Source organism: Amygdalobacter indicium, from assembly GCF_029101545.1.
In the GTDB taxonomy this organism is placed as follows: Bacteria; Bacillota; Clostridia; order Saccharofermentanales; family Fastidiosipilaceae; genus Amygdalobacter; species Amygdalobacter indicium.
Genome location: NZ_CP118866.1, coordinates 402,672 through 460,342 on the forward strand (window position 1 = coordinate 402,672; position 57,671 = coordinate 460,342).

The 57,671-nt window shown below is 41.8% G+C and carries 49 protein-coding genes, 3 tRNA genes and 1 riboswitch (1 of these 53 only partly in view); of the genes, 49 read left to right on the plus strand and 3 right to left on the minus strand.

Annotated elements, in window-relative coordinates; translation table 11 throughout:
* Both PYS60_RS01625 and PYS60_RS01630 read left to right on the plus strand, forming a co-directional pair.
* Positions 1 to 802: the 3' portion of a sugar phosphate nucleotidyltransferase gene (locus tag PYS60_RS01625; protein ID WP_315570251.1), read on the plus strand. It extends 248 nt beyond the left edge of the window; 802 of the gene's 1,050 nt are visible here — the last part of the coding sequence; its start codon lies off the left edge, out of view; it ends in the stop codon at positions 800 to 802.
* Positions 803 to 891: 89 nt separating this feature from the next.
* Positions 892 to 989, plus strand: a riboswitch (purine riboswitch).
* A gap of 71 nt (positions 990 to 1,060) precedes the next feature.
* On the plus strand, positions 1,061 to 2,386 hold the full coding sequence (locus tag PYS60_RS01630) for a nucleobase:cation symporter-2 family protein (protein WP_315570253.1): 1,326 nt from the start codon (positions 1,061 to 1,063) through the stop codon (positions 2,384 to 2,386).
* Positions 2,387 to 2,516: 130 nt separating this feature from the next.
* Here PYS60_RS01630 and PYS60_RS01635 read toward each other — a convergent pair whose 3' ends face one another.
* Complete coding sequence (locus PYS60_RS01635) at positions 2,517 to 3,779, minus strand: cation diffusion facilitator family transporter (RefSeq protein ID WP_315570255.1); 1,263 nt, start codon at positions 3,777 to 3,779, stop codon at positions 2,517 to 2,519.
* A gap of 89 nt (positions 3,780 to 3,868) precedes the next feature.
* On the opposite strand from PYS60_RS01635, the gene PYS60_RS01640 reads away from it, so the two are divergent.
* From PYS60_RS01640 to hemW, 24 genes are all read left to right on the plus strand, one after another.
* Positions 3,869 to 5,056 carry a carboxylate--amine ligase gene (locus tag PYS60_RS01640; protein WP_315570257.1) on the plus strand — a complete coding sequence of 396 codons (1,188 nt, stop codon included), beginning with the start codon at positions 3,869 to 3,871 and terminating at the stop codon, positions 5,054 to 5,056.
* A gap of 2 nt (positions 5,057 to 5,058) precedes the next feature.
* Complete coding sequence (gene asnB / locus PYS60_RS01645) at positions 5,059 to 6,957, plus strand: asparagine synthase (glutamine-hydrolyzing) (RefSeq protein WP_315570259.1); 1,899 nt, start codon at positions 5,059 to 5,061, stop codon at positions 6,955 to 6,957.
* A gap of 29 nt (positions 6,958 to 6,986) precedes the next feature.
* Positions 6,987 to 7,736 carry an aspartate/glutamate racemase family protein gene (locus PYS60_RS01650; RefSeq protein ID WP_315570261.1) on the plus strand — a complete coding sequence of 250 codons (750 nt, stop codon included), beginning with the start codon at positions 6,987 to 6,989 and terminating at the stop codon, positions 7,734 to 7,736.
* 36 nt (positions 7,737 to 7,772) lie between these two features.
* Positions 7,773 to 8,558, plus strand: a complete 786-nt coding sequence (locus tag PYS60_RS01655; RefSeq protein ID WP_315570263.1) for a threonine/serine exporter family protein — start codon at positions 7,773 to 7,775, stop codon at positions 8,556 to 8,558.
* A gap of 7 nt (positions 8,559 to 8,565) precedes the next feature.
* Positions 8,566 to 9,033: a threonine/serine exporter family protein gene (locus tag PYS60_RS01660; RefSeq protein ID WP_315570265.1), complete on the plus strand. Its 468-nt coding sequence runs from the start codon at positions 8,566 to 8,568 to the stop codon at positions 9,031 to 9,033.
* A gap of 82 nt (positions 9,034 to 9,115) precedes the next feature.
* Entirely contained in the window at positions 9,116 to 9,778 is a 663-nt protein-coding gene (locus PYS60_RS01665; RefSeq protein WP_315570267.1) for a QueT transporter family protein, read from the plus strand.
* Positions 9,779 to 9,875: 97 nt separating this feature from the next.
* Complete coding sequence (locus PYS60_RS01670) at positions 9,876 to 10,520, plus strand: class I SAM-dependent methyltransferase (protein WP_315570269.1); 645 nt, start codon at positions 9,876 to 9,878, stop codon at positions 10,518 to 10,520.
* A 9-nt stretch (positions 10,521 to 10,529) separates the two neighbouring features.
* Positions 10,530 to 11,393, plus strand: coding sequence for a YicC/YloC family endoribonuclease (locus PYS60_RS01675; protein ID WP_315570271.1), 864 nt, complete (start codon positions 10,530 to 10,532; stop codon positions 11,391 to 11,393).
* Positions 11,394 to 11,425: 32 nt separating this feature from the next.
* A complete protein-coding gene (locus tag PYS60_RS01680; protein WP_315570273.1) occupies positions 11,426 to 11,719 on the plus strand; it encodes a DUF370 domain-containing protein in 294 nt (97 codons plus the stop codon).
* A 1-nt stretch (position 11,720) separates the two neighbouring features.
* The gene (gmk, locus tag PYS60_RS01685; RefSeq protein WP_315570275.1) at positions 11,721 to 12,344 is read left to right on the plus strand and encodes a guanylate kinase; all 624 of its coding nucleotides are present in this window, start codon (positions 11,721 to 11,723) and stop codon (positions 12,342 to 12,344) included.
* Positions 12,345 to 12,544: 200 nt separating this feature from the next.
* Positions 12,545 to 13,852, plus strand: coding sequence for a trigger factor (gene tig / locus PYS60_RS01690; protein ID WP_315570277.1), 1,308 nt, complete (start codon positions 12,545 to 12,547; stop codon positions 13,850 to 13,852).
* 131 nt (positions 13,853 to 13,983) lie between these two features.
* Positions 13,984 to 14,571: an ATP-dependent Clp endopeptidase proteolytic subunit ClpP gene (gene clpP / locus PYS60_RS01695; RefSeq protein ID WP_315570813.1), complete on the plus strand. Its 588-nt coding sequence runs from the start codon at positions 13,984 to 13,986 to the stop codon at positions 14,569 to 14,571.
* 2 nt (positions 14,572 to 14,573) lie between these two features.
* Complete coding sequence (gene clpX, locus PYS60_RS01700) at positions 14,574 to 16,055, plus strand: ATP-dependent Clp protease ATP-binding subunit ClpX (protein WP_315570278.1); 1,482 nt, start codon at positions 14,574 to 14,576, stop codon at positions 16,053 to 16,055.
* Between the two features lie 78 nt (positions 16,056 to 16,133).
* A complete protein-coding gene (locus PYS60_RS01705) occupies positions 16,134 to 16,649 on the plus strand; it encodes a hypothetical protein (protein WP_315570280.1) in 516 nt (171 codons plus the stop codon).
* Positions 16,650 to 16,738: 89 nt separating this feature from the next.
* Positions 16,739 to 17,047 carry a YdbC family protein gene (locus PYS60_RS01710; protein ID WP_315570282.1) on the plus strand — a complete coding sequence of 103 codons (309 nt, stop codon included), beginning with the start codon at positions 16,739 to 16,741 and terminating at the stop codon, positions 17,045 to 17,047.
* Positions 17,048 to 17,093: 46 nt separating this feature from the next.
* The gene (locus PYS60_RS01715; RefSeq protein WP_315570284.1) at positions 17,094 to 18,029 is read left to right on the plus strand and encodes a YitT family protein; all 936 of its coding nucleotides are present in this window, start codon (positions 17,094 to 17,096) and stop codon (positions 18,027 to 18,029) included.
* A gap of 42 nt (positions 18,030 to 18,071) precedes the next feature.
* The gene (locus PYS60_RS01720) at positions 18,072 to 19,499 is read left to right on the plus strand and encodes a GHMP family kinase ATP-binding protein (protein ID WP_315570286.1); all 1,428 of its coding nucleotides are present in this window, start codon (positions 18,072 to 18,074) and stop codon (positions 19,497 to 19,499) included.
* A gap of 90 nt (positions 19,500 to 19,589) precedes the next feature.
* On the plus strand, positions 19,590 to 20,090 hold the full coding sequence (locus tag PYS60_RS01725; RefSeq protein WP_315570288.1) for an NfeD family protein: 501 nt from the start codon (positions 19,590 to 19,592) through the stop codon (positions 20,088 to 20,090).
* A gap of 29 nt (positions 20,091 to 20,119) precedes the next feature.
* Positions 20,120 to 21,028 (plus strand): SPFH domain-containing protein, encoded by a 909-nt coding sequence (locus PYS60_RS01730; protein WP_390866541.1) that lies wholly within the window; start codon positions 20,120 to 20,122, stop codon positions 21,026 to 21,028.
* Positions 21,029 to 21,250: 222 nt separating this feature from the next.
* A complete protein-coding gene (locus tag PYS60_RS01735; RefSeq protein WP_315570290.1) occupies positions 21,251 to 22,111 on the plus strand; it encodes a helix-turn-helix domain-containing protein in 861 nt (286 codons plus the stop codon).
* 99 nt (positions 22,112 to 22,210) lie between these two features.
* Positions 22,211 to 22,336: a ryptide family R-Y-crosslinked RiPP peptide gene (locus PYS60_RS01740; RefSeq protein WP_315570292.1), complete on the plus strand. Its 126-nt coding sequence runs from the start codon at positions 22,211 to 22,213 to the stop codon at positions 22,334 to 22,336.
* Positions 22,337 to 22,353: 17 nt separating this feature from the next.
* Complete coding sequence (locus tag PYS60_RS01745) at positions 22,354 to 23,739, plus strand: radical SAM/SPASM ryptide class RiPP maturase (protein ID WP_315570294.1); 1,386 nt, start codon at positions 22,354 to 22,356, stop codon at positions 23,737 to 23,739.
* The gene (locus tag PYS60_RS01750) at positions 23,740 to 24,918 is read left to right on the plus strand and encodes a ryptide export MFS transporter (protein ID WP_315570296.1); all 1,179 of its coding nucleotides are present in this window, start codon (positions 23,740 to 23,742) and stop codon (positions 24,916 to 24,918) included.
* A gap of 245 nt (positions 24,919 to 25,163) precedes the next feature.
* Entirely contained in the window at positions 25,164 to 26,477 is a 1,314-nt protein-coding gene (hemW, locus tag PYS60_RS01755) for a radical SAM family heme chaperone HemW (protein ID WP_315570298.1), read from the plus strand.
* A gap of 80 nt (positions 26,478 to 26,557) precedes the next feature.
* Here the strand turns inward: hemW and PYS60_RS01760 are convergent, their stop codons facing one another.
* A complete protein-coding gene (locus PYS60_RS01760; RefSeq protein WP_315570300.1) occupies positions 26,558 to 26,929 on the minus strand; it encodes a hypothetical protein in 372 nt (123 codons plus the stop codon).
* Positions 26,930 to 27,363: 434 nt separating this feature from the next.
* Between PYS60_RS01760 and PYS60_RS01765 the strand changes: the two genes are divergently transcribed.
* The 15 genes from PYS60_RS01765 to mgtE all read left to right on the plus strand — a co-directional run bounded on the left by PYS60_RS01765 (position 27,364) and on the right by mgtE (position 45,816).
* A tRNA-Lys gene (locus PYS60_RS01765) sits at positions 27,364 to 27,436 on the plus strand.
* Between the two features lie 292 nt (positions 27,437 to 27,728).
* Positions 27,729 to 29,714 carry an ABC transporter substrate-binding protein gene (locus tag PYS60_RS01770; protein WP_315570302.1) on the plus strand — a complete coding sequence of 662 codons (1,986 nt, stop codon included), beginning with the start codon at positions 27,729 to 27,731 and terminating at the stop codon, positions 29,712 to 29,714.
* Positions 29,699 to 30,214, plus strand: coding sequence for a signal peptidase II (lspA, locus tag PYS60_RS01775; protein WP_315570816.1), 516 nt, complete (start codon positions 29,699 to 29,701; stop codon positions 30,212 to 30,214). Before PYS60_RS01770 ends, lspA begins: the two co-directional genes overlap by 16 nt.
* On the plus strand, positions 30,198 to 31,286 hold the full coding sequence (locus PYS60_RS01780) for an RluA family pseudouridine synthase (protein ID WP_315570304.1): 1,089 nt from the start codon (positions 30,198 to 30,200) through the stop codon (positions 31,284 to 31,286). Before lspA ends, PYS60_RS01780 begins: the two co-directional genes overlap by 17 nt.
* A 70-nt stretch (positions 31,287 to 31,356) precedes the next feature.
* Positions 31,357 to 32,343 (plus strand): PhoH family protein, encoded by a 987-nt coding sequence (locus PYS60_RS01785; protein ID WP_315570306.1) that lies wholly within the window; start codon positions 31,357 to 31,359, stop codon positions 32,341 to 32,343.
* A 3-nt stretch (positions 32,344 to 32,346) separates the two neighbouring features.
* On the plus strand, positions 32,347 to 34,704 hold the full coding sequence (locus tag PYS60_RS01790) for an HD family phosphohydrolase (protein ID WP_315570308.1): 2,358 nt from the start codon (positions 32,347 to 32,349) through the stop codon (positions 34,702 to 34,704).
* Positions 34,688 to 36,382, plus strand: a complete 1,695-nt coding sequence (gene era, locus PYS60_RS01795; protein ID WP_315570310.1) for a GTPase Era — start codon at positions 34,688 to 34,690, stop codon at positions 36,380 to 36,382. Before PYS60_RS01790 ends, era begins: the two co-directional genes overlap by 17 nt.
* Positions 36,383 to 36,386: 4 nt before the next feature.
* Entirely contained in the window at positions 36,387 to 37,268 is an 882-nt protein-coding gene (gene recO / locus PYS60_RS01800) for a DNA repair protein RecO (protein WP_315570311.1), read from the plus strand.
* Positions 37,269 to 37,338: 70 nt separating this feature from the next.
* Entirely contained in the window at positions 37,339 to 38,085 is a 747-nt protein-coding gene (locus tag PYS60_RS01805) for a YebC/PmpR family DNA-binding transcriptional regulator (RefSeq protein WP_315570312.1), read from the plus strand.
* A gap of 21 nt (positions 38,086 to 38,106) precedes the next feature.
* Positions 38,107 to 39,657, plus strand: coding sequence for an ATP-binding protein (locus PYS60_RS01810; protein ID WP_315570314.1), 1,551 nt, complete (start codon positions 38,107 to 38,109; stop codon positions 39,655 to 39,657).
* Between the two features lie 118 nt (positions 39,658 to 39,775).
* Positions 39,776 to 39,846 (plus strand) — tRNA-Gly (locus tag PYS60_RS01815).
* A gap of 9 nt (positions 39,847 to 39,855) precedes the next feature.
* Positions 39,856 to 39,929 (plus strand) — tRNA-Arg (locus tag PYS60_RS01820).
* Positions 39,930 to 40,071: 142 nt separating this feature from the next.
* A complete protein-coding gene (locus PYS60_RS01825) occupies positions 40,072 to 42,009 on the plus strand; it encodes a toprim domain-containing protein (protein ID WP_315570818.1) in 1,938 nt (645 codons plus the stop codon).
* A gap of 185 nt (positions 42,010 to 42,194) precedes the next feature.
* The gene (locus PYS60_RS01830) at positions 42,195 to 44,339 is read left to right on the plus strand and encodes a DNA gyrase subunit A (RefSeq protein ID WP_390866548.1); all 2,145 of its coding nucleotides are present in this window, start codon (positions 42,195 to 42,197) and stop codon (positions 44,337 to 44,339) included.
* A gap of 79 nt (positions 44,340 to 44,418) precedes the next feature.
* Positions 44,419 to 45,816: a magnesium transporter gene (gene mgtE / locus PYS60_RS01835; RefSeq protein ID WP_315570318.1), complete on the plus strand. Its 1,398-nt coding sequence runs from the start codon at positions 44,419 to 44,421 to the stop codon at positions 45,814 to 45,816.
* A gap of 33 nt (positions 45,817 to 45,849) precedes the next feature.
* Here the strand turns inward: mgtE and PYS60_RS01840 are convergent, their stop codons facing one another.
* Complete coding sequence (locus PYS60_RS01840; protein WP_315570320.1) at positions 45,850 to 46,800, minus strand: DMT family transporter; 951 nt, start codon at positions 46,798 to 46,800, stop codon at positions 45,850 to 45,852.
* 284 nt (positions 46,801 to 47,084) lie between these two features.
* Here PYS60_RS01840 and PYS60_RS01845 point away from each other — a divergent pair, with 284 nt between their 5' ends.
* From PYS60_RS01845 to PYS60_RS01880, 8 genes are all read left to right on the plus strand, one after another.
* Entirely contained in the window at positions 47,085 to 48,632 is a 1,548-nt protein-coding gene (locus PYS60_RS01845; RefSeq protein ID WP_315570322.1) for an ABC transporter transmembrane domain-containing protein, read from the plus strand.
* A 93-nt stretch (positions 48,633 to 48,725) separates the two neighbouring features.
* Entirely contained in the window at positions 48,726 to 51,560 is a 2,835-nt protein-coding gene (locus PYS60_RS01850) for a transglycosylase domain-containing protein (protein WP_315570324.1), read from the plus strand.
* A 23-nt stretch (positions 51,561 to 51,583) separates the two neighbouring features.
* Positions 51,584 to 52,087, plus strand: a complete 504-nt coding sequence (locus PYS60_RS01855; protein ID WP_315570325.1) for a deoxycytidylate deaminase — start codon at positions 51,584 to 51,586, stop codon at positions 52,085 to 52,087.
* Positions 52,084 to 53,835, plus strand: a complete 1,752-nt coding sequence (locus PYS60_RS01860; protein WP_315570327.1) for an HAD-IC family P-type ATPase — start codon at positions 52,084 to 52,086, stop codon at positions 53,833 to 53,835. The genes PYS60_RS01855 and PYS60_RS01860 overlap by 4 nt, the downstream gene beginning before the upstream one ends.
* Positions 53,813 to 54,532: a hypothetical protein gene (locus tag PYS60_RS01865; RefSeq protein ID WP_315570329.1), complete on the plus strand. Its 720-nt coding sequence runs from the start codon at positions 53,813 to 53,815 to the stop codon at positions 54,530 to 54,532. Before PYS60_RS01860 ends, PYS60_RS01865 begins: the two co-directional genes overlap by 23 nt.
* A 21-nt stretch (positions 54,533 to 54,553) precedes the next feature.
* Complete coding sequence (gene trpS / locus PYS60_RS01870) at positions 54,554 to 55,639, plus strand: tryptophan--tRNA ligase (RefSeq protein ID WP_315570331.1); 1,086 nt, start codon at positions 54,554 to 54,556, stop codon at positions 55,637 to 55,639.
* A gap of 467 nt (positions 55,640 to 56,106) precedes the next feature.
* Positions 56,107 to 56,793 (plus strand): YitT family protein, encoded by a 687-nt coding sequence (locus tag PYS60_RS01875; protein WP_315570333.1) that lies wholly within the window; start codon positions 56,107 to 56,109, stop codon positions 56,791 to 56,793.
* 1 nt (position 56,794) lies between these two features.
* The gene (locus PYS60_RS01880; RefSeq protein ID WP_315570335.1) at positions 56,795 to 57,526 is read left to right on the plus strand and encodes a pseudouridine synthase; all 732 of its coding nucleotides are present in this window, start codon (positions 56,795 to 56,797) and stop codon (positions 57,524 to 57,526) included.
* Positions 57,527 to 57,671 lie beyond the last annotated feature (145 nt).

Consider the following 57,671-nt stretch of genomic DNA (forward strand, 5'->3'; position numbering starts at 1 on the left):
CGATTTACCGCAGGCAGTTACGCTTGATCCGGCTCGGGTCAAACCTTTAGGTACGGCACATGCTTTATACTGTGCTCGTAACAGCGTTAAACCGGATGAAAAAATTGTCGTAATCAATGCCGACGATTATTACGGCCCGCAGGCTTTTCAAACTTTAGCCGATTATTTTGATGGTAATGAACAGCCGCAAAAGCGAAACGGCGTAGCGCTTAAGCAGTATGCGATGGTCGCTTATGAATTGGATAAAACGCTCAGCGAAATGGGCTTCGTCTCGCGCGGCGTCTGTGAATTAACCCCAGATTCTTACTTGGAGCGGATTAATGAGCGGACACAAATCGGTTATTTACCGCCGACGGCCGAAATTGTTGACGGCGAGAGGGTGGATTGTGATGCCGACAGCTGTTCGTTGCAGGCTGTCTTATTAAAAGAAAAACAGGAGCGGGAACGGGTGATTGCTTATTCTGAAGACGGAGGAGCAAGCTGGCGCACTATTTCCGGCAAAACTCCCGTATCAATGAATATTTGGGCTTTTGATTATTCTATTTTTGCTCTTTGCCAAGATTATCTCAGCGATTTTCTGCAAAATAAATTAGCTGCCGCGCCTCTGAAAGCTGAGTGCTATTTGCCTTTGGCAGTCGGCGAGGCTGTTAAACGGGAAGAAGTTCAGGTTAAAGTCTATCAGGGAAATAACCAGTGGTTCGGTTTAACTTATCAGGACGACTATCCCAAAGTTCAAGCTGCTATTTGTAAATTAGTCGCCGAGGAATTATATCCGCAACAGTTGTGGCCGCCAAAAAACTGAACGCTTGCTTGTCCGTCGACCGGGCAGATAAACGTGAGAAAATAAAAAACAGTTTAATCGACGAAATTAAACACGAAAGAAAATAATTTTGTTATAATAGACCGGTAACTCATATATGCTCGAGATATGGTCGAGCGTCTCTACCTAAAGCCGTAAATTTTAGACTATGAGTTGGTTGGTGTTTGTCTGATCGGCGCTTTCCGGCTCTTTGGCTATTTATTGCTTTAAGAGAAGAAAGTGCTTTTTTATGGAGGATTTATGGAAAAAGTACAAACACCGCAAGTGACAAATTCAGTCAATACTGACTTGAAGTACAAAGTTGATGACGTGCCGCCGAAATTTGTAGCCTTATTGTTGGCTCTGCAACATATTTTGGCGGCATTTGCCGGTATTGTGGCGGTACCTTTGGTTGTGTGTGCTGCTTTGAAATTAAGTGTGGCTCAAACTTCATTTATGGTCAGTGCGACGTTATTTGCTTCCGGTATTACGACGATTTTACAATCCAAGGGCTTAGGTCCGATAGGTGCGAGAGTTTCCGGAATGATGGGAACGGATTTCACCTTCGTTAACCCTTCGATCAGCGTCGGCAGCAAATTCGGCCCTGCAGGTATTATTACAGCGACAATTACAGCTTCACTGGTTGAAATTGTTTTGAGCCGTTTTATCAAACCTTTAATGCGCTTTTTCCCGCCTCTTATTACCGGAACTGTAGTGTCGTTAATCGGTATTACACTCTTACCGCTCAGTATTGACTGGTGTGCCGGCGGTTTCGGGGCACCTGATTACGGTTCTTTACGTAATTTGGGAATAGCCATGGTCGTTATGCTTTTTACCTTGCTTTTGAACCATTTCGGTAAGGGCTTATTCAGCACGGCGGCTGTCTTTCTCGGAATGATTTTCGGCTATCTCATCTGTTTGCCGTTGAATATGGTCAATCTGCAGGCTGTTTGGGATGCTCCCTGGATAGCTGTTCCGGGATTTTTCTCATACGGTTGGCATTTTGATTTGGCCTCGACTTTATCCTTTGTTCCGGCATATATAGTTTCTACTATCGGTACGGTAGGTATAGTTTTGGCAATTGCGGAAGCTTCCCAAGTTAAAATTGATAGCGAAAGAGTCAGCGGCGGCGTCTTGTGCGACGGCCTTGGTTCTTTAATTTCCGGTATTTTCGGTGCCGGACCGAATACCGCCTTTTCTCAGAATGTCGGTTTGTTGACGTTAACTAAAGTTGCCAGCCGCTATGTGATGGTACTGGCAGGAATTTTGTTGGCTCTGATCGGTGTTTTCCCGAAAATCAGTGCTTTAATTGCCGTTATGCCGACACCTGTTTTGGGCGGTGTGGGAATTATTATGTTCGGTTTGGTAGCTGCTCAGGGTATTAAGACTTTGACTTCCGTTAAGTTACATGACCGGGAATTGCTCATTATTTCCGTTGCTCTGGCCTTAGGTCTGGGCGTAACTGTTAAACCGGAAATTTTGAACAATTTACCGGAAACAGTCAAAATGATTCTCTCTTCCGGTATTTCCACCGGTACTCTGGCCGCATTGATTTTGAATATCGCCTTACCGGCCAAAAAACAATGAGACGATTCGTGTTACACGAAAAGCGGCATCTTTGTGCTGCTTACACTTGAAAAATTATAGGCTGAATAAAGCGACCGCATGGGAGAATTTTCACTCCGATACGGCCGCTGTTTTTTACTGCTCGATTTAATTAACGGGAAATATGATTGAAATTCGGGAAGATACCGATTACCCAATCATAAGAAGCATAAAAAGTATCCAAATTAGCATCTTCCAAAGCACGTTTGAAATTCCGCAAAAACTTTTCCCGGCATTTATCCTGATCAAAATGCGTATTCGGATCATCTACATAATATTCAATGTCGAAACGTAACAATTTTTTCTCGTGATTCAACTCGAAATCGTGCAGCCGGGAATTACTTTGTGTTTGCTGCAAAGCTGAATTAATCAGACAAATCAGACGTTTATCCTGACAACAATAGTCACCGGATTTCGATTGCGGCTCCAGATGGGTATAGAGCTTGATTTGCAGCTTTTCCAGAATTTCCTGTTCCACAGCATCAATTTTCGGGTGAAGTTCCGCAATTGTCATATTATAGGGAACCTCCAGATCAATAGAAGCTACTTTGACATTACCGTATTCGTGATAACGCAAATCGTGCCAACTTTTAATCTCCGGCAATTGGCGCAATAAATTGTATAATTCCTTTTCCGTTTCTTTATCAATACCCTGACCTAAAAGAATGCTGATAGTTTCTTTCAGCAAACCGATAGCATTTTTAATAACCAAACAGGCTAAGAGTAAGGCGGCAATCGCATCGACCGGGAAATTGGTGAAAGGGGAGAAAATATACGACAGTAATGTACAGGAGGTGATGTAAACGTCGCCGATGGTATCAATACTGTTGGCTTTGAAAGTTTGAGATTGTAAAAACTCACCGTTGATTTTGTAAACTATATGCATAATTAGTTTAACAATAATACCGATGAGCAGAATAACAAAGGTCAAAGGATTAAAAAGGACTTCTTCCGGATGCATTAAGCGCAGCACGGAGGCGCGCAGAAAACTGAAACCGATCAGCAGCACCAATAATCCGACCAATAAAGCCGTTATTCTTTCTAAAATGGCGTGGCCGTGCGGATGTTCTTTGTCCGGCGGCAAATTAGCCAGCTGCATACCGACAAAAGCTATAATGGTGGCAATGAAGTCGGATAAATTGTTGAAAGCGTCGACCATGATAGCGATGGAAGACGTCAGCAAAGCGAATATAAGCTTGCTGATAAACAAAAACAGATTACAGCAGAAGGCGAAAATATTGATCGTCTTTGCCAATGAAGGTTGTATCTTATCTGCTCTCCTGGTAAAATCGCTGCCGTATTTACGCGCTAAATAGTGCGCCATAAATCGGTGGAAGTAGCTTTTTTGCCAAAAATCGGGAGTGATTTGTTGCATAAAAATTAAGCGTCTCTCTTTCACTTGGTGTTATACTATTATAACAAAAATTGTGTTTTGGACTTTAGATACTGTGATTGAGGTAAAAAATGCAGGCATATAAACATAAAGCTTTAGTTTTAGGAACTAATTATTACATCGGCTTAAGTACAATTCGTTGCTTGGCCGCGTGTCATATTCCTTTAGTGGCTGCCGACTTCGACCGGGACAGTTACGGGATGCGCTCCCGTTATGTTCAGGAAAAGTTATGGTTAAGCGACTACAGCGTTGCTCCGGCTGAAGTGGTGAAAGAATTAATTGCTTATGCGAAACGGCAGGAGGCGAAACCGGTAATAATTCCGACCCATGACAATTATTTGCTGTTTTTAGATAAATACCAAGAAGAACTTAGACCCTATTATTTACTTTCTTTGCCGCGTCAAGGTTTGGCGGCAGAAGTAGTTGAAAAAGATAAACTTTATCAACTGGCACGAAAATATAATGTTTTGATACCGCCGACAGTCGCCTTATCGGATCCGGATTTTTATAAACGAGTGGAAACGGAAATTCAATATCCTTTAATAGTTAAGCCGATTATTTCGCCGATTTTTACGGAAACATTCCGCTGTAAATCCTTTGTTTGCCATAACCGGGCGGAGCTGGATACGGCGGTTAACAAAGTCAACGCCGCGAAAATCCCCTGCTTTGTGCAAAAGATTATTGTCGGCGATGATGAAAATATGCTGTTATTTGACGCTTTTATCCGCCAGGACGGAACGGTAACTCATACTTTTACCGGCAGTAAGTTGAGACAGTGGCCGATTAATTTCGGAGCTTCCTGTCTGATGTATCAGCATTATATCCCGGAACTTGTAGCTCCGGGCAGCAAATTTTTGCAGGATATAGGTTGGCGCGGTTTTGCTGAAATCGAGTATAAACGGGATGCGCGGGACAATAAGATTTACTTAATTGAAATTAATGCCCGCATTACCAATTTTAACTCCTGCATCGCCGCCTGCGGCATAAATGTACCGGCTTTAACATATCAAGATTTGACTGGTATGCCGTTGACGCCGCCGCAGAAACACCTGCAGGAAGATTTGCACATCGGATTTATTTACGGTTATGAGAACTTTTTTGCCAAATCCGCTTATTATCATAGCGGACAATGGACGAAGGCGCATTTGCGAGCCCAGGAACAGGGCAAGCGTTTTGTTCCGGCTATATACGATGCTGCGGACTTAAAACCTTTATTGCGCTTTGTAATTAACAAGATTAAGAAAAGACTGAGAGGATAATTATGTGCGGAATTTGCGGGTATTTACAAACCGAAGACGGTGAAACGGCAAAAGAAGCGGGACGGGAACTGTTGCAGAAGATGACCGCTTTGATCAGCCATCGCGGTCCGGATGCTGAAGGCACATATTGCTCTCAAGGCTTGGGTTTAGGCTTTCGCCGTTTGACAATTATTGATTTGAGCGAACAGGGCAATCAGCCGCTTTTTTCAGAAAATCGTCGCTACAGTTTGGTATTTAACGGTGAAATATATAACTACAAAGAATTGCGGGAAGACCTGATAGCTCACGGCTATCAATTCCAAAGCCGGACAGATTCTGAAGTTCTGGTCCACGGTTATGCTTGTTACGGCCCGAAATTATTAAGCAAATTACGCGGGATGTTCGCCTTTGCCATTTGGGATAACGTTGAACGCACTTTATTTTTGGCTCGCGATCCGTTCGGCATCAAACCGTTATATTATTCTTGTAATACAAAAGACGGCAGCTTCATCTTCGCTTCTGAAATCAAGAGCTTTCTCGCTTACCCGGCTTTTGTGAAAGAACTTAACCGGGATGCTCTTTTCTCTTATTTCAATTTTCAGTACTCGGCGTGGGAAAGTACCTTTTTCCGGGGCGTTTATAAGTTGCTGCCGGGACATTATTTATTGATTAAGCCGGAAACTTTGAAAGCATATTCGACGCCGGATAAACCGCTTCAGACAGAAACTTATTTCCACTTTACGTTTGATTACAGCCGGCGGACGAACGAAAATGATTTAGTAGAAGAATTGAGGCAACGCTTGCGCGAATCGGTGCAGTTGCATTTACAAAGCGATGTTGAAGTGGGAGCTTTCCTTTCCGGCGGTGTCGATTCCAGTTATATTGCCGCCTTGAGTCGCCCGCAACATACTTTCAGTGTCGGCTTTGCCGGCTATGCCGGCGGCGGTTTCAATGAAATTGATTACGCCAAGCGCCTGTCCGCCAAATTAGGTATACAGCATCATCACGTCGATTTGACTGCAGAGGATTGTTTCGGAATTTTACCGAAATTGCAGTACCATATGGACGAACCGCACGGGAATTTTTCCGCTGTTCCCCTGTATTTTTTGGCTAAGCTGGCGAAAGAATATGTTACGGTTGTCCTTTCCGGTGAGGGAGCGGACGAACTTTTTGCCGGCTACGATCCTTATAGAGATTCACATTTGGCCGGAATTTATAAAAAGATGTTGCCGGCTGCTTGCAGACGATTCAACCGTAAATTTATCAATTTGATACCCAGTGCGCACTTGCGGCGAGCGGTATTGCGCGCCGGTATGGAACCGCGGGAATATTTCCTCGGTGAAATGTCCATCTGCACAGACTCGGAAGCTCGCGGACTTTTACAGCCTGAGTACGCACAAGGTGTATCGGCTTTAAACGGTCTGCAGCCTTACTATGATGAAATTGCGGCTTTACCGGAATTGGATCAGAAGCAATTAATCGATTTGAAATATTGGTTGCCGGGCGATATTTTGCTTAAGGCCGACAAAATGAGCTCAGCTCATTCTTTGGAACTGCGTGTTCCTTATCTTGATTTGCAAATTTGGGATTTAGCCCGGAAAATTGCGCCCGAACAGAGAATAAAAGGCCTTGAAACCAAACATATTTTACGCTGTGCGGCGCAGGCTTATTTACCGCAGGAATGGTCGGCCAGACAAAAATTAGGCTTTATGGTGCCGTTGAAAGACTGGCTCAAACAGGAGAAATTCGCTAACTTATTGCGGGAAGAATTCGGCTCCGGTCAAGCTCGACAGTTTTTCCAAACGGATGTATTGCTGCAATATTTAGCCAAGCATCAAGCCGGTGAAGCCAATTATCAGCACCAATTATATTTAGCTTATGTCTTTTTACTTTGGTATAAAGAGTATTTTTGCAAGCGTTAACAAGCAGTGAAAGTGGGAGAGTAACTATTATGGATGCAACAGGCAAAAGACCGCGTTTAGGTGTTTTAGGCGGCATGGGACCTTTAGCGACAGCAGTTTTTTACAACCGTCTGGTAGATGAAGCCAAATTAACCGCCCGCAAAGATCAGGACCATCCGGATGTGCTGATTTGGAGCGACTGTTCGCTGCCTGACAGAACGGAAGTAATTTTGCACGGTGATGACGGCAGTTTGCTCAAACAGTGTGAAAGAGATTTTGCCCTTCTGAAACAGGCGGGATGTGACTATATTTGTTTCCCCTGCAATACTTTGCATTATTTTATGCCGCAATTGGAACAATTGACGGATTTGCCGATATTGAATATGGTGGAATTGGCCCTGAAGAGTGTCCGTAAATTACATCCTTCAGCGGAAAAATTGCAAATATTTGCCACGGAAGGCACTCGCCAGGGTAAATTATACGAGCGTTATGCCAAACGCTACGGCTTTGAAATCGTGCCCGTCCCCGATCCACTGCAGCAAGAAATTATGGGCTTTATTTATGACCTCAAAAATAGCGGCTGCGTCGATTTCCCTTTACTGTCTCAAAGAATAATTGAGGCACGGGAGCAGGGAGTGGACTATGTTATTTTGGCCTGTACGGAACTTTCCTGTATGACCCTGAATGCTAAGGCTGCCTGCCTGGTGTATGATGCTATGGACGCTTTGATTTCCCGCTGCCTGGAACTGGTTATGCCCGGGCAGAACAAGCTTGAAAATAAAGGACGCAATTCTTTATAATTTGAGAATATCTTTGAAAATGTAAGGATTGAGAGTGTGAAGAAGGAAGAAGCGGCAAAATTATTGGACTTGGTGATGCGCATGGGCATCATGATGATTTTAAGCGGAGCGGAAACATATCGCGTTGAGCAGACAATAACTTATGTCCTTAGAGCATATGGAGCCTTTGAAACTTCGGCTTATGTGGCCGATACATTATTGGTCGTCAGTTTCAAACCGGAGCGGGAAGCGGAAATAATGACAGCTTCCTGGCGCGTTAAAAATAAAGGCATAAATTTAGAAAAAGTACGTCGCCTGAACAACTTGAGTTACGATATTTCGCGTAAAACTTTAAGCTTGGACGAATTTCGCCGGCGCCTGGATGAAATAGATGCAATCAAATCTTATCCGCTGCTGGTTTATGTGCTGAGCGGTTCTTTGATTGCTTTCGGTTTTTCTTTGATGTTTTATTTGCCCTTGTCGGACGGTATCATAATTGCATTATTGGCTGCACCGGTAATGTTTTTGTATCGTTGCTTGAGCAAAGTAATTAACGACTTCTTCAATTATACAGTTTGCTCGGCTTTGGCAACAATTCTGGTATTGCTTTTTCTGCAGGAAAATGTATTACATCAATTTGCTTACAGTCTGGCTTCCGTTCTCATGCCTTTAATGCCGGGAGCGCTTTTCACTAACGGCTTGCGGGACGTTACTATGGGCGATTTTACCGCCGGCAGTAACAAACTTCTGGAAACTGTATTGATAGGTGTAGCGCTGGCGGTGGGCGCGGCGGTAGTTTTATTGCTGTTCAATATGCAGACTTATTATACCGGAACGAGGTAAGAGCCGAATGGAACTTGTATTTAAACTTTTATATGCTTTTATTGCTGCCTTTATCGCTTCTTTCGGCTTTGCCGTATTTTTCGGTAATAGGGGGAAATATATTTTTCTGGCGGCAATCGGCGGAGCTTTAGCCTGGACATCTTATATTTATTTCTTACCGATAAGTATGGCTCTGGCCGCCTATGTCAGCGGTTCAGTCTGCGCAGCTTATGCAGAACTGCTTGCTAAAATTTACAAATCTCCGGCCGCAATTTTCCTTATCATTGCAATATTACCGATGGTCCCGGGAGCGGATATCTTCAACACGATGAAGGCGGCAGTATTTCAGGATTATACCTTATTTTCCCGCTCGCTCAATAATACATTAACCATCTCGGGCTTTATCGCGCTGGGCATTATTATAATTTTTTCTTTGGTTGTTTTACAAAAAAATATCAGGCGCAATTGGCGAAATAAAGATTCTATGTTATCCTAAAAAAGCCTCGGCGCTTGACTTCTTTCAGGTGGCCGGGAGTAATAACTTCGAGTGACAATTTCACTTGGAAAGGAACTACTATATGATGCAAGCCAAGCATTCTTCTGCGGGCCGCTTAACCTTGCCCGTTATCGTTGTAGCTGCCGTTTTGGCAGCAGTTTATGCGGTTGTTACCGTTATGAGCTATCCCGTTGCCTTCGGAATTTGGCAATTCCGCCTGTCGGAGGCTATGATGCTTTTGATACCGTTGGGAGTAATAAACTTACAATCTCCGCTCTTTGCCGATAAAGAAAAATTACATATTCGACCGAATAACTTAGGTTTTGCAGCGGCAGTCGGTGTAACTTTGGGCTGCTTTTTAGCTAATTATTTTAATCCCGGTAATCTCGGTCCGGTTGATTATTTGGGCGGAACTTGCGCTACGGCCGTCAGTGCTTATATTACTTACAAAATAAGCGGCAATAACAAAGCTTTAAATCTCTATCGTACAGGCCGCATTACCCTCAAACAATTGTGGCTGCAACCGAGCTTCTATCTTTTACCGTTACCTTCAGTCGTTCTGAACGGAGCAATAGTCGGCGTTTATTTACCGTTTTTATTTACACCGGCGGAGGAGATGGGCTTAAGCTTAATGTTGACAAATATTGCCGTATTTTCAGTTTGTGAAGCGGTAGTTGTCTATGTTTTAGGTTTAGCCCTGCTCAGTTTGATGTTGCCGCAGGAAAACCGTTATCAAAGAATTTAACGGCACATTCAAGTTTTGAAATAGAGGCTGCCTGCAGGCGGCCTTTTTTCAACTGCAGTTTTCAATTTGCCGAGCCTGAATGAGTGTAGTACACTGAGTGAAAACGAACAGGCAGGTAGTTATGGGGCATTATTTTGCGCAGGAACCGGCAAGTATAAGTCAGCCGCAACTTATTAATATTACTTTTCAGGGACTTAACTTGCAGGTGCGAACGGATAATGAAGTTTTTTCCAAAAACGGGTTGGATCGAGGTACGGCCGTCTTATTAAAAGCGATATTGACAGATGAAACTGCCGATAAAATAGGGAGTATTTGGGATTTTGCTTGCGGTTGGGGTGCTGTTTCTTTAATATTAGCGGCATTTTATCCGGAAAGTAATTTTTATTTATCCGATATTAACAGTCGGGCTTGCAGTCTGGCAACAGCCAATATGATAATGAATAATGTCAAAAAATTTCAGACGGTCCAGGCCGATGCTGCCGCCGCCTACACCGGGCGTCTGTTTGATTTAATTGCTTTGAATCCGCCGATTAGGACCGGGAAAATTAAAGTCCGGCAAATGCTGACAGCAGCCTTGAGTCGCTTGGAAAACGGCGGCAAATTCTATTGCGTTATCGGGAAAAAACAGGGAGCTGCTTCGTACGCCGCTTTTTTGCAGGATTTAGCGGAACAGGATAATTTAACGTATAAACTGCTGCTTCGAGAACAGGGCTATGAAGTTTTTTGCTTAAGAAAGGAATAGGGTGGAATTATGCTGAAAAGTATGACCGCTTGTGCTGTGGTCGCAGATAGCAATGAAATGTTGAGGATAGAGGTGGAAATGCGCAGCGTTAACAGCCGCTATCTTGATTTGCGCCTGAATTTACCTGCTTTACCGCTGATTCCGGAAAATGAAATCCGTTCTTTGATTGCCGATAAGATTAAGCGTGGAAAAATTGAAGTAAAATTTACAATTCGACGAAAAATGCTGCCGGCCGATAAAACAACGACGGATCCGGCTTTGATGCAGCAGAAGCTCAGCAACTTGACGGTTGAACAGTGTATTCGTCTGTTTTTCAATCAAATGGTCCAAGTCGAGGAAGTGACGGAGCTGACAGCGGAGCAGGAAGCCGATTTTACGGAACTTTGGCACAGAAGCTTACAAAAATGTATCAATGACTTTGTGCAGGCGCGAGAGCGGGAAGGTGAAAAATTGGCACGGGATATACTGGCGAGATTAGACGCTTTATCCGACTATTTACCTGAAATAAAAGAAATCAACCGGACGACACCGGCCAACGATTTACAAGCTTTAAAAGAACGTCTGCAACTTTTACTGAAAGATACAACCGTTGAAAATTATAATGAACGTCTTTACTGCGAAATAGCTCTTTTGGCCGATAAACACGATGCGACGGAAGAAATAACCAGGCTGGAAAGTCACCTGACCGAATTGCGGCGCCTCTGTTTCCAAAATACGCCTGTCGGCAAAGAGATGGACTTCCTTCTGCAGGAAGTTAATCGTGAAGTTAATACCTTGGGCTCAAAAGCTAATAACATACGGTTAACTCAACTTGTTGTTTTATACAAAACCGAACTGGAAAAAATTCGCGAACAGGTGCAAAATATTGAGTAAAATAATTTTGCGTAAATAATATAAATACGGAAATGAGGACAATAATGGCGGCGGACTTTGTCAGTATTGCATATGACAATTTTATAAATAAAGAAAGAGTTCTGTTGGTTACAGCGGTGGATTCTTCCCCTATCAGGCGCTTGATTAGTGAAAGTAAAGAAAACGGAATGCTGATCGACTGCAGTCAGGGCCGCAAAACCCGCAGCGTTATTTTCCTTGACTCCGATCATATCGTTCTCTCGGCTTTAACACCTGAAGCCGTGATGCAACGCTTGAGCAAGACCGATACATCGCAGAATCAAGAAGATATGGAAGGAAAAAATTAAAATGAGTATGGCAAATGAGCATAATTTTCCGATAATTTTGGCCGTTTCCGGGCCGTCGGGAGTCGGTAAAGGCACTTGTATCGCCGCTTTGCGTAAAATGTGTCCCGCAATAAAGCTGTCCGTCTCGGCAACTACCAGAAAACCGCGTCCGAACGAAATTGAAGGAATTCACTATTACTTTATAAGTGAGCAGCAATTTAACGATTATTTGAAAAACGACGAAATTATTGAATATGATACTTTTTGCGGTAATTATTACGGTACCCCCAGACAGGCTGTAGCTAAATGCTTGGAAGAAGGCAAAGATATTGCTTTGGACATTACTGTTAAGGGCAGCCTGAATGTTAAACGCTTTTTTCCGAATGAAACGGTAACAATTTTCATTATGCCGCCGAATTTCAACGAGTTGAAGCAACGGCTTATAGGCCGGGGAACGGAGACTTTTGAAGTTGTCAAGGAGCGTTTGGCTCGGGCTGATAGGGAACTTGAACAGTCAAAAGAGTTCGATTATATTGTTGTCAATAACGAAGTAGGGCAATGTGCTACCGAATTGCTGCAGATTTATCAGACGGAAAAAGCTAAAAGATTAATTAAATTTCAGCAGGAGCAAAAAAAGAACGATTAAAACGGGCGTAATTGTCGCTTTCGCTGAATTTTCCGTTGCTGCCGCCCGTAATGTTAACTTAAAATTAACAATTGTGAGATTGCCAATATTGTGAATAATTTACAGGTAAATGCGATTGTGTTACTATTAGAAAGCACATTTGATGGCTGATTGCGCTGTATTACTAATTTAATAGGCGTTTGCTGGAGGAAAGAGAAACAATGCAAACTGAATTTACAAAACAAGAAAAGAATTTAGGCACTTTACAGTTAACCTTTACACCTGATGAGTTCAAAGCCGTATTGCCTAAAGCATACAATCGCTGCAAGAATCAATTCCGTATCAACGGTTTCCGTAAAGGTAAAGCACCTTTTGCTATGGTTTTGCAGGCATACGGAGAGCAAGCGCTCTACGAAGAGGCCATTAATCTTTTGCTGGATGAACATTTGCCGCAAGCTATTGCCGCAGAGGGCTTGGAAGTTATTACACGTCCGGAGTTGGATGTTAAAGCTATCGGTTCTAAAGCCGACACGGTTTTTTCTTTGAAATTGACATTAACACCTGAAGTAAAACTGGGAAAATATTTCGGCGTGGAAGCCGTCAAACCGGATGAGACTGTTAAAGATGAGCAGGTTGAGGCTGAACTCAAGCAGGTACAGCAACGTTCTGCAAGAACGGTACCGGTGGAAGATCGCCCGGTGGAGAATAACGACATAGTTAATATTGACTACACAGGCAGCGTTGACGGTGTTGAATTTGAAGGCGGTAAAGCTGAAAAGTACGATTTAACAATCGGTTCCAATTCCTTTATTCCCGGATTCGAGGAGCAGATTATCGGCCACAATATTAATGATGAATTCGATGTTCATGTAACTTTCCCGAAAGAATATCATGCAGAACATCTGGCAGGTAAAGATGCTGTCTTTAAGGTTGTAATTCACGCTATCAAGAAGAGAGAAGTACCGGTGCTGGATGATGAATTCGCCAAGGATGTTTCGGAGTTCGACACATTGGCAGCTTATAAAGAAGACATTAGAAAAAAATTGGAGAAATCCAACGCCGAACGTTGTAAGCAGGAATACGAAAACAACGTTCTGAAAGCGGTTGTGGATGCAGCCGAAGTTGACGTGCCGCAAGTTATGGTTGAGAATGAGTTGGACGATTTGGTCGAACAGCAGGCCCGTCAGTTTAAGGCTCAGGGACTGGAACTTGCACAACTGTTGCAATATAGCGGTCAAAGCATGGAAGATTACCGCAAGTCGATCGAGTCAAGTGCTAAAATTCATGTCAAGACCGAATTGGTGCTGAAAGCAATTATTAAAAAGGAAAACATTACGTTGACTGAAGAAGAAAAGGATGCCGAATTGGAGAAAATTGCTAAACGTTACAGCATGACAGCTGCGATGCTTAAACAGCAATTAGGAGAAAACGTCGATCGATTAATGAACGGAGCTTTATTGCGTAAAGTTAGCGCACTTTTGTGCAGTAAAGCTGTCAGCATCGCACCGACAGAAGAGATTAAGCTTTAATAAAAAGTCGTTTTTTAATCCGAACAAAGTCTTCAATGTTAACTGTGTGGTAAGACCTTGGTTATCTTGAAGACTTTTGTTATAAGCAGATTTTGTTATATTAGTAAAGGAGAAAGCTAATGAATCGTGATATGTTTCGAGCAGGATTAGTACCTACAGTAATTGAACAGACTAATAGAGGCGAGCGGGCTTATGATATTTTTTCCCGTCTTTTGAAAGAGCGTATTGTAATTTTGAGTGAAGAAGTTAATTCAGTTACTGCCAGTTTGATAACAGCACAATTATTGTTCCTCGAGGCTGAAGATCCCAATAAAGACATTCAGTTTTATATCAACAGCCCCGGAGGTGAAATCCATTCGGGGATGATGATTTTCGATACTATGCAGTACATCAAGCCTGCTGTTTCAACCATTTGTATGGGTATGGCCGCAAGCATGGGAGCTTTTTTATTGGCTGCCGGCGAAAAGGGTAAACGTTATATTTTGCCTAATGCCGAAGTAATGATTCATCAACCTTTAGGAGGAACCCAAGGCCAGGCCAGTGATATTGAAATAGCGGCTGAACACATTGTACGAATCAAACAACGGATGAATCGTATTCTTTCCGAGCGTACAGGAAAGACGATTAACCAAATTATTAAAGATACCGATCGTGATCGCTGGTTGTCGGCGGAAGAAGCGGTAAAATACGGTTTGGTGGATCAGATATTGACGAGATAATTATGGCAAGAAAAAAAGACGATAATAATAAAGGAAAAACAACGAAGAGGACTTGTGATTTTTGTGGAGTGGAAATAACGGACGGTATTATGGCTCTTTCAAGCCCGTTCAGTACAATTTGCGAGAATTGTCTGTATCGCGGGGCCGACATGTTATGGCAGGAGACTAATTCTGTCCCTTATGAGGGAAATATGTTGCCGAAATCCAAGTTACACCAAATTAATTTAGCTGAAATACCTAATCCGCGAGCAATCAAAGAAGCTTTGGATCTATATGTAATCGGACAGGATGAGGCAAAAAAGAATTTAGCGGTTGCTGTTTACAATCACTATAAACGCATCCAAACACGTTTTGAAGCTGAAGCTAAGAGCGCACACGAAGTTCCCGGTGAAGGTGTTAATCAACAGAAAAAACTGGCAGCCGTTGAGGCGCAGTCGGAAAAAGAGAATGTTGAAATCCAAAAAAGCAATATTATTATGGTCGGGCCGACAGGGTCGGGTAAAACTTATTTAGCTCAGACTTTAGCGAAAATTCTTGATGTTCCGTTTGCAATTGCGGATGCGACAACTTTAACTGAAGCCGGTTATGTCGGCGAAGATGTTGAAAATATTTTAGTAAAGTTATTACAAGCTGCCGATTATGACTTGGATAAGGCGGAAAGAGGCATTGTTTACATCGATGAAATAGACAAAATCGCCCGTAAAAGCGAGAATCCGTCTATTACGCGTGATGTCAGCGGTGAAGGGGTACAGCAGGCTTTGCTGAAGATCTTGGAAGGTACGGTTGCCAACGTTCCGCCGCAAGGAGGGCGTAAGCATCCTGATCAGGAATATATCCATGTTAATACTAAGGATATTCTGTTCATCTGCGGCGGCGCCTTTGCCGGAATTGACAAGGTGATAAAAAATCGCTTGGGTAAGAAATACTTCGGTTTCGGAGCGGAGAAGCAGCAACAGGAAGACTTAGCTAAAGAAGTCAATTCCGATCTGCAGGCGATTCAACCGCAGGATTTGCAGAAATTCGGCTTAATTCCCGAACTTATCGGACGTATTCCGGTTTTAGTAACTTTAGATGAGTTGGATGAAAAAGCTTTAGTGAATATTTTATCCGAACCGCGTAATGCTTTAGTTAAGCAGTACGATAAACTCTTTGAACTGGATAATGTCAAATTGGAATTTGAACCGGAAGCTTTGACAGCCATAGCACGTCTGGCGTTACAAAGAAAAACAGGGGCGCGCGGTTTACGGGCAATTATGGAAAAATTCATGTTGGATTTAATGTATGAGTTGCCGAGCCATCCGGAAGTAAAAAGATGTTATGTAACGGCAAATGCCGTTTTAGGTAAAGAACCGATTGAACTTTACACCCGGGGTAAGACGCCTTACTACTTGGATAAAAACGGAGATTTGGTGAAAAAGCTTATACCTGCAGCTGATAAATCTGCAAGCGAAAAGAAAAATAATTATAAAAAAGTTGAAAGTTGATAACAGCGTCAATACTTCCCTTGCTCGGCTTTCAATGCTACTATTTAAGAGAACGGAAGCGAAAGCGAGGTGAGTTCAATGAAAAAATATATTACGGTGCTGTTGGCTTTTATTCTGCTTTTTTCAAGTAATTATTGTTACAGTGAAGCGGCAAATACGGAGCAAAAATCATCGGCTCATACAGGTAAGGTACATCTTCGCCTGATTACTTTGAGGGAGCATATTGAGTTGGAGGAAGACTATGTTGTCGATGCTCCTTATGGTTTTGTAACAGCCAAAGAACTCGCGCCTCCCAGAGTCGAAGGTGTGTCCACCGATTACAATTATTTGGGTGTCTGGTATTTGTCTAAAATAAAATTGAACGAAGAACCGCATGAATTTAAGTCTTCAGCCGAAGCTAAGGGCAATAAATTTGTCCTGACAGCTTATTATTCTCCTGCCGGGAGCAAGGATTGGTTTGTTAAGCGCGGTCAGGTAGCACCTACCGGACAAGCGGAACAAAATAGTGCCGGCTTGGCTGCACTGCTTATTATATCGGCATTTTTACTTGCAGTATCAGGTAAAATTCGCCGCCGGGCTGCGAATAAATTTTGAATTTTTGAATTAAAATTCCACTTTTTCTTTCTTTCCTTTCACTTAGACTTATGACATCAGTTGAAAGCTGAGAGAAAGGAGATTGCGATATGGCAATTACAATGGAAGAAAAAACAAAGAAACAACAGGTTAATGAGGCGATGCAGGTTGATTCTGCTCAGAATAAAACAACTCGTTACGCCGACAACAGGAAAGTCAGTTTTGAGATCAAACAACATATTGCCGTCTTAAGCCGCTCTGCCAGCGGTTGGCAAAAAGAGCTGAATATTGTAGCGTGGAACGGTGGAGCCGAGCGTTACGATATCAGAGAGTGGAATCCCGAACACAACAAAATGAGCAGAGGTATCGGAATGAATAAAAGTGAAATTGCCGTCCTGCTGGAAGCGTTGAGTGCTTAAACTTGTTGATAATTTATTAAATTAAATTATGTGTAAGAGGTAAAAAATGCAACGTATAAAAACAATAATGCATGAATTTTTTGGTACACCGTTAGTCGCGGTGAGAGAATTTGCGCAGATGCTTTTGGGTTGTATGATTATAGGTATCGCTATATTTACCTTTTACACGCAAGCTAACTTACAGGTTGGCGGATTTTCAGGTTTATCACTTGTTATCTGCAGATTATTGCATACTGATGTCAGTGTCGGACAGATATCGATTATCTTAAATATTCCTGTTTTGGTAGCTATCGGTTTTTTTATCAGCCATAAAATGCTGGTTCGAACATTAATAGGTATGCTGACTTTGGGTTACGCTTTGGATGCCGCCCATTATGTCAGCACCTATATTTCAGCTTGGCTTTTCCCAAACGGAGTAGAAGCGTCGGAATATATTTTAGTCGCTATATTCGGCGGGGCGTTGTTCGGTTTAGGTTGCGGCTTGGTTGTTCGCTCCGGTTATGCCAGCGGCGGCAGTGATAATGTTGCTTTTTTGCTGCGCTTGATTTTTAAAAGTTTGAAATTTTCCGTAATTATTTGGCTTTTTGATGCTGCTGTAATTTTGTCCGGTGCCTATTTTAATGATGGTGCCGAATCTGCCAGCGGAATTATAATGTATTCCATTGTTGCGTTATTAACGGATGTCAAAGTTTTGGACTTGGTTTTAAGCGGCTACAGTTATAAGCGCGTAGTATATATTATTTCAAAAAAGAATAAAGAAATAGCTGATAATATAATGTTTAAAATGAATAGAGGAGTAACCGGACTCAAAGCTGTCGGCGGATACAGCCAAGAAGAGGCGGAAGTCCTTTTGGCGGTTTTAGATAGTAAACAGGTTCCACGCTTAAAAGAAGTGATTTTGGCCATAGATGATAAAGCTTTTGTTTTTGTTATGGACAGTCGTGAAGTTATAGGAGAAGGCTTTATTAAGACATATTTCTAGAAATGTTTTTTGTTTCCGGAATTTTTGAGACGGAGGGACAGGATGATTAAAATTAAGACCGCATGCGGTTATAAGATAAACGTGAATTTAGACATAACTACTACATTAGCCAGCGGTTATCATAATATTGATTCGATGTTTTTGCGTTTGCAAAAAGGGGACCAACTTGAATTTGAGGTGGCGGCGGATGAAACGCAATTAAGTTCAGGGGATTGGAATAAATGCTTGGATTTACTGCAAGTTGAGGACCAAGGAGAAGATAGCGGTCTGAAAGCACCGAAGCTGCAAATAAGTGCGGGAGATGATTTAGCGACAGAGGATAATACGTATTTTGCCGAACAAGTGAAAATGTTGCAAAGGTTTTCAGCTGATAATTTAGTTCTTAAAGCTTGGCGATATTGCCGAAAATTGTTGGAATTAAGTTTATGGCGGCGCGTATTGTTGCAGTTTGAAGAAGTGCTGGATGAGCAACAGCAGATTTTACATAAAGCTGCAGCTGCCGAAAATCCGGATTTATTGAATCGTGTTATTAATTATTGCCGGCAAAGTGCGCACAACCTCGGCCCGCAACAACTGGATACGGTAGCGGTATTGTGTGATTTGTGGCAGGAGCTTAACGCAGGTCAGGTGTACAAATTGATAGCTTTGTTGCAAAAGCCCTGCACATTTTATTTAACCAAAAATATTCCGCTACAGTCGGGTTTGGGTGCCGGGAGCTTTGATGCAGCAGCAGTTTTCAAATTAATATATGCAGCGATGCAAGCGGTATCGGCAGATGATAACGGCTATAAATTACCTCCATATAAAGATTTTTACAGTTGTTTCGATTTGGAAAATGTTGCTTATCAAATAGGTGCGGATGTTCCTTTTGCTTTGTTGGATGATGTAGCTGTAGCCAGAGTTGAAGGTATAGGAGAAAATATTTTACCTTTGGCCTATAAAGTTCCGGCAGCAGTACCGAAAGCGGACGTAGACGGGCAGACAGATACATTGCAGACGGAAATTCCTGAAAATAAGTTGTATTTTATCGTTGTTATGGCCAACTATACAATGGATACCAAGCTTGCATATAAGTTATATGATCAAAAACAGAAAGAAAATAAAAAATTGCCTCGGCCGGATAAGCATTACGGCAGTGATTTCAGCAAAGTGAGAGAATATTTTTTTGCAAAGAAATTCAATTTGTTGTCCGAAGCGGCCCAAAACACTTTCACTGATTTGATGTTGCAGGTTCATCCTGATTATGCCGATTTTCTCGTTGAATTAAAAAAATGTCCGCAAGCTGAATTTGTGACTATGACAGGCAGCGGTTCGGCTTGTGTACTGTTTTTCAGTGATTACGGAAAGCGCGAAGAAGCTTGGAATTATTATCATAATTTGCAATTGCAGGGAAAAGAATTGCTTCCGGGTGTAAAAATTATGTGGGTTGAAAAGGCTGAAAGTGTTCCATATGCGTCGCTCGGAGAATAACTTTTCTTTTTCCGTTTTATTTATATGGTGAATTGCTGAAAAATCTGATAAAATATAAGTACTTATTTTATTTAAGGGGGCCAGGGCAACATGGAAACATTATTATGTATTTTAATTGCAAATATCTGCTTGAATCCCTTAATTTTTTGGCTGATAGTCATTTTAGTGACGGCCGTAATTGAGGGAATGACCGTGAGTTTAACAAGCATCTGGTTTACTTTCGGTGCCCTTTGCGCGGCAATTGCTTATTGGTGCGGTTGCAGTTTTACCGCTCAGATTGTCGTTTTCCTGGTGGTATCTTTGTCGTCATTGATTCTGAGTTTCAAATTTCGTCCTATACGAAAATTTCTGTCCCATCAGGTTATAGCAACTAATTATGAAGCTTCAGTCGGTCAAACAGCATTGGTGATAAAGGAAGTCAGCAGCCAACCGGGAGCTGTTGTGGGACAAATAAAAATAAAACAGCAAGTTTGGTCTGCTGTAGCGCAAAGTAAAGCCGGACAAATACAGTGCTTTGCCCCCGGTGCGTTAGTAAAAGTAGTTGCAATTAAAGGAGTCCATGCAATTGTTGACGCCTTGGATGATAAATAAGCAGAGTAACAGAAAGGGGTTACAACATTATGATTAATCTTTTTATTTTTTGGGTGCTGATAGCGCTATTAATTTTAAGCTTTTTAATGAACAACATCCGGGTTGTTCCGCAAGCGAACGCATATATTGTTGAGCGCTTGGGAACATACAGTAAGACTTGGAGTACAGGCTTACATTTTAAGATTCCTTTCATTGAGAGAGTGGCACGCAGAGTTAATCTCAAAGAACAGGTAGCTGATTTTGCGCCGCAAGCTGTTATTACAAAAGATAACGTAACAATGCAGATAGATACTGTTGTTTTTTATCAAATAACCGATCCCGTGTTATATACTTATGGAATTGACGGACCGATAACGGCAATTGAAAATTTGTCGGCGACTACTTTGCGTAATATTATAGGTGATTTGGAATTGGATCAAACTTTGACCAGCCGCGATCTGATTAATACTCGTTTACGTACGGTTTTGGATGAGGCGACGGATCCTTGGGGAATTAAGGTTAATAGAGTTGAATTGAAAAACATTTTGCCGCCGAGAGAGATTCAAACTGCAATGGAGAAACAAATGAAAGCGGAGCGTGAAAAGCGTGAAGCGATTTTGTTGGCTGAAGGTCAAAGAGAGTCTTTGATTTTGCAGGCTGAAGGACATAAAAAATCACAAATTTTGCAGGCTGAAGCTGATAAAGAGGCGCGAATTCGTAAAGCGGAAGGTGAGGCCGAAGCAATATTAAAAGTTGCACAAGCTCAGGCCGACGGTTTAAGAGCGTTAAAAGCGGCTGAAGCTGATAACAGCGTTTTAACCTTGAAAGCCTATGAAGCCTTGGCCAAAGTTGCCGACGGAAAGGCGACCAAACTGGTCATTCCTTCCAATCTTCAAGGTTTAGCGGGATTGGCAACTACTTTCAAAGAAGCAATTACGGAAGTCAGTCCGGAAAAGTGAATTTTCCGCATATAGGGAGCAGGAATCCGGTTATTCAAAAGAAAAACCGGATTTTTCTTTAGCCTATGCCGATAACGATAATGACTTCAAATATACTGAATAGAACTAATAAAAGAATGTTTTTTTTCATCTGCAAATACTCGATTGTTATTTTTCTTTATTGTATTCTTCAGTGAATTTAAACTGATTTTATTCCCATATATGCGTGTTGGAGGAGACGCTATGAGAAATTTTGGAGAAATTTTTAAAAAATTTCGTGAGTCCAGAGGGTTTCGCTTAAAAGATGTTGCAAATGAGGTAATATCTACATCTCAACTTTCTCGCTTTGAAAAAGGGGAAACAGATCTGACTATTTCAAAATTTATACTTATTTTAGATGAAATTAATTTATCTATAGATGAATTCATGTATGCGGTACATGGTTTTCGTAGAGATGAATTGAATGAACTTTTGGAAAAGATAAGAAAGTACATAACGATGAATGATGTGGAAGAAATGAAACGATTGTTGATATCTCAGTCTGAACAAGGAGAAAAACGCCAAAAATTTCATCAAATAAATACGATTCTAATTAAAATTCGGCTCCAAGATTTATCTGGAGAAAACTATTATGATTCAAGTGATTTGGATGATTTGACGGATTATTTGTTTAGCGTTGAATATTGGGGGCATTATGAATTGCTTGTTTTCATTAATACGTTAGATGCACTCAAACATGATGTTTTTATGCTTTTGACTAGAGAAATGACTAGGAGAACAGATTTTTACAAAGAAATTCCGACTAATAGACGTTTAATTTCTACAATGCTGTTAAATGGATATATTACATGTATTGAAAGAGAAAAATTTATTGATGCATGTTATTTTGAAAAGCAGTTAAATCAATGCTGTTTTATTGAAACCGAAGTTTATGAACGATTAGTTTTTCAGTATGCTCAAAATTTGTTTCAATATAAAAAGTATGGTAGTCGTGCATCTGTTATGGGAATGAAAAAATGTATTGAAGCAATGAACTTAGCAGGTAGCTATCATTTATCAAAACATTACGAAGAACATTTGAAAAAACTTTTGTCGAGAAATTAGTAATATGCATATATGGGAATAAAGTTAATCCGGTCAAAATAAGATGTATATTTTAATAGTAAGCTTACAATAAATTAAAAAGATATGAGGTGAAATAAGATGCTTATTGAGTTTACAAAAGAAGAATTATTACAAATGAAATCTATTGATGAGTTAATGGAAGCGGCGGAGAATAATGACTGTGAATTTGTTCCCGGTGAACCTATTATTCGTCGTAGATACTAAATATTAAGGTGCTGAATATGATTTACGAATTAGAAGGTGGGAATCTAAATAAAATAACTGAAAATTATCATGTGAAAAAAGTTTCACTAATTTCGGTTTACCAAAAACAAATAAATGATAAATTTACTCTTTTAATTAATTCTTTTAAAAATAAAGTGTTAGTAGTAGAGAGTAACAAAATTAATAATGGTACAATAGAAATAGATTCTACTGTGAGTGAATGGTTAGAGACTCCCTCTTCTAATTCTGATTATTTTAAATGCTGTGAATTATATGATGAAAAAATGATTTTAGAATCTAAAAAGAAGATTTTAATCTCTTTAGTGCTTACTTATTCTTGTAATTTGCGGTGCAGTTATTGCTTCCAACAAAAATATGATAAATTGTCCAGAAAACCAATTACTTTGGAAAAGTTAGAAATAATTCTTGATAAAATTTCATTAATTATTCGAGAAAATCCTGATATTCAAGTTTCTATAGGATTGTTTGGAGGAGAACCGCTGTTACCTAAAAATGAGTTGATTATTGATAGGGTTTTTAAATATTGTGTTGATCATAGGCTGAAGATAGGAATAACAACGAACGGAGTCTTTTTGCCTTATTTTGCAAAAAAATTAATAATATATAGAAGCGTTATAGCAGCTGTTGCCATAACTGTTAATAGCTTACCGGAAAATTACGAAAAGATTGTTGAAATAACAAGAGTTGCCAATAATGTAGAAAAATTATTGGATGTTACTGATTTATTGTTGAGTTATGGAGTAACGATTGACGTTGGAACAAATTTTGATAAAACTAATATTCAGCAACTTGTACCGATGTTTTTTTATTTTAAGAATAGAGGATATTTTGCAAGAAAAACATTCTATTGGAATATAGGTAGAGTTGATAATCGCTTGTTTGATACCAACTATGATGATTATATTTTATCGGAAACAGATATTCTTTTAGAGTTGATGAAAATTCATGAACCTATTCCGCCGAATCTTCATGCGGGTTTCATTCAAACTTGTAAGAATTTGACTGATAAATTGAATCTTTCGTTTAATGAAATTCAATGTAAAGGAATTTATAATTACTGTTGGAATGTTTCTCCATATGATAGGGTGTTTTATATAGATAACAACTTAAATTTATTCAGGTGCACTGTTACAGTTGGACGACCAGAGTATATTTTAGGAAATCTACGTAGTTTTGATTTGTTGAATTATCAAAATGATACAAAAACTTTTTTAGATTATAAGGAATGTCAAAAATGTGAAATAGGCGGCTTGTGTTCAGGGGGATGTAAATTATCTGCAGATATTGATTTTTATAAACAATGTCGTTGGGAAAAAAAAGAGTTTGAAAACTTTGTAAGTAATATTCTTATCCCGGTAATAGTAGAAAAAATGAGGTATTAAATGAGCAAAGAGATAAAAAAATTGCTGATTTCGCAGGCAGTCGCCAATTTAGCGGATGTGTTTTTACGCGTAGTTATTATTGCCAATGTTTTTATAATATCCGGTTCTGTTATTGCGACTTCAATGGTTCCGATACTTATCGGCTTAGCTTCATTCTCAGCAAGTTTTTTAGTACCGTTAGTTACTAAAAAGGTAGCTTTGAACCGAGTTCTTTCTCTAACTCAATTAGGGAAAACGGTCCTGTTGTTTGTGCTATTGCTGCTGCTTTATTGCAGTGAGACAGTCCATGTAAGTATGTTGTACATATTTATTGTATCTATTTCTTTGCTTGACGGTTTTGCTGCGCCTGTTTCTTATGCTATTGTGCCGCAATATGCTACTGATTTAGGCCGGGCGAATGCCGCCTTATCCATGAGCGGAGAGGGTGTACAACTTGTAGGCTGGGGTTTGGGAGGACTTTTGTATGCTGCTTTAGGCATACAGTTAAGTAGCGTTGTTATTTTGCTGTTATTTACGGTGGCGACGATTTTGATGTTTACATTAGCGCCAGTAAAAATAAAAACGTTGGCAGCAGAAACAAATTTGGAAACAGTTATAAAAGGTTGGCGACTTGTTTTAACAAAGCCGCCATTGCGATTTTTAGTGACGGCCAATCTGTTGGAAATAATTGCCAATACAATTTGGGTCTCATCCGTAATTCTTGTTTTTGTGACGGAATATTTACATCAGACTGAAAGTTATTGGGGATATGCCAATACAGCTTATTCTATCGGTATTTTGCTCGGCGGTGCGATTGTTTTTCGTTTGTCGGAAAGATTTTTGCAATCGAAATGGAAAACTATCTTTTTTTCTTTGATTTTCATGACTATTGTTACGACTGTAATTATTTTGTATGCAGAAGCGATTACTTTCCTGCTTCTGTCCTTGGCTATCGGTGTGTTTTGTCAAATTAAGGAAGTGCCGGAAAGCGTATTTTTGCAGGAAACTGTCGCCGAAACGGAACTTGTTAATGTTTATGCCGTCTTTGAAGTTGTTTCAGCTTCGGCATTTTCGTGTTTTGTTTTTTTAGTAAGTTTAATTACCGATTCGTTCGGAGTTCTGTACGCTTTTTGGCTGGCCGTTATTTGCCTGTTGGCGGAAAGCTTTTTGGTATTTATTAATAGAAAACAGCTACAGTAATTTTCTGAGCTGCTCCGTCTGCACCTTGCACAAGCCGGCCGGGTTTACCGGCTTGCCCCGCATCTCTTTTAATTGCTTTGCCGTAATGGGAATAAGTACGGCAGAGTTTTTTTTTTGATTTTTACAAAAGAAAATTGATGCAGCTTTCTATCACCTTACAGCAAGCTTGTAAAAATCTTAGTATATAATATTAGCAACCGAAGAGCAGAAATTAAGAGCTGAATTTGACGGAAAGGGAGAAGTGTATGAAAGCGTTTCAAGCGCAAAGTGTAGAGCATGCCTATATACATATACCTTTTTGCCGTCATCTGTGTACATATTGTGATTTTTGTGTCCTGCCGTGTTCGGATATTTTGCAGACACGCACTTCCAAAAATGCGAAATTTATCGGGCCGTATTTACAAGCTTTGCAGCATGAAATAACTGCTGTTGCGCTTAATTGGCGGAAACAGAGATCGGATTTGCTAAAACCGTTGAAAAGTTTGTATTTCGGCGGCGGCACGCCGGGAATTTTACAAACGGAAGAGTTGGCGACGCTAATCAGCTTGTGCCGGGAACAGTTCGGTTTGACGGATACTTGTGAGCTTACTCTGGAACTTAATCCTTGCAACTATCAACATTTGGACCTGAAATATTTGCACAAATTAGGCTTAAATCGTGTTTCGTTGGGTTTACAGACAAGCAATCTTCAATTGCTGAAATTTTTGGAAAGAGAACATCGGGCGGAAGATGCCGTAGCGGCGGTAGATTATATTCGGGCGGCCGGAATCGACAATATTTCGTTAGATTTAATAGTAGCTTTACCGGGACAGGACATGGCGGCGGTGGCGGCAGATTTGGCCTTTGTTCTGAACTTGAAACCGCAGCATGTTTCAGTCTATTCTTTGATTTTAGAAGCAGGATCCAAGCTCTATCAGCTGTATGCCCGGTCAGCTTGTTGTCAAACGCGAACTTCAGGGGCGGACAGCAGTGTGATTAAGGCTTTGCCGAGCTTACCGGATGAGGATACGGAAAGAGAGATGGTACATTATGTGCAGAACGCCTTGTGCCAAAGCGGTTTTCGCCATTATGAAATATCGAACTTTGCGTTGACAGCAGACTTTGAAAGTCGGCATAATACGGCAGTCTGGGCGGCAAGACCTTATTTCGGCTTCGGCTTAAGTGCCGGTTCTTATTTAGCCGGTGTCAGGCGCACCAATACCAAACAAATCAAGCATTATATTGATGCTTGGAACGTCCTGCCGTCAAATTCTGCAGATTTATCGGAGAAAGAACTCTATCGAACTGCAATTCTGACGGAGAAGAATACCCAAACGGAAGCGATGGAAGATTATTTTGCTTTTGCTTTACGTTATTTATGTGGGGTAAAAATTTCTGATTTTGAAAAATATTTTGCCTGTGCCGTACCGGCAAGAATCAAAGAAATATTAGACTGGGGCTGCGGCCAAAATTTATTGCAAACGAATGAGCAAAAGTCTATTTATTATGTAACTGAGAAAGGGCAGGATTATTTAGATGAAATCAGTCGTCGACTTCTAGGTTGCTTGCAGGAGAACTAGGGCGGAAAGTTCGGGCTGAAAAAGGGCAGAAAAAACCGGTTTGCAGGGAAACCGGTCAGCAATTATGCTTAATATGAGCTTTATTGAATATCTGCAGCAAAAGATTTGACATTGCGTAAATCAAAGTTTTTGATTTGCATTGCTTTATCATGAACATCTAATTTATATTCCTGATAATCGCCGTTCGCTTTGAGCTGCGGGAATTTTATTTCGCCCAGATCCGCTTTTTTACCGTCTTTCATTTCTACGTGATAATGTAAAACGACATTTTCTTTGATATCTTTGGAGTTGTTGTATATTTTTCCTTCAATTACTACGCGCTTGCTATCCCAATCGGTTGTTAAATAGTCAACAACTTTGAAAGCTTTAGACTTACTTTGGCAGGCGACTAAGCAGAGCGGCATGAATGCTATTAACAACAACAGGGCTAACAATTTTTTTAAGTCTTTCATAATAACCTCCTATATACGAAGTTCCGATTCGCAGGATTTAAATGTTATTCGCTTATTTATAAGCACGTATTTATAATAAAAGAAGATTTTTTTCTGTCAATCAATCTTATCTGTTTTCGGTATAATTTCAGCATATTGCTTAATTGTAAAATAAATATTTCAGCATTCTGCACAAAACTAAAGACTATAAGCAACGAATATCCTTGAAAAAAGGGGAAATTGAGCGTGACACTGAGAGTTAGAAGCAGCAAAGAAAATGAATGCTTTTAACAAATGTCAATAGTGTAAACAAATATTTGCTTTATCATCGCAGAGAGCAGAAGGCCTAGGAAAGGGTGCGTACGGACTTTGATTGGAATGTTTACAAATTATACAGTATCATCCCTTGACAGCTAACGGTATGAGAGGTATTATACAGAAGCTGATTTTGTTATGCACCCTTAGCTCAGTTGGTAGAGCAACTGACTCTTAATCAGTGGGCCTGGGGTTCGAGTCCCCAAGGGTGCATTTTTGAAGGTCTTACATCTGTAAGACCTTTTTTATTTGCGAAATAATACGAGTTTGCGTCATGTCGGGCTTATGATGTGTTGATTGCGCGAGTTACGAAAAATTCGGGAGCTTGTGCCCGGATTTTGTGCGGAAAACTTATAATACTTTCTTAGGTATAATAAGTATGTAATAGCTCCGGTCGAGTTATCAAGCAAGAGTTACACAACATTACTATCAGAGATTATTATGGTAAAATTGAATGACTGATTTAGTTTGGACAAAAGACAAAGGCGGTTTATAAATAAAAATAATGGGTAAGTTGGGAGCAATCGGCAAAAACAAAAAGAGCTTGAGCCTTATTTTGGGCTTGACGCTGCTGTTAACTTCCTGCCATGCCAAAATTGCCGAGCGTCCGCTTTACAAGCGTGACTTGGGTGTTAAAAGCGGAGAATCCGATTCTAAAATGTTGCCGCTGAACGGGTTACCGGGAAATCAGACGGACCGGCCGAAAACGACAGTTACAGCACCGAAACCTTCCACTGCCGACGATAAGGGCACCGAAAAGGAAACAGCACCCTTGAAACAGGCAGGCTCGCCGTCTGCAACTTTAACGCCGCAGGGGAAAATTCGTCAGGCGTTAGGCCGGGAGGCGGAGAACAAATTTGACCGTGATGCAGCTTTGAAAAATATCAGCAGTTTGCAGAATGTTCCGGTTTTTAAGCAGAAAGTCTTGCGCCTGGCACTTGTTGATGCCGCTGATTATCATCCTTTTGTTGAGCGGGATGAATATGATCAGGTAATCACCCGCTTGCTGTTCAGAAGCCTTTTTCGCATTGATAAATACAAGCGCTTAACCAAGGATCTGGTTAAATCCTATCGCTATTCCAACGATATGAAAGTTTTGGAAATTACTTTGGATGAACAGGCGATGTACGCCGACAAAACGCCGATAGATGCCTACGACGTTATTAAAGCTTTCAATTTGTTGGCAATACCGAAAAATGATAACTTCGAATCTAAATTGGCTCAAGTTTCCCCGTATTATCAAACTTTGCAGTCCGTAGATAAAGTTGAACAAATAGGAGCATACGGCTTGCGCTTTTATTTGAAGAAACCTGATTTGTTCTTAGCTTACGCCTTAACTTTTCCTATCGTTAAAAGTAATGAATTGTATAACAAGGGCTTGAATAATTTTACTGCTTCCGGTGCTTACAGCCTCAGTCATTACAGGCAGACGGACAGCGAAACTGCAGCAGAAATTAAACAACTTAAGGAAGCATATGCTTTTGCTAAACAACGACCTTTGGGCGAACGACCGAAATATTTTAATTCATTAATTCAGCGCTTTGCCGTGTTCGATTATCCTTCGGAAGATGCTGCTGTCTCTGCTTTTTTAGCCAAAAATATTGATTTGTGTTATACCTGGCCTGCTTATACGGATGAATTAAAGGCGCGGGAACATTATGTTTTCCATTCCGAAGCGGCGGTTAATTTAACTTTTAATCGGCCGCAGATTGCCGATGCTGCCGGAAGTCAGGAACAACAGGAAAAATTGGCGGATTATTATGCCGATGTGCAACTGCTTAAAAGCAAATTAAGCAGCTTTTACAATGATAAATTTCTTTTTCGGGAAGTTGATCCGGCTTTATCGCCGGCGGCCTACAATTTTACCGATGAATTATTTCGACCTTATAAATTAATTCCGGCTTATCCGCTTAATCGTTTGATTCGTGAGCGGAAAAATTTGGCCGGAGATTTTAAGCAAAAAAAATGGCAAATTATAATTCCTGCAAATTTAAGTTTCGGGGCCGATATTATCAGCCGTTTACAGCAAAAATTCACCGAGATAGGCTTAAAGGCCGAGTTTACGTCCGTAGCGTTGAGCAACTTTCAAAACGCAGTCAAACAAAAACCGTGGGATATTGCCATATATCCGTTGCTGACTCACCGTATACCCGATATCGGTTATGAATTGAAAGAGCTCAGTAACGGGAGATTCTGGCGGCGAAATTATACCCAGGCTTTTTTGCCGGAATTTTATCTCTATCCGAAGCAGGCACAGAGCATAATTGACGATTTGGAGGAAATAAAATTAACCGATTCGATGCTGAGTCCTTTGGAAAATGTGACTTATCAGCAGAAGTTCAGTGAATTATACCAGTATACCAATAATATGCCTTTATTAAAGTATAATCGGGCATTATACTTACAGGACAGCTTGCGCGGCGAATTGGCACCGTTTGCTTTAAACCCGTTGGCGGGAGTGGAGGATTTGTGGATATGGTCTACCCCATAATAGTTATTTTGTTAGTTGTAATTGATCAGATGTTGAAATACAATTTTTGGCATTATCTGGAAATAAACGGTGACCTTGTAATATTTCCCTGGCTCAATTTGAGCTTGGCTTTTAACACCGGGGCGGCCTGGAGTTTTTTGGCCGATACGAATTTCGGTATTTACTTATTGAGCTTTTGCTCGCTGTTTTGCAGCGTAGCTTTGGCCTGCTATTTTTATTGCTTCCGCCGGCAACTCGATGCGCCGGCTAAATTGGGCTTAGCTTTAATTATTGCCGGTTCTCTCGGCAATTTATGCGACCGGGTGTATTTGCATAAAGTTGTAGATTTTGTTGATTTTCATCTCGGGAATTGGCATTTTCCGACCTTTAACGGTGCCGACAGCTACATAACTTTGGGAATTCTGCTTTTGTTGTTGTTGCTTTTAACCGGCCGTTTGCATTTACCGCTTTTATATGAGAACAAGAAATTAACAGGTGAAACTGATGGGCGAAATAAGTGAAAACGATTGGGAACTGCAAAAAATTCTGGGTCAGGGGCAACAGGTTCTGCTGCCTGCCGGCGTCCGCTTGGATCAGGCCTTAGCTCAAGTTTTGCCGTTCAGTCGCAGCGAGATTACTCGCTTCTTAAAAGCTCCGTGTCTGGCGCCGCTCAAACAGCCGAGTGAACTTAGAAGTTGGCAAGCTGAAATTGCCGCTTTGACAGGTAAATTGGAAGAGCAGCAATTGCCGGCAGCTTCCATTTTACAGGAGCAACGGCAATTGGCGTTGGCATATTGGTCTTGGTGTGCCAGAAAACCGAGCTACAAGAGCGACAAAGATGAACTTTACTTTTTTCTGCCGCCGTTAGCCGCCTTGGATAATTACTTTTTACAGGCGGAGTATTTGCCGCTCAATATTATTTATGAAGATGAATATTTATTGGTCCTGGATAAAGAAAAAGGAATAGTTGTGCATCCGGCAGCGGGAAATTGGCATCATACTTTGTTGCAGGGCGTTTTATATTATTTGCAGAACAAAGAGGGAGATAATGTTAAACCTTATTTAGTTCACCGCATAGATAAGGACACTTCCGGATTGCTTATTGTGGCTAAGACTAAAGCGGCTCAAAGTCGATTACAGGCCGATTTACAGGTGCATGCCGTTAAGCGCATCTATCGGGCTTTGGCCGAAGGCGTCTTTTCTGAAAGTAAGTTTAAAATACAGGGAGCTTTGGGACGAGACAGCCGGAATCCCTTGCGGAAGGCGATCGTTCCGGACGGTAAACAGGCTGTCACGCATATTACTTTGCTCAAACAATATGTTAACTGTGCCTATGTGGAAGCAAGTCTGGAAACGGGAAGAACCCATCAAATCCGGGCACATTTGGCGGCTTTGCAGCATCCTTTGGTGGGCGATGTGCTGTATGGTGCGAAAAAATTTCCGGCTGCCGTTAATCTGCCTGCAGGTCAATGTCTGCATGCGCGGAAGTTGGAATTCACCCATCCGATAACTCTGGAAAAAATGGCTTTTCTTTCTCCCTTGCCGGCTTATTTCAATTCTGCTTTGCAATTAGCGGAAAATGGTATAATCTAACAGTAACCTGTCCGGAATCGGCAAAGTGAAGACTTTCTTTTATTAATGTTATAATTAACGCAGAGGTGTTATGCAAAAGATTATAGAAATGACTCCGACGCAAAGCTCGATGCTTTTAGGAGCATATAACAAGAATGTACGTAATTTGGAGCGGGATTTTCTTTGCACCATTGAGCCTGCGGCCGCCGGATTGGTCCTGAACGGTGAAGATGAGGCCAAGCTGGAGCAGGCAGCCTTAATTGTTGAGCGTTTGTATGATTTATTGTGTAAAGGACATAATTTAACGGAGCAGACGAGTTGCTATTTAGCTGACAGTTTATTGGCAGGAGATAGCGAACAGGTAGCGAGCTATAATCCCGATTTAGTTTGTGTTACAGCCAAAGGCCGTGAAATTAAAGCTAAGACCAAGGGTCAGGCGAATTATGTTAAAGCTATTCTGCATAACGAAATAACCTTTGCTATCGGACCAGCCGGCACGGGCAAAACGTTTTTGGCAGTAGCAATTGCCGTTAACGCCTTCCGCAAAAAGGAAGTAGATCGTATCATTTTAACCAGACCGGCAGTTGAAGCGGGGGAAAAGCTGGGATTTTTACCGGGAGATTTACAAACAAAAGTTGATCCTTATATGCGTCCGCTATATGATGCTTTACAGGAACTTATGGGAGTAGATCAGTATCTGAGCAACTTGGAGAAAGGTCTGATTGAAGTTTCACCTCTGGCCTATATGCGCGGCCGAACGTTGGATAATGCTTTTATTATTCTGGATGAAGCGCAGAATACAACGCCGGAACAGATGAAGATGTTTCTGACCCGCTTGGGATTCAATTCCAAAGTTGTCGTGACGGGTGATTTGACGCAGATTGACCTGGAAGTTAAGCAGCGTTCCGGTTTGCAGATTATTAAGCCGATTTTACAGCATATAGAGAGTATTAAATTTATCGAATTAAATAATTTGGATGTCGTACGTAATCCTTTAGTCCAGAAAATTGTAGCGGCGTATGAAGTGTATGACAAGGAAAAAGGTGCTCGTTTTCGCCGGAAAAAGAGTGAACGGTGATTTATGCGTTTTGATTTCAGAAAGTTAAGTAAATTTGCACGTTACAGTATAGCTTTATGCTTGTCTGTATTACTTTTAGGCGTGATTTATTGGCAATTTTTGCCGGAAAAATATGATCTGCATGTCGGTCAGGTTTCCCAGTATGATATTGTGGCGACTCACAGTCTGGTCGATTACAATGCGACTCGTTTGAAAGCTATAGCGGAAGCCAGCGCAATCAGCCCGATATTTGCCCGTTCCGAAGAAATGTCGGCCAAGTCGTTGGCGAAGCTGGATGATTATTTATCGCAAATTTATCAATACCGTCTGCCCGTATGGCAGGGTTTTGCCCAAGTCAGCGGCGAAAAATTGAAAGATACGTTGTCCGATGCGCTGGCCGATTTTAAGAATACATTCCCGGAAAATTCGGAAGAAGGCGCTAAACCTGATACGGACGCCGCTTTGCCGGCAAACGGTGAAAAAGATAAAGACAAGGCTGCGGACAAAGATAATGCCAATGATAAGGATGCGGATAAAGACAGCGATTCCAAGTCGCAGGCAGCCCCGGCTAAAAAATCTGAACCGGCGAAGATTAAGGAAAAGGTAAAAGAAAAAGTTGAGGCCTCCTATCCGCATAAAGCGACATTACAGAAACTCGCCGATAAAATCAACGATTACAGTCGGGACCGGAATGTTTATGTTTCAAGAGCATCGGCTACCTTGTTGGCGGAAGCCGAACCGAGTGTGTTCATGTCGCTGGTTATTGAACTGCGGACTGTAGCCAAGTCGATTATGAGTCAGGATCTGAACAAAGAAAAATTGGATATTACTATTACACATAAGTGCAGTAAATTGGTGGAAACAGTTAAAAGTTATGCCGATTTGTACGGGGTCGGAGCACCGATTCTGCGCAGCTTGCTTGCTCCTAATTTGCGCTATGATGCTGAAGCGACGAAAGAGGCGCGTACGACGGTTTATGAACGGGCAATGAAAAACCCGGTGCAAATTCATCGCGGTACCAGAATTGTCAATTATAACGACGTCATCAGTGAATCACAGTATGAAAATTTGAAACAGTTGGGTTTGTTGGTGCAGGAATCTACGCCCAATTATCAGTATTTGTTGATTTTGCTGTGCATGTATATCGTTTGCCTGGGCATGAGTATTATTTACTTGAACGGACCTTTGTCCGACTATAATGCCGGCAGAGGCTCCAACTTTATTTTGATCGCCAGTGCCGTGATGGTTATTTTAGCTGCTTTATATACGTCGAAACTTTCAGCGTCGCTTATTCCCATTCCGTTTTTTGTCCTGATAGCAGTCGTGTATTTCAGTGCCGGAGATGCTCTATTTTTGAGCTTGGATTTGGTGATCTTTTTGAGTATTCTCAGTAAAAATACTGTCAGTCATTTTGTCGTTTACACTTTTGCGACTTTGATTATGATTTTAATTATGAGTTTTTCCAAGCAAAAAGTTAATTATCTGCTGCTTATTGTTGCGTCGACTCTGGCCATGCTTTTGGGCGCTGCTGTTTATGTGGTCTTTGAAAATCAGACTTTATTGGAGGCCTGTCGGATAATAGCTTTGTGTGTTTTGAACGGCTTGCTGAGTTCTTTGCTGGCAGTCGGAATAATTCCTTTGTTGGATTTTACTTTTGCCGCCGTTTCACCGATGCGGCTGGTAGCTTTGGCTCAACCGGATGCACCGCTTATGAAACGTCTGTTTATGGAAGCTCTGGGAACTTATCAACATTCTATGATGGTAGCCAACTTGGCCGAGTCGGCTGCGGAAGCTGTCGGGGCCAATACTTTGCTGTGTCGAGTAGGCGCTTATTACCATGATATCGGTAAATTGGAACAACCTTTGATGTTTACGGAAAATCAGGACGATTATAATCCGCATGATGATTTACAACCGGAAAGCAGCTATAAAATAATTACCCGCCATGTAGCTATGGGGCAGAAAATTGCCCGGCGCTATCGTTTGCCCCAGGCTTTGATTAATATTATCAAGCAGCATCACGGAACAACCGTTCTTTTCTATTTCTATAAAAAAGCGGAAAAAGAGCATGAAAAACTGCATTTGGTACCGGTAAATAAAGATGATTGGCGCTATCCGTGGGAGAGTCCGACCAGTAAAGAAGCGGCAATTATTATGTTGGCTGATTCTTTGGAAGCGGCGATGAAATCTACCGGCTATCGGACTTCAAAAGAAGTGGAAGAATTATCGCGTAAAATCCTTCATGACAAAAACAGCCAGGATCAATTGATTAATTCCGGTTTGTCTTACCATGATGTTGAAAAAATATTGGCGGCTTTTACGCGCGTTTACGCCGGAGTGTTTAAGGAAAGGGTAAAATATCCAGATGTTAGCAAGAATTAAGTTGTATCATGATTTTGAAAGTGCGGCTGAATTTCAGGCACAATTTGCCGTGCCCGATTCTTATATGGCAGCGTGTAATTATAATTTAGATATCTTATTGGATGCCTGGCAGGCGGCATTGACGAAACTTTTGCAAACGACTTTGCAAACGGGGGCGGCGAGCTTATTGAAGAGTTTGGAGAACAAGGCCGATTATGTCGAAATGAATGTTAATCTCGGTTCAGCTGCAGCTATTAGAAAACTGAATAAAGAATATCGGCAAAAAGATTATGTGACGGATGTTCTGTCTTTCCCGCATTATGAATTAAAAGAAGGAAAGCTGTTGCAGCCTCTGATGCCTTATGATTTGGAACCGGAAATGCCGGAAGAAGCAGATGTTGCCGAAATGTCGGCGGAAGATGAAGAGCGTATGGCCCCGAAAGAGGTCTTTAATTTAGGCGATATTTATTTATGCGGTGATAAAGTGCGGGAACAGGCGGAAAACTACGGCCACAGTTATTGGCGGGAGTTCAATTTTCTTTGTTGTCACGGTTTCCTGCATGTTTTGGGCTATGATCATGAAGAAGGACAAAGGGAAGAAAGTCTGCAATTTGCGCTGCAGGATCAGATTTTAGGTAATTTGCTGATTTTACGGGAAAATCCGGAACTCAAACCGGCGGAATTGATAGCCTTGGCCAAAGAATATAATGAATCTCCTTGCTTGCCGCTGACAGCAGTGCCGCAAGCGCAGACAGAAGATTTGCCGGCAGATTTCAAGTCCGGTTTTGTGGCTATTGTCGGGCGTCCGAATGTCGGCAAATCAACGTTACTGAATGAAATATCGGGAGCGTATTTGGCTATTACTTCAGCGAAAGCGCAGACCACCAGAGATAATATCAGAACGATTTATAATACCAAAGACAGTCAGATTATATTTACCGATACCCCCGGTGTACACACAGCTGCTGATAAACTGGGAGATTATATGAATCAATCGGGCTTGGCAGCCATTAAAGATGCAGATGCAGTTTTACTTCTTGTGGATGCGGCTTATGCTTATCCGGGCAAAGTTGAGCATAAATTGCTGGAGCGTTTGAGCGAATTGCACAAACCGGCAATTCTTGTAATCAATAAAGCCGATACGGTAGTTAAACAAAAGCTTTTACCGCTGATTGATGCTTACAGTAAGTTGTATCCGTTTCAGGCCGTCGTGCCGATTGCAGCCTTAAAAAGTGACGGAATTGCGGAACTTTTGACGGAAATTATTCGCATTTTGCCGCAAGGTCCGAGATATTATCCTTTAGACTATTTTACCGATCAAACCGAACGTAATTTATGTGCGGAGTTAATCAGAGAACAAGTTTTGAAGTATTATCACAAAGAGTTACCGTATGGAGTTGCTGTGGAAATTGAAAAATTTGCCGAAGAAACGGATGAGACCGGGGAACGCTGCTTGGTAAAATTACAGGCGGCGATTATTACGGAGCGCGCAAGTCACAAAAAAATGTTAATCGGCAAAGACGGACAGGCGATCAAACGGATGGCTTCATCTGCCAGAATTAAGATCGAGGAGGCACTGGAGTGTAAAGTCTATTTGGAGGTACGGGTCAAGGTGCGGGAAAATTGGCGCGATAAGTCGATTTATCTCAATGATTACGGCTATAACCTGAAAAAAGCGCAGAATCGACCTTTACAATAATTTTATGGATAATAACGGTCATTATAAATGTCAGGCGCTGCTTTTACGGGTCAGCGCCAAATTGCCCGGCGGACGCTTTATTAAAATTTTCAGCCCGCAAATCGGAGTTATCAGCTGCTTTGAACAAAAAGGTAAAGCTGCCGGCAGCGATAATGCTTTTACTTCGCTCAAGCCTTATTTTTTACCCGATTACAGCTATGTCGATTTGGATCTGTTTTCTCACCGCGGAAAATATTACTTAAGCGACTTCAGTGTAATTTACCGCTTTTCTCTTTTAACTCGTAGCTTGCCGACATTAGCGGCAACAAGCCTGATTCTCGATTTGTTGACCGATTTGGCTACAGACAGGGAGCAGGCCCGGAAACTTTGGCCTTATACATTGTATGCTTTGAGCGCTGTTGATAAACTGGCTGAAAATTCAGTTGATCTCAGTGTTGTCAGAGGAATTGCGGCAACTTATATTTTACGGTCCTTGGCTGAGAGCGGTTACCGCCCGAATTTGGATTTACCGTCTGCTACGACGGCCGAACGAACCTGCTTTTCTTTTGCTGCCGGCAGTTTGCAGACTTATAGGCAGACGGAGGCGGATTCTTCGCTTACTTCCGTGCAGGAGCTTTCCGGTAATTGCACAAATCTTTTAAGGTACATTTGCAGCTGCCCGGTACAACGTTTATACAATATAGTTATAAGTCCGGAGTTGAGTGCATATCTTTGGCATTTTGCCGAACGTTGGCTGGCTTATAATTTAGAAAAAGAATATTCCGGGCAGAAATCTTTGGATGAGTTACAAAAAGACAGCGCCGCCTTTTTGGATCTGGCAGCACAAATAGCTCTTAAAAGAAGGGGTAGGGACCAAGGTGCGGCTGACAAATTTGTGTTAAAATAGGAATGTTATGAAAAATTTTCAGTTCGAGTCGGCAATTTTGCTCGGATAAACATATATTAGGAGGAACAATATGTCAGGACATTCAAAATGGAATAATATTAAGCGCAAAAAAGGTGCAGCTGATGCTAAGCGCGGTGCTGTATTTACCAAAATCGGGCGTGAAATTCAAGTTGCAGTTAAAATGGGCGGTCCTGACCCGGATGTTAATTCGCAATTGAAAGATGTTATTGCCAAGGCGAAAAGTAATAATATGCCTAACGATACCATTCAACGTTCAATTCAAAAAGCTGCCGGTGCCGGCGCTAATGAAAATTATGAATCGGTTACATACGAGGGTTACGGCCCTGCCGGTGTAGCAGTTTTAGTGGAGTGCTTAACCGATAATCGTAACCGTACAGCCGGAGAAGTCAGACACAGCTTTGATAAGCACGGCGGTAATTTAGGTACCAACGGTTGCGTTTCTTTCATGTTCAAGCGCCAGGGATCTATTTTGTTGGCAGCTGATGACACGGACGAAGACGCTTTAATGTTGGAAATTTTGGAGTGCGGCGGGGAAGATCTGCAGGCGCAAAAAGATGAAGATGATGAGTTGGTCGGTTATTGCGTGACGACAGCAGCTGATAATTATTATGCGGTCAAAACGGCCTTAGAAGCAGCCGGGCACAAAATTCTGGAAAGTCAACTGGAACGGGTACCTGATAACTATATCAGCGTTAAAGACCCGGAACAGGTGAAAAAATTGGAGAATTTAATTGATACCTTGGAAGAAAATGATGATGTACAGGCCGTATATCATAACTGGGATGAAGAAGAATAAGGCGGACGGAGAAGGTTACAGGTGAAGAAAGATTTACCTAAAATAACTGAAAAAGAGAAACAGGCTGAGGCGGTACAGGGTCGTCTCGGCTTGTTTGCTTATTGGCGCCGTAAATTGCCGGAATTACCGGATTTTTCCGGTGAAACTAGGAGCTTGCGCAAAATTGCTCGTGCCGTTTGGCATGATACGGGTAGAATTCTGCGGCAAGTCACACGCAATACCGCCAATTTGCAACTCAAAGGTAAACTGTTGCCGCACCGGCGCCAACATACACCCAAAGATCAAGTTTCTTTGCCTGAAATTGAAGATGAGAGCGAGTTGTATAAGCTGCAGGAGACGAAGTCTGTAATTTCAGCGCCGGAGCAGGAGGCTGATTCTGCTGTCAAGTCGAATTTACCGCTCTTTTTACAGAACAAAGGTCAAAACATTCCCGATTTTGATGATCTTAAGCGCTTCCCGAACAGTGAACCGGAACTTGCCTTAGCTGCCCGGGAACAAGATCCGGCCCGGGAAGCCAAAATGCCTCTTGTTTTGGAGGAAATGAAGAAAAAACTGAATTTTGAATTCTTGAACGTTAAAACCGATAAACTCGGCAGCAAGGCAGTCAGTAAAGACAGTTCTTATGATTTGAGTAAATTGGATGAGACGCAAAGCCGAGCGATTTTAAGCAAAATTTATGTTGTAGCGTTCGTCGGTCCGTCCGGGACGGGGAAATCTACCAGAGCCAATCAGGTAGCATTTTTATCAAAATGCAGTTATATAATTGACGATGCTTTGTTGATTAAAGAAAATCATATTGTCGCCGGCAGTTCAGCCAAACGGGCCGGAACTAAAATCGAGTCGGTGCGGCAGGCGATTTTTTTCGATCCGATTCGGGCCCAAACCATGCGGCGCGCTTTGATCAGCCAACAACCGGGGCGCTTATTAATTCTAGGTACAAGTGAAGCGATGATTAAAAAAATCTGTAAAGCTTTGTGGCTGCAATTTCCGTCCGAGTGGATCAATATTACGGATGTGGCTACTGCAAGTGAGATTAATCAGGCCCGTTACAATCGAATTCATACCGGTCAACATGCAATTCCCGTTCCTTCGATGGAATTGAAGCATGAATTTTCCGGCTCAATTTTTGAACCTTTGAATCTGTTACGGCAACGCTTTATTAACAAGGAAAGTGAAAATAAAGATAAAGAGAACGGTAATGTACCTTTAACAGCCGCATCGGTTTTAATCAGTGGCGGTAAAATGCCGCTGCAGGTGGAGCAAAGTATTGTTCGACCGAGTTTTTCCGTTTTGGGACACTACAGTATTACCGATCAGGCGTTAAAAAATATTGTTTTTTACAGTTTACAGAAAGTTAAAGCGGTACATCGCTTGCGGGACTGTGAAGTGCAGCAGGAAACAAGCGGCCTGGTTTTCAAAATTAAGTTATCACTGTATTACGGCTATAATGCGCAGAAGGCCTTGCAGGAGGCGCAGGCGGCCGTTATTGAGGCGGTAAGTAATTTAACGGCGATGAATATTTTGCAGGTGTCATTATTAGCCGAGGCGCTGGTGGTGAAAAAAAGCGAGTGATTCTATATTACCGGGATCGTTAGCGTGCTTGAAAGCGGGGGCTATATCTATTACTTGCTATATTAATATTTATCTTGCGCTGAACGGTATATCTATGTATAATGATTATTGCTTTTATGCAGGTGTAGTTTAGTGGTAAAACTTCAGCCTTCCAAGCTGACTATGAGGGTTCGATTCCCTTCACCTGCTTCAGTATATGGGCTCATAGCTCAGGTGGATAGAGCAACAGCCTTCTAAGCTGTGGGTCAGGGGTTCGAATCCCTTTGGGCTCATATTTTATTAAGCCGGATGCTGTGCACCGGCTTTTTTCAGCTTTACATCAGGACGCAGTTAGGCGATTCCAATTGACATAATGAGGCGGCAATAGTGAAAAAACAATATGATAATGCATCTATATCGGCGTTAAAAGGCGCCATGCGTGTCCGCTTGCGTCCGGCCGTTATATTCGGTTCGGATGATCTGAATGGCTGCGAACATGCTTTTTTTGAAATATTATCCAATTCTATAGATGAGGCCAGAGAAGGCTTCGGTCGGGAAATAATTGTTAAATGTTACAAAGACGGTTCTTATTCCGTGGAAGATTTCGGCCGCGGTATACCGTTGGATTATAACGAACGGGAGCAAAGATATAATTACGAGCTGGTCTACATGGAATTGTATGCCGGCGGCAAGTATAACAATGCTGCAGGTCAAGATTACAGCTACAGTTTGGGGCTTAACGGCTTGGGAGCCTGCGCAACACAGTATGCGTCAGCTTATTTCGACGTACAGGTTAAGCGGGACGGCTTTCTTTACGAATTGCATTTTGAAAAGGGTGAAAACATCGGCGGTTTGCACAAAAGCCCCTGTAAAAGCAAAAAAACGGGAACTTTTCAGCGCTTTTTGCCCGACACTGAAGTCTTTACGGATGTGAAAATTCCGGCAGATTATTTTCGTCTGGTCCTGAAACAGCAGGCAGTAGTTAATGCCGGAGTAACTTTTACCTTTATTGATGAGAATACGGGGGAAGAAGAACACTACTGCTATGAACGCGGCATAGAAGGATATTTGCAGGAACTCAATGCCGATAACGGTATCAGCGACGTTTTTACTTTTGCAGAACAGGGCCGCGGCAGAGATAAAGCTGATCGACAGGAATATGATGTTAAAATTGAAGTGGCTTTCGCTTTTAATAATCATAATCCGCGCCAGGAATTTTATCATAATTCCAGTTGGTTGGAATACGGCGGTTCACCGGAGAAAGCGTGTCGGCAGGCTTTTACTTACGCTTTTGATAAAGTGTGCAAAGAACGGGATAAATACAAAAACAACGAAGGAAAAATTGTTTTTCAGGATATTGCCGATTCATTATTATTGGTTACCAATTCTTTTTCTACCAGTACTTCTTATGAAAATCAAACCAAAAAAGCGATCAACAATCGTTTTATTCAGGATTTTATGACGGAACTTTTGAAATCACATTTGGAATTGTGGTTTATTGAGCAGAAAGCTGTGGCTGATAAAGTTCTGGAGCAGGTGCTGATTAACAAGCGTGCCCGTGAAAGTGCCGAAAAACAGCGGATAACGGTTAAAAGTAAATTACAGGGAAAAGTTGACATTACCAATAGAATAAAAAAATTTATTGATTGTCGCAGCAAAGACGCGAATTGCAAGGAGTTGTATATCGTAGAAGGCGATTCGGCTTTGGGTTCCGTCAAACTGGGGCGAGATGCCGAGTTTCAGGCCGTAATTCCGCTTAGAGGTAAGATTCTGAACTGTTTGAAAGCCCCTTTAAGCAAAATTTTTCAGAGCGATATAATCATGGATTTGGTGCGGGTGTTAGGTTGCGGCGTCGAACTTAAGCATAAGCAAATAAAGGGCGTAGGTGAATTCGACCCGGATTTATTGCGTTGGAATAAAATAATAATTTGTACCGATGCTGATGTTGACGGCTTCCAAATTCGCACTTTAGTTCTGGCGATGCTTTACCGTTTAGTCCCCACTTTGCTGAAAATGGGCAAAGTCTATATAGCCGAGTCGCCGCTTTACGAAATAACTTATATGCCGAAAGGTAAAGGTGACAGTATTACTTACTTTGCTTATGACGAGAAAGAAAAAGCCGCTTTGCTGAAAAGTTTGGGACAGGCGAATTGTAAGTTACAGCGTTCCAAGGGCTTGGGTGAAAACGAACCGGATATGATGTGGCGTACAACTATGAATCCGCAAACAAGACGTCTTATTCAAGTTACCGACGAAGCGGAAGCTGAAATGCAGGAGATATTCGATTTGCTGCTGGGTGATAATCTTAACGGCCGGAAAGAATTCATTGCCGCCAACGGACATAATTATTTGGAACTTTTGGATTTGGATTAAACGAAATTGTGGCTTAATTAAGAGAGAATACGGATATGAAAAATAAGAAAAAATCACAAGATAAGGCGGTCGGAAAAAGCGGCGTTAAAGACCAAGTCAGCTATCCGTCTGAATTGCAGTATTTAGCAGAAGCTGCCGGCAGCGTGAGCTTGGAACCTATCGGCCAAACTTTGCAAAATAATTATATGCCCTACGCTATGAGCGTCATTATTTCCCGTGCAATTCCGGAAATAGACGGTTTCAAACCGGCCCATCGTAAACTTTTGTATACGATGTATAAGGCCGGACTCCTTAACGGCGCACGCAGCAAATCGGCCAATGTGGTCGGCGCAACCATGAAACTTAATCCCCACGGTGACCAGGCGATATACGATACTTTAGTTCGTTTGACTCGGGGTAACGAAACCCTGTTGCATCCTTATATTGATTCCAAAGGTAACATGGGTAAGCAATATTCCAAGGATATGCAATCGGCGGCGCCACGTTATACGGAAGTCAAACTTGATGCTATAGCCAATGAAATTTTTCGCGGCATAGATGAAGATATGGTCGATTTTGTGCCCAATTATGACGGGACGATGTCGGAACCTACGCTTTTGCCGACAGCTTTTCCGGGAATACTGGTTAACGCCAATCAGGGTATTGCCGTCGGCATGGCGAGCAATATCTGTTCCTTCAATTTGCAGGAAGTTTGCCGGGCTGTCATAGCATACATTAATGATCCCGGTTGTGACCTGTTGCAGTATATGCCGGCGCCGGATTTCGCTTCCGGAGCAGCATTAATTTACGATGAAAGTAAAATGCGGGAAATTTATAACAGTGGTCGCGGCAGCTTCAAATTACGGGCCGAATATACGATCAATAAGGCTGATAACTGCATTGAAATCCGGGAAATTCCCTATACTTCGACGATTGAAAGCATTATTGATAAATTGGCCGAACTGGTCAAAAGCGGTAAAATCAAAGAAATTACGGATGTCCGTGACGAAACGGACATTAACGGTTTGTGTATCACTATTGATTATCGCAAAACGGCCGATCCGGAACAATTGATGCAGAAATTGTTTTCCTTAACCGAGTTGGAGAACAGTTTCCCGTGCAATTTTAATGTCCTCATTGAAGGCTGTCCGCAAGTTTTAGGTGTCAAAGCTATTATTGCCCAATGGTTGAAATTCCGGCGAAATTGCGTGAAAAGGCGTTTGCTTTTTCAAGAACGTAAATTGCAGGTTAAACTGCATCTGCTGCAAGCTTTAGCCGAAATTCTGCTCGATATCGACAAAGCCATTAATATAATAAAAAATACGGAAAAAGATGATGCTGTTGTTCCCAATTTAATGGAAGCGTTTGCTGTGGATGCGGAACAGGCGGAGTATATTTGCAACATCAAATTAAGACAATTAAATAAAGAACATATTTTGCAACGCTTGGAAGAAAAGCGCAAAATAACTGATGATTTAGCCGATATTGCCGCAACTTTGGCGCAAACGGCCAAGCTGAATGCTCTGATAATTAAAGAATTGAAAACGATAGCCGATAAATACGGGCAGGAGCGTAAAACGAAAATTATAGCGGCGGCCGATATAACTGAAGTCAGCGATGCCGACTTTATTGAAGACTTCAATTTGCGCGTTTTCCTGACGCGAGACGGTTATTTGAAAAAATTAGCTTTAACCTCTTTGCGCAGTACGGCCGAGTTGAAATTGAAGGAAAATGATCAAATATGGCAAATGCAAAGCGGTAGTAATAAACAGGAACTTTTGCTTTTCAGTTCCCAAGCCAATTTGTACAAATTAAAGCTTTCCGATTTGAACGATGACAAGCCTTCAGATTGGGGAACCTATTTGCCTAATTTGTTGAGCTTGGCTGCAGATGAAAAAATTGTAGGTATGTTGATAACGTCGGATTATAAGGGAGAAATTGCTGCTGCTTATGCCGACGGCAGAGTAAGTAGAGTTGAACTTGCAGCTTACGCTACGAAGCAAAACAGAAAGAAACTTATAAAGGCAGTCAGTACGCACAGTCCGGTTATTGCTGTTTATTATTTGCCCCCGGATACAGCAGGTGAGCAACGCGATTTCGTGCTGATCAGCGATCAGGCCAAAGCTGTATTATTTAATTTGGATCTGATTAATCGCAAGAGCACTCGGACCAACCGCGGCGATCAGGTGTTAAAATTGAGAAAACAGGCTCAAATACTCGATTTTATACCGTTGAACGATTTGACCGATAAAACCGAGTGGGAAAGACATCGCGTCCATAAATTGGGAACAAGCGGTATAACTTTGAAAAGTGCCGATTTGCAGGAGCGACAAATAACTTTATTCAAATAAATATTTTATTTTGCGGCCGGAGAAATTGCTGCTAAAAGATTTATAATGAAAGCATGAAGTTACGGACGGAGAGAACAATATGAACAATGATAAACCGATTGATAATATGAGCTATGAGAACATTTTGCATATTGTTCGCAGTGATTTGCCGTTAATTGAAATCAGACAACGGCTCGAAGATTTCCACGACCGTGATATTGCCGAAGTTTTGCACGATTTAACCGATGCGGAACGGGAAAACTTATTCAAAGCTCTGGGAATAGAGCGCTTTTCCGATGTTTTCTCTTATTTGGACGACGGGGCGGAAGAAATTCAAACGTTGCCGATTGCCGATGCTGCCGAAATTCTGGCCAATATGGATTCCGATGATGCTGTTGATATTTTGGAAAAAATCGACAGTGCTCCGGTCAGAGAAAAATTATTAACTTTGATGGGCGATAAGGCTTCCAAAAACGTTAAATTAATTCGTTCATATGAAGAAGATACGATCGGTAATATGATGACGACCAATTACATTTTAATACCTAATAATGTGACGGTAAAAAGTGCAATGCGTCGCTTGATTAAACAGGCTGAAGAAAACGACAATGTCAGCACTATATACGTCAAAGATGAAAATGATAAGTATTACGGTGCTATCGATTTGCGAAAGTTAATTATTGCCCGGGAAAATACCGCTTTGGAAAGTATTATCCAGAGAAACTATCCTTTTTTACGGGTTGACGAGAAAATAGAAGAATGTATTGAAGACCTGAAAAATTATTCGGAAGACTCTTTACCGGTCCTGAATCAGAAAGAAGAGATGGTCGGTGTAATCACGGCCCAGGATGTAATTGAAGCCGTTGATGATGAAATGAGTGAAGATTATGCCAAATTCGCCGGTTTGACAGCAGAAGAGGAAGATAATAAGAGTTTATTACGCAGTGCCATACAGCGTTTACCTTGGCTGATTTTATTGCTGTTTCTGGGGATGGGCGTTTCCAGTGTCGTCGGGTTATTTGAGAAGATTGTAATGGAATTAACTATTATTATGAGTTTCCAATCCTTGGTTTTGGATATGGCGGGCAATGTCGGCACGCAATCTCTGGCTGTGACTATCAGAATTTTGATGGATAAGAATATTACCGGCCGGGAGAAGTTCTTCTTTATGTTGAAGGAGTTGGAAATCGGGGCGATTAACGGCCTGATTTTGGGCGGTATGTCCCTGATCTTAGTAACTTTCTATCTGACGCTGTTTAAGGGTTACTTGATTTTACACGCTCTGCCGATAGCCGTCTGTGTCGGTTTGGCTTTATGTATAGCTATGCTGGTTTCCGGCCTGGTCGGGTCTTTGACGCCGATTTTCTTCGACCGTATTCACGTAGATCCGGCAGTAGCCTCAGGTCCTTTAATTACGACTATTAATGATTTGGTTGCGGTCGTAACTTATTACGGCTTGGCGGCAATCTTCCTTTTGGGTCATATTAATCTGCGGTAAAATTTAACAGCAAACTTTAACAGAGTGCGCCGCTTACTCCAAGTCTTTCCGCTTTTGCCGGCGGCAGAGAAATTTTAACTTGGTTTCAGAAATAATAGTAGCCAGAAAAATCAAAGCAAAACCTAAGATAACTAAAGGGGTAATTGCTTCCATCCCGAAGCAGGCAGGGAAAATCAAGCCGAAAATAGATTCCGTACTCAGTAAAATAGCCGCGGTTGCCGGTTCTGTATATTTTTGACCGATATTCTGTAATAAAAGCGCCAGTATGGTGCAGACAACAGCCAAGTAAATAACGCTGGAAATAACTTTATAATCCAAGGCGGTACTTATAGTTTCCCGCAAAGCCCGGCTGCAAATCCAGGCTTCGACAGCGGCTGTGAAAAATTGGACGATAGTCAAAAGAATAGGATCGGTTTTCCTGGCGTATTTACCGACCATAATAATATACAAAGCGAATAATATACCGCTTATTAAAGCGATACCGTCTCCCGTCAGGACCGAAACGGCGGAAGTCCCCTGAATTGCGGTGACAGCGTTACCTGTCATGCCGATCAGACCGGCTCCGACAAAGGTACAGACGGATGCTGCTATATTGAAACGGTCCAATTTGGAGCGCATAATCAAATAAGCTAAAAAAGGCACAAAAACACAGTAAGTTGCATTTAAGAAAGCAGCTCGGCCCGGAGTGGTGAAATTAATACTGAAAGTTTGCAAAGCGTACGACGTATAAAGTAACGTGCCGCCTAAAAATCCGATCAATATATCTGTTAATTTGAGATTCTTTAATTTCTTATAAAAAATTAAAGCGGTAATCGGAGCGGCAATCGTAAAACGCCAAGCCAATAAAGTGTTGGTAGGTACGTCGTCAATAGCGAATTTGGCAAAAGTTAAAGATGTTCCCCATAAAATAGCGGTAGCTAATAAGGCTGCACGCGGTAAAATAAAATTTAATCCGGCAGAATGATTTTGGTGTCGATTGTTCATACTGAATAAGTTATCCTTTCCTTTTCAGTTTAACACTACATAGAGTATTTGAATAGCTGAAACGGCATTTTTCACTAAATAGCGGAAATAGGCAGACAAAATAATTATTTTTAACCGTATAATATTTATGTGTCATTTTTTGTTCGAACTTCGCAAAAACGCTGCTGCGCCCGCAGAAACATTTTTATAACAGAACTTTTATTTTATGATATTATTATTATTATTAACAATTAATGGTTGGAAATTGAGAGAGCGAATATATCGCCTGAAAGGAGAAAACCTTCATGAATTTTAGACATTGTTTTTGGCAATACAGGCGAGTAATATTTTCTGTGCTGTTTTTTACCGGATTGAGTGTCGCTTGTATTTCGATTGTTCCTTATATGACCAAGGTTGTTTTGGACAGCTATGCCCGATTGAGTCTGAAGCAAGCCGCTGTTTATTCCGCTGTCTATATTATTGCTGTTATTTTATTTTTGTTGACCGAGTATGCGAAGAAAATCAGTTTTAATAAGTTGCAACAGGTTTACGGCTTGGATGTAAGAATGAGACTTTTTCAAACAATTGTGCGTTTGCCGCACTATCTTTTCAATCAGCAGAAAACAGGTCGTTATATTAACGCTTTGACGAATGATTTGGAGAATATCTACGTCAATTATATATTGTGTTACGTGCAGTTGGCAGTCAGTATAGTTTCACTTTTAATTTATTTGGCTTATATGGTTTACCTTAATCGGATATTATCACTTGTTTTGCTGCTTGTCTGTTCCTTGGCACTTCTTATACCGCAGCTGCTTGGTGATAAATTAAGTGTCGAACGGAGAAATTTCAGTCAGGCTGAGGCCTATTTTTTAGATGCACTGAACGATTTATTGGCGGCAAATGAGATTTATGACAGAAATAGTCAACCGAAATTTGAAAAAATTTTTGCAGCCTATAATTTTTCTTTTGAAAAAACGCAACGTTCATTAGGTGATTGTATCTCATTAAGCAATATTTTTTCAGCATCAAGTTTGTATCTGATTAATATTGTAACATTTGCGCTCGGTTTGTTTCTGGTTGCAAGCGGACAACTTGCTTTATCATCGTTGATTGCGATGCTGGCTTTTGTCGATTTGGTCGCTATACCGACGCGTGATATTATTTATCAGATTATTAATATTCGTTCTGCCGGGCATTTAATAAACAGATTGGCCGAATTTTTCCCAACTGAAACTTATGCTCTTCCGGAAAATTCCAATTTTAAGAATTTACAGGTGCGTGATTTAGATTATCAAATCGGTAATTTTCATTTGTCGGCCGGGAATTTAAGTATAGAGCGGGGGAAGAAATATTTGTTGATCGGAGATAACGCTTCCGGTAAATCTACTTTGCTGAGATTGCTGGCAGGAGAACTTCTGCGACCGAAGAACATGTTTTTTCTTGACGGCCGGGATATTGCGCGAACGGACATCAGTAATTTGGTTTATTACAGTGCCGCGTCTAAAGCATTTAAAGCGACTGTGCGTGATAATGTGGCAATCAGTTCTGTCGACGGTACCGTTTCCGGCTTGGCTGAGCAAGCGGTAGGCGATTTTGTGGATATGCAGGTGGATTTTTGCGGTCGGAACTTAAGTCAGGGACAGCAGGCCAAAATTGCCCTTGCCCGTGCTCTTAATTCACCTAAAGAAATACTTTTATTGGATGAGATTTTTGCCAATGTCGATAGTGTCAGGGAGCTGGAGTTAACGAAACTTCTGTTGCAGACAGATAGAACATTAGTATTGATCAGTCACAATCGAACAAATGATTATCAAAAAATGTTTGACCATGTATATTCTTTACCGCAGTAATATTTATGCATTACCCTTTTTAGACTTTTTTTACTTTTTCTCCGCCCTAAACTTTGGTAAAATAAGCTAAGTTGAATAGCAGCGGAGGAAGAAATGCTGAAAAATAGCAATGAGCTGACAGAAAAAGCAGCTAAGGAAAATAATTTAGATAAAACACAGGCTTTTCGCCAAAGTGCAGAGTCGAAATCCGATAATATAGGACAGGAGACGCGAGCCTTTGTGCGCAGCGGCAATTTGCCTCCTCAAAATAAAACCCCGGAATTTGAAAAAAGCGTCGATAATATGAATAACGGAGCGGATTATCAGGAAGTACTGGAAAATTTATCGGACAAAGAGATTGCTGAAGCTAAAGCCCTGCGACTGAATTTGGAACGGAATATGAAGAAAAGAGTCAAAGGTCGTCCGACCCGTTCGGTTTATTCTTTACCGGTGGCAGCGGCCTTATCTAAAGGCTTTTTTCGCGTAATTAAGTTATTGTTGGTCTGTTGCTTGGCTTTGATTATTTTCTTCGGCTCCATCGGCCTGGGAATAGTTGTCGGTTATGTAGCAACAACTGAGCCCATTTCCGCGTCTTTGTTGGCCAAAGGTGCTCAAACTTCATATTTTTACGATAAAGACGGCAAGGAAATCGGCAAGCAGACGGGTTCGCAAAATATTGATCGTGATTATGTCGCATTGAGTGAAGTGGCAGACACTTATATTGCCAAAGCGTTTATAGCTGTTGAAGATCAGCGCTTTGCGACCAATATCGGTATAGACCCCAGACGTATATTATCCGCTGTTGCCGGGTTTATCTTCGATTTGGAGAATAGTCACGGCGGTTCGACTATCGCCCAGCAAACAGTTAAACTTTTAACAGGAGATAACCGTACCAGTGCCCAAAGAAAGGTGCAGGAGTGGTATAGAGCGATAAAATTGACGCAGGAACTCGGTAAATCCAAGATCATGGAGAACTACCTGAATCTTGTGCCCATGGCAAATTCCTATGTCGGTATAAAAAGTGCAGCCAAAGCTTATTTTGACAAGGAACCGAAAGATTTAACTTTGGAAGAATGTGCCTTTTTGGCCGGCATTCCCAAAAGTCCGGCTACATACAATCCCTTACGTGAAAGCGGTCGGAGAAATGCTTTGCGGCGGCAAAGACAAGTTTTACTCAAGATGTTCGAACAGGGATTTATTGATGAAGCTGCTTACAAAAAAGCTTTAAATACCGAGTTGGTATTCCGCCAGAACAAAGACGGCGCCGGCTCACAAGTCATTAACACTTATTATATAGAGTATGTACATCGTCAAGTTGTGCGGGCCTTACAGAAAGAAAAAGGTTATTCTCTTGAACTGGCCAATAAACTTGTCGGTTCCGGCGGCTTGCGTATCTATACCAATTTTGATGCCAAAATACAGAGTGATATTGATGCGACCTTCAACAATGTCAAGTTATTCCAGAAAAATCCGGCAGCTTTCGTGAATGAGCCGGAGAAACCTCAGGCCGGTATGGCGATAATTGAAGTCGGAACGGGCAAAATTGTCGGTCTGGCAGGCGGCTACGGTGAGAAAACAGGTAACTTTTATCTTAACAGAGCTACGGATATTCGCCGTCAACCCGGTTCATCTATTAAACCGGTGGCCGTATATGCGCCGGCGATTGAAGAGGGCTTGATTACCGGTGCTTCGATGATCGTCGATGAACCTGTATTCCTCAATAAAGATAAGCCGCAGGAAGAATGGCCGAACAACGTTGATCGTCGCCACGTCGGACCGATGACAGTTCGACATGCTTTGAAACAGTCAAACAACGTCGTTGCCGTAAAATTAATTCAAAAATTGACCGTACCGAAGGCGAAAGAGTATCTGCATATGGAAGGCATGGAACTGAAAGATGATCAGTCGTGGCTGTCTTTGGCTTTGGGCGCTTTGACTTACGGTGTAAGTCCGTTGGAGATGGCTACAGCTTATCAAGTTTTAGCTGACGGCGGTAAATACATCGAACCGACTTCGTTTACTAAAGTTGAAGATGCGACAGGAAATACAATACTTGAATCCAAGCCGCATATGCAGAATGTTTACAGTCCGCAAACAGCTTTTATGACGACTAAAATGTTGGAAGGTTACTTTGAAGGCGCCGTATCGGCCAACGATACTGCCGGTTTGGCTTATTTGTGGAATGTGCGCGGAATTGAAAATGCTCAAGGCCAAAAAATTCCGGTAGCCGCTAAAACCGGTACGACAGATTCTATTGTCGACCGTTGGTTCTGCGGTTACACGCCTTATTATGCCGCAGCCACCTGGTACGGCTTTGATAACCGCTTGAAAACTACTGAAATTTCCGAAGCGGATAATGGTAACGTTGTCCATATTTGGCAAGATGTAATGAAGCGGATTCATAGTGATAAACCGCCGAAAGATTGGATTAGACCGGATAATATTGTCGAACATTCCATATCTACTTTAACCGGTAAATTGCCGAGTGAAGTTGAAGTAGAAAACAACTATGTCGAGAAAGAATATTTCGTCAAAGATTCGCCGCTGGAGCCTAAGACCGTTTCCAGTGAAGAAGATTTGGAACAATATTATGACGATAAGGAAAAGGCCTATCCGGGAGACTATTGGAAATTGGAAGATGACGATGACGAGAATGCTTCCGATCAGGATGGCGACAAGGATAAGCGGGAGAATCAGGACGACAATGACGGCAATACGGACGATAATCGCTCCGAACGCAAACACCGGTCGCGCCGTCGCCCCTTATTGCGCAGACATAGAAGTGAGGAGGAGCCTGACAGCACTGATCGTGATGAACAGAATTCCGCTTCTACGGCCAGCTCCGACAATTCCAACAGATTGAACAATTCGGACGATTCCCGCCAAGCCGGCAGATCAAACGGCTCCGGCCGTCCGGCTCCGGATACTGCGGGCAGAGACAACAGATAATATCAACTTTGAGGAATAAGCTTATGCAGGAAAAGAAAACACAGGAACATATTGATTGGGATGAATACTTTATGGCGGTTGCCGTTTTGGCGGCCAAAAGAAGTAAAGATCCCAGTACGCAAGTGGGAGCCTGCATTGTTAATCAACAAAATAAAATTTTGTCTACCGGCTATAACGGCTTCCCTATCGGTTGCAGCGATGATGATTTTCCCTGGACCAAAGAAGGCGATTTTATAGACACGAAATATGCTTATGTTTGTCATGCCGAATTAAATGCCATATTAAATAATCCGGGCACCATTTTTCAAAATTGCCGTATATATGTCTCGCTCTTTCCTTGTAATGAATGTGCCAAGGCTATTATTCAGTCGGGGATAAAAGAAGTTATTTATTTGTCGGACAAGCATGCGCAGGAACCTTATATGCAGGCTTCCAGACGAATGTTACGGGCAGCGGGAGTTAAATTGACCAAGTTGCAGCCGCAACATCAACGTCTGACTTTAGTTTTGCAGGAGGATTTAATATGAAAAAGGGATTAACCGGTATGCAATCCGACCGGAAAATTCCTGATTTGTTGACTTGGCAAAAAAACATTAAGTCCCATGCGCTGCCTTTGACGGCAGCCGGTTTGGATGCGGCGGCAATCGCCTGCCGACAGGATAAACAACAAATTAATCGCAGCTCTGCCGGTAGGACGGCAACAGTCGGCAGTATTATCAGGAGAAATTTATTCACCGTTTTTAATTTACTTAATTTCGTTTTAGCTCTGTTTATTCTTATCGCTGCCGCTTATAAATTCACCTATATAAAAAACGGTATGTTTATGGGTGTGGTAGTGTTTAACTTGATTATCGGCATATACCAGGAAATCAAAGCGAAATTATTGCTCGATAAGTTGGCAATATTAGTTGAACCGCAAGTTTCAGTCAAGCGCCGAGGGCAAATTGAACAAATAAAAAGCTCTGAACTTTTAGAAAATGATTTGCTGGAAATTAAAAGCGGCATGCAAATACCGGTAGACGGAATTATTTTTCAAACTGACGGAATAATAGTAGATGAAGCTTTACTGACGGGAGAAGCGGAAGCGATCAGCAAAAAAAATGATGATATAGTTTACGCCGGTACGCTTTGTACGGCCGGGGAGGCTTGGATTCAGGCCTGTCTGGTGGGAGATAATTCTTTTGCCGCTTTGCTTACCGCGAATGCCAAAATTGTGAAACAGGAAAACTCCCGTCTGCGTCTCGGTCTGAACAAACTTATAAGCATTTTAGCGGCGATAACTTTACCGCTGTTCTTTTTAATTTTCATGAAAAATTATTATACATCTTACGATTGGCCGAATACGCTGGTACTGACTGCCGGAGCAATAATCGGAATGATTCCTGAAGGTTTGGTTTTGTTGACGGAAGTGGCATTTGCGCTGGCTGCCTTCAATTTGGGTAAAAACAATTGCCTATTGCAAAAAACGGCGGCAGTCGAGATTTTGGCATCTACCGATATTTTATGCTTGGACAAAACAGGAACAATTACCGACGGTCGCATGCAAGTGAGCGGGATTCTGCTTTGTGATGCGGAAACTTGCAGTGATATTACGCCGGCGGGGATGGAGGGAAAAGAAAATCTGGCAGCTTTGGCTTTATATATATTACAGGCCAATAAAGTTGATAATTTAACGGCAGCGGCGATTAATAATGCTTTCGGAAAATATGCCCCTATAATACGGGATTGGCAGGATAAATTAGGTGTCTGGGAAGAACTGATACCTTTTTCTTCCGAGAAAAAATATACGGCCGTAAGATGGCCGCAGGTCACCTATTATTTGGGCGCAGCCGAGTTTATTCTGGCTCAAACACCGGCTTTAAGCAAATTACAGCCCCGATTAAAAGAGCTGAGTCGCCTGGCGTATAGAGTTTTACTATTGGCGGAAAAAGAAAATCAGGCGGAGATAAAACCTCTTGCCCTGATTTTGCTGACTGACGGCATCCGTCCGGATGCTGCCCGAATTTTCAACTATTTCAAAGCGCAGAATGTCGATGTAAAAATTATTTCCGGCGACAATCCCGAAACTGTTCGCGCCTTGGCGGCCAAAGCAAACTTTCCCTTTGCCTTGACGGCCTGCGATTTAAGTTCCTACGGTGCAGAAGCCGATTATGACTATTTAATTCGGAATTATAACTTATTCGGTCGGGTCAGTCCCGGACAAAAAAAAGCAATTGTTGGCCGCTTATCAGGCCGCCGGCAATGTCGTTACTATGACAGGCGACGGGGTGAATGATATTCCGGCCTTGAAAAAAGCCGATTGTGCCGTCGCCATGTGCGCCGGAGCGGATGCCTGCAGACGCAGCGCCGATATCGTGCTCTTGGATAATCAATTGGCGCATTTGATTGCAGCAGTTTATGAAGGCCGCCGTGTAATAAACAACATTAAATTAGTTGCCTCTTTGTTTTTAACTAAAACTTTTTATTCATCTTTATTGTGTTTGCTTTATTTATGCTTGCCTTTGAAATATCCGTTGTACCCGGTGGATTTAACCCTTATTTCTACATTAACCATCGGTATTCCGGCCTTTTTTCTGACTTTGCAGGCTAATAAAGCCAAAGTTAAAGGCGACTTTTGGCGGGATGTATATAAACGGGCTTTAATACCTTCACTTATTGCTTTTTTGTATATTTGCTTATGGGAATTTTTGCTGCAGCATTATCCGACTTTTGCAGTTATGCGCAGTTGGGCGGTGCTTTTAACTTTAGCTGCGTCCGCCTTCGCTTTATTAACTTATTCCGCCCGTCCTTTCAATTGCCGAAGATTTGTTTTAATAACAGTTTTACTGACAGCATTTATTTTGCTTTTGCTAATTATGCCGGGATTTTTCGCCTTACCGTTTTTGCCTTTAGCAGCGGCAATCAAAGCGGCAGCTGTATTTGTCGGCGTTTTCTTAACCGTTTATTTTGTGCTAAACTTAGGAATTAATTGACATTTTTGGGAGGAACTCGGAATGGGTAATATAATTTTGACAGGAGACAGACCGACAGGCAGACTGCATGTAGGTCATTATGTCGGATCGTTAAGACGGCGGGTGGAATTACAGAATTGCAGCAACGTCGATAAAATGTATGTGATGATTGCAGATACTCAAGCTTTAACCGATAATGCTCAAAATCCCGCTAAAATCAGGGATAACGTTCTGGAAGTAGCCTTGGATTATCTGGCTTGCGGTCTGGATCCGCAAAAAGTGACATTTTTTGTCCAATCGGCTGTTCCGGAATTATGTGAATTGACAATGTATTATATGAACTTGGTTACAGTCAGCCGGCTGCAACGTAATCCGACGGTGAAAAATGAAATAAAACTGCGCGACTTTGAAACTTCCATTCCTGCCGGTTTCCTGAATTATCCTATCAGTCAGGCTGCCGATATTACAGCATTTAAAGCCGATATTATACCGGTAGGTGAAGATCAGCTGCCGATGATTGAGCAGTGTCGGGAAATAGTCGACAAATTCAACAGTATTTATGGCGAAGTGTTAGTATCGCCTACAGCTGTTTTACCGAAGAATTCCGTCTGCAATCGCCTGCCGGGTATCGACGGTAAGGCCAAAATGAGTAAATCACTCGGTAATTGCATTTATTTGGCGGATGAAGAGGATGTACTTAAGCAGAAGGTAATGTCGATGTTCACCGATCCTACGCATTTGAAAGTGACAGATCCGGGACGAGTTGAAGGCAATACCGTTTTTACTTACCTGGATGCTTTTGCTGTGGACGCTCATTTCGCTGAATATTGCCCGGAATATAAAAATCTGGAAGAAATGAAAGAGCATTATAGGCGCGGCGGCTTGGGAGATGTTAAAGTAAAACGCTTCCTTTTAGCTGTTTTGGAAGATGTTTTACGTCCGATTAGAGAAAAACGGCAGCAGCTCAGTAAGAATTTGGCCGATGTTTATGACATTTTGCGCTCCGGTTCCGAAACGGCCGAACGGCAGGCAGCTGCAACTTTAGCTCAAGTCAAAAAAGCTATGCGTATTGATTACTTCAGTGATGCAGAATTTTTGCAATCACAGCAACAACGATATAATAAATAAAATTTTGTGCACATTCGGCGCTTTCTCTTCGGCAACATTGGAAAAACGAAAAGTGAAGCGCCTTTTTTTTATTATTATGAGCCGCTGAGCTGCTTATAACGGCAGGCAAATTAGAATTACTTGCCAATTTCCCCGATATATGGCATTATAATAGCATGAGTAGCGATTTAGAAAGTCGCGCGATGGTTACCGTCTGCTGTAGCAGAAATTTTTTAACTGTTATTTTGTCAGGCGAGTAGTTTTTATCTGTTACTACTTTGAACGATTCAAAGCGCTACGTCAATCCTGATGTAGGTTGGCGGCAGAGAAAAAGTTCAAATGAGGCAGAGTTTTTACAAGAAAAAATCAGCAAACAAATATCATCAATCACCATCTGAGAACCGGAGACCTAACCTTTTAGAGCTTAGGTAACTTTAAGTTTTGCTAAGGTGTGCGTCCCCGATACCGTAACCGGTATGAGGTGTTATATGCTGAAGTTTTTTGAACGTCATTTCGGCCTGGATAAGGTTTCTTTTTTCAGCCTTTTTATTGGCTGTTCTTTAATGGCTTTTGCTATGGTAAATATACATATGCAAGCCAAAATAACCGAGGGCGGAATGCTGGGATTGTCTTTACTTTTAGCCCATTTCAGCGGCTTGGAGCCTTCTTATTGGGGCTTAATAACGGACAGTACAATTTATTTATTAGCTTTTTCTTTATTAGGAAAAATGTTTATAAAAAAGGCATTGTTCTCCGCCGCCCTTTATGCTTTGATGCTGAAGATTTTTATGGCGATAGGACCTGTTTTGCCCAGCTTGGCCGCTTATCCGGCTTTAGCTGCCGTTATCGGCGGCTTAAGTATCGGCGTCGGCTGCTCTTTTGTCGTTTTGTTGGGCTTTGCCACCAGCGGCGACGATGCTTTCGTTTTGCTTTTATTTAATAAATTGAAAGTGCCGATGGGCATGACATACATGGCTTTGGATTTAATCGTTTTAGGATTGTCGATAAGTTATTTACCTTTGGCCAATGTTGCATGGTCATTAATGACAACGATGATTTCTTCCGCTGTTGTCGGCAAGTTCGAAACGTCCGCATTGGCTAATTATTTGCATCGGCATTTGCCGACAAAGTCCGGCGACAAGTTGTTGCTTAAGCCTGAAACTGTGAGAAGATAGAATGAGACTGGATAAGGTTTTGGCAGATAGAGGCCTGGGAACAAGAAGCGAAATTAAGAAAATTTTGCGTCAGGGACAAGTTACCCTGCACGGTCAGGTCGTACTTAAAGCCGATTTGCAAATTAATACTGCTGACTTACCGTATATTTGCTATCGGGGAGAAAAAATAGATTTTTATGCCAAAACCGTATTTTTGCTGAACAAACCGGCGGGTGTTTTATCGATGCCCGAAGCTGAAGGTGTACCTTGTGCTTTGGATTATCTTCCGCCTGCTTATCGCAGCCGTAAATTCAGTTGTGTCGGCAGATTGGACAAATATTCGGAAGGCCTTTTGCTGATAACGAATGACGGCGAGTTGATTCATCGCCTGACCCAACCTAAATGGAAAATCCGGAAATTATATTATGTCGATTTTGAACCGGAAATGTCTTCAACGGCGGCGCAGCTTGTTCAAACTGAATTTGCCCAGGGAATTAATCTCGGAGACTTTGTCACGCTGGCGGCCGAATTTCATCGCCTGAATTCTACAAGTGCCGAAATTACGGTACAGGAGGGGAAATTTCATCAGGTGCGCAGAATGCTGAGCGCTTGCGGTTATACTGTAAAACGTTTGCTGCGTCTGCAGGAGGGTCCGTTGGCTTTACAGGATATGGCCGTCGGAGCGGTCAGACAGTTGGATGAAGCGGAAATTGCTTCATTGTATGCTGAAGTTCAACTTACTCGCACCGATTAACACAAACACCCGACGGCAAAACGAAGTAACAGCTGAATGACTGAAAACATCCTGAGCGATTCGGCACAAAAACGGGCACTTTCTTAAGTTATTAGCTGACAAAAACAATTACAGCAGCTAATTCTTGATATTTTAATATTTATGT

Coding starts and splice junctions, on each gene's coding strand:
- PYS60_RS01785 (WP_315570306.1), top strand. CDS start 31,357: ATGCAAAAGATTATAGAAATGACTCCGACGCAAAGCTCGATGCTTTTA.
- clpX (WP_315570278.1), top strand. CDS start 14,574: ATGGCAAGAAAAAAAGACGATAATAATAAAGGAAAAACAACGAAGAGG.
- trpS (WP_315570331.1), top strand. CDS start 54,554: ATGGGTAATATAATTTTGACAGGAGACAGACCGACAGGCAGACTGCAT.
- PYS60_RS01735 (WP_315570290.1), top strand. CDS start 21,251: ATGAGAAATTTTGGAGAAATTTTTAAAAAATTTCGTGAGTCCAGAGGG.
- PYS60_RS01875 (WP_315570333.1), top strand. CDS start 56,107: ATGCTGAAGTTTTTTGAACGTCATTTCGGCCTGGATAAGGTTTCTTTT.
- lspA (WP_315570816.1), top strand. CDS start 29,699: ATGGTCTACCCCATAATAGTTATTTTGTTAGTTGTAATTGATCAGATG.
- PYS60_RS01865 (WP_315570329.1), top strand. CDS start 53,813: ATGACAGGCGACGGGGTGAATGATATTCCGGCCTTGAAAAAAGCCGAT.
- PYS60_RS01880 (WP_315570335.1), top strand. CDS start 56,795: ATGAGACTGGATAAGGTTTTGGCAGATAGAGGCCTGGGAACAAGAAGC.
- PYS60_RS01805 (WP_315570312.1), top strand. CDS start 37,339: ATGTCAGGACATTCAAAATGGAATAATATTAAGCGCAAAAAAGGTGCA.
- PYS60_RS01845 (WP_315570322.1), top strand. CDS start 47,085: ATGAATTTTAGACATTGTTTTTGGCAATACAGGCGAGTAATATTTTCT.
- PYS60_RS01745 (WP_315570294.1), top strand. CDS start 22,354: ATGATTTACGAATTAGAAGGTGGGAATCTAAATAAAATAACTGAAAAT.
- PYS60_RS01710 (WP_315570282.1), top strand. CDS start 16,739: ATGGCAATTACAATGGAAGAAAAAACAAAGAAACAACAGGTTAATGAG.
- PYS60_RS01860 (WP_315570327.1), top strand. CDS start 52,084: ATGAAAAAGGGATTAACCGGTATGCAATCCGACCGGAAAATTCCTGAT.
- PYS60_RS01635 (WP_315570255.1), bottom strand. CDS start 3,779: ATGCAACAAATCACTCCCGATTTTTGGCAAAAAAGCTACTTCCACCGA.
- PYS60_RS01680 (WP_315570273.1), top strand. CDS start 11,426: ATGAGGACAATAATGGCGGCGGACTTTGTCAGTATTGCATATGACAAT.
- PYS60_RS01650 (WP_315570261.1), top strand. CDS start 6,987: ATGGATGCAACAGGCAAAAGACCGCGTTTAGGTGTTTTAGGCGGCATG.
- mgtE (WP_315570318.1), top strand. CDS start 44,419: ATGAACAATGATAAACCGATTGATAATATGAGCTATGAGAACATTTTG.
- PYS60_RS01780 (WP_315570304.1), top strand. CDS start 30,198: ATGGGCGAAATAAGTGAAAACGATTGGGAACTGCAAAAAATTCTGGGT.
- PYS60_RS01715 (WP_315570284.1), top strand. CDS start 17,094: ATGCAACGTATAAAAACAATAATGCATGAATTTTTTGGTACACCGTTA.
- tig (WP_315570277.1), top strand. CDS start 12,545: ATGCAAACTGAATTTACAAAACAAGAAAAGAATTTAGGCACTTTACAG.
- PYS60_RS01830 (WP_390866548.1), top strand. CDS start 42,195: ATGCCCTACGCTATGAGCGTCATTATTTCCCGTGCAATTCCGGAAATA.
- PYS60_RS01790 (WP_315570308.1), top strand. CDS start 32,347: ATGCGTTTTGATTTCAGAAAGTTAAGTAAATTTGCACGTTACAGTATA.
- era (WP_315570310.1), top strand. CDS start 34,688: ATGTTAGCAAGAATTAAGTTGTATCATGATTTTGAAAGTGCGGCTGAA.
- PYS60_RS01770 (WP_315570302.1), top strand. CDS start 27,729: ATGGGTAAGTTGGGAGCAATCGGCAAAAACAAAAAGAGCTTGAGCCTT.
- PYS60_RS01630 (WP_315570253.1), top strand. CDS start 1,061: ATGGAAAAAGTACAAACACCGCAAGTGACAAATTCAGTCAATACTGAC.
- PYS60_RS01675 (WP_315570271.1), top strand. CDS start 10,530: ATGCTGAAAAGTATGACCGCTTGTGCTGTGGTCGCAGATAGCAATGAA.
- PYS60_RS01730 (WP_390866541.1), top strand. CDS start 20,120: ATGATTAATCTTTTTATTTTTTGGGTGCTGATAGCGCTATTAATTTTA.
- hemW (WP_315570298.1), top strand. CDS start 25,164: ATGAAAGCGTTTCAAGCGCAAAGTGTAGAGCATGCCTATATACATATA.
- PYS60_RS01855 (WP_315570325.1), top strand. CDS start 51,584: ATGCAGGAAAAGAAAACACAGGAACATATTGATTGGGATGAATACTTT.
- asnB (WP_315570259.1), top strand. CDS start 5,059: ATGTGCGGAATTTGCGGGTATTTACAAACCGAAGACGGTGAAACGGCA.
- PYS60_RS01760 (WP_315570300.1), bottom strand. CDS start 26,929: ATGAAAGACTTAAAAAAATTGTTAGCCCTGTTGTTGTTAATAGCATTC.
- PYS60_RS01640 (WP_315570257.1), top strand. CDS start 3,869: ATGCAGGCATATAAACATAAAGCTTTAGTTTTAGGAACTAATTATTAC.
- PYS60_RS01660 (WP_315570265.1), top strand. CDS start 8,566: ATGGAACTTGTATTTAAACTTTTATATGCTTTTATTGCTGCCTTTATC.
- PYS60_RS01825 (WP_315570818.1), top strand. CDS start 40,072: ATGCGTGTCCGCTTGCGTCCGGCCGTTATATTCGGTTCGGATGATCTG.
- PYS60_RS01720 (WP_315570286.1), top strand. CDS start 18,072: ATGATTAAAATTAAGACCGCATGCGGTTATAAGATAAACGTGAATTTA.
- gmk (WP_315570275.1), top strand. CDS start 11,721: ATGAGTATGGCAAATGAGCATAATTTTCCGATAATTTTGGCCGTTTCC.
- clpP (WP_315570813.1), top strand. CDS start 13,984: ATGTTTCGAGCAGGATTAGTACCTACAGTAATTGAACAGACTAATAGA.
- PYS60_RS01725 (WP_315570288.1), top strand. CDS start 19,590: ATGGAAACATTATTATGTATTTTAATTGCAAATATCTGCTTGAATCCC.
- PYS60_RS01850 (WP_315570324.1), top strand. CDS start 48,726: ATGCTGAAAAATAGCAATGAGCTGACAGAAAAAGCAGCTAAGGAAAAT.
- PYS60_RS01750 (WP_315570296.1), top strand. CDS start 23,740: ATGAGCAAAGAGATAAAAAAATTGCTGATTTCGCAGGCAGTCGCCAAT.
- recO (WP_315570311.1), top strand. CDS start 36,387: ATGGATAATAACGGTCATTATAAATGTCAGGCGCTGCTTTTACGGGTC.
- PYS60_RS01665 (WP_315570267.1), top strand. CDS start 9,116: ATGATGCAAGCCAAGCATTCTTCTGCGGGCCGCTTAACCTTGCCCGTT.
- PYS60_RS01705 (WP_315570280.1), top strand. CDS start 16,134: ATGAAAAAATATATTACGGTGCTGTTGGCTTTTATTCTGCTTTTTTCA.
- PYS60_RS01740 (WP_315570292.1), top strand. CDS start 22,211: ATGCTTATTGAGTTTACAAAAGAAGAATTATTACAAATGAAATCTATT.
- PYS60_RS01840 (WP_315570320.1), bottom strand. CDS start 46,800: ATGAACAATCGACACCAAAATCATTCTGCCGGATTAAATTTTATTTTA.